The organism is Bacillus sp. FSL R5-0820, assembly GCF_038593385.1.
Lineage (GTDB): Bacteria > Bacillota > Bacilli > Bacillales > Bacillaceae > Bacillus > Bacillus altitudinis.
Genome location: NZ_CP151991.1, coordinates 1,281,027 through 1,338,697, shown reverse-complemented (window position 1 = coordinate 1,338,697; position 57,671 = coordinate 1,281,027). Strand labels below are relative to the sequence as shown.

Annotated in this window: 57 protein-coding genes and 3 riboswitches (2 of these 60 cut by a window edge); of the genes, 15 read left to right on the top strand and 42 right to left on the bottom strand. The window is 40.6% G+C overall.

Annotation, left to right across the window (positions count from 1 at the left end; translation table 11 throughout):
- The 3 genes from NST15_RS06815 to fadH all read right to left on the bottom strand — a co-directional run.
- Nucleotides 1–650 carry the 5' portion of a manganese catalase family protein gene (locus NST15_RS06815; RefSeq protein WP_019743902.1) on the bottom strand. It extends 247 nt beyond the left edge of the window, so 650 of the gene's 897 nt are visible here — the first part of the coding sequence; the start codon lies at nucleotides 648–650; the stop codon falls past the left edge of the window.
- Nucleotides 651–910: 260 nt separating this feature from the next.
- A complete protein-coding gene (locus NST15_RS06810; protein WP_058213872.1) occupies nucleotides 911–2,131 on the bottom strand; it encodes an EAL-associated domain-containing protein in 1,221 nt (406 codons plus the stop codon).
- A gap of 64 nt (nucleotides 2,132–2,195) precedes the next feature.
- Nucleotides 2,196–2,960: a 2,4-dienoyl-CoA reductase gene (fadH, locus tag NST15_RS06805; RefSeq protein WP_008348006.1), complete on the bottom strand. Its 765-nt coding sequence runs from the start codon at nucleotides 2,958–2,960 to the stop codon at nucleotides 2,196–2,198.
- Nucleotides 2,961–3,098: 138 nt separating this feature from the next.
- Here fadH and NST15_RS06800 point away from each other — a divergent pair, with 138 nt between their 5' ends.
- The 3 genes from NST15_RS06800 (at nucleotide 3,099) to NST15_RS06790 (ending at nucleotide 5,961) form a co-directional block, all read left to right on the top strand.
- Complete coding sequence (locus NST15_RS06800) at nucleotides 3,099–3,956, top strand: metallophosphoesterase (RefSeq protein WP_342498960.1); 858 nt, start codon at nucleotides 3,099–3,101, stop codon at nucleotides 3,954–3,956.
- 156 nt (nucleotides 3,957–4,112) lie between these two features.
- Nucleotides 4,113–4,610, top strand: a complete 498-nt coding sequence (locus NST15_RS06795) for a L,D-transpeptidase family protein (RefSeq protein WP_041092399.1) — start codon at nucleotides 4,113–4,115, stop codon at nucleotides 4,608–4,610.
- A gap of 73 nt (nucleotides 4,611–4,683) precedes the next feature.
- Nucleotides 4,684–5,961 carry an MFS transporter gene (locus NST15_RS06790; protein WP_008348012.1) on the top strand — a complete coding sequence of 426 codons (1,278 nt, stop codon included), beginning with the start codon at nucleotides 4,684–4,686 and terminating at the stop codon, nucleotides 5,959–5,961.
- A gap of 63 nt (nucleotides 5,962–6,024) precedes the next feature.
- Here the strand turns inward: NST15_RS06790 and NST15_RS06785 are convergent, their stop codons facing one another.
- Entirely contained in the window at nucleotides 6,025–6,201 is a 177-nt protein-coding gene (locus NST15_RS06785; RefSeq protein ID WP_284565062.1) for a hypothetical protein, read from the bottom strand.
- Nucleotides 6,202–6,368: 167 nt separating this feature from the next.
- Here NST15_RS06785 and NST15_RS06780 point away from each other — a divergent pair, with 167 nt between their 5' ends.
- Together NST15_RS06780 and NST15_RS06775 are read left to right on the top strand one after the other, a co-directional pair.
- Nucleotides 6,369–6,584: a hypothetical protein gene (locus NST15_RS06780; RefSeq protein WP_008348016.1), complete on the top strand. Its 216-nt coding sequence runs from the start codon at nucleotides 6,369–6,371 to the stop codon at nucleotides 6,582–6,584.
- Nucleotides 6,585–7,061: 477 nt separating this feature from the next.
- Nucleotides 7,062–7,523 (top strand): YkyB family protein, encoded by a 462-nt coding sequence (locus NST15_RS06775; protein WP_007498684.1) that lies wholly within the window; start codon nucleotides 7,062–7,064, stop codon nucleotides 7,521–7,523.
- 36 nt (nucleotides 7,524–7,559) lie between these two features.
- Here the strand turns inward: NST15_RS06775 and NST15_RS06770 are convergent, their stop codons facing one another.
- From NST15_RS06770 to NST15_RS06760, 3 genes are all read right to left on the bottom strand, one after another.
- A complete protein-coding gene (locus tag NST15_RS06770; protein WP_008348035.1) occupies nucleotides 7,560–8,468 on the bottom strand; it encodes a chemotaxis protein in 909 nt (302 codons plus the stop codon).
- A gap of 73 nt (nucleotides 8,469–8,541) precedes the next feature.
- The gene (locus NST15_RS06765; RefSeq protein WP_017359426.1) at nucleotides 8,542–9,852 is read right to left on the bottom strand and encodes an MFS transporter; all 1,311 of its coding nucleotides are present in this window, start codon (nucleotides 9,850–9,852) and stop codon (nucleotides 8,542–8,544) included.
- 124 nt (nucleotides 9,853–9,976) lie between these two features.
- Nucleotides 9,977–10,516 carry an RDD family protein gene (locus NST15_RS06760; RefSeq protein WP_007498690.1) on the bottom strand — a complete coding sequence of 180 codons (540 nt, stop codon included), beginning with the start codon at nucleotides 10,514–10,516 and terminating at the stop codon, nucleotides 9,977–9,979.
- A 300-nt stretch (nucleotides 10,517–10,816) separates the two neighbouring features.
- Here NST15_RS06760 and NST15_RS06755 point away from each other — a divergent pair, with 300 nt between their 5' ends.
- Nucleotides 10,817–10,969 carry a hypothetical protein gene (locus NST15_RS06755; RefSeq protein WP_017367142.1) on the top strand — a complete coding sequence of 51 codons (153 nt, stop codon included), beginning with the start codon at nucleotides 10,817–10,819 and terminating at the stop codon, nucleotides 10,967–10,969.
- A gap of 64 nt (nucleotides 10,970–11,033) precedes the next feature.
- Here NST15_RS06755 and NST15_RS06750 read toward each other — a convergent pair whose 3' ends face one another.
- Nucleotides 11,034–11,918: a cation diffusion facilitator family transporter gene (locus NST15_RS06750; RefSeq protein ID WP_342498959.1), complete on the bottom strand. Its 885-nt coding sequence runs from the start codon at nucleotides 11,916–11,918 to the stop codon at nucleotides 11,034–11,036.
- 294 nt (nucleotides 11,919–12,212) lie between these two features.
- On the opposite strand from NST15_RS06750, the gene NST15_RS06745 reads away from it, so the two are divergent.
- Nucleotides 12,213–13,385, top strand: coding sequence for an aminotransferase A (locus NST15_RS06745; RefSeq protein WP_046343412.1), 1,173 nt, complete (start codon nucleotides 12,213–12,215; stop codon nucleotides 13,383–13,385).
- A 25-nt stretch (nucleotides 13,386–13,410) separates the two neighbouring features.
- On the opposite strand, the gene NST15_RS06740 is transcribed toward NST15_RS06745, so the two are convergent.
- Both NST15_RS06740 and NST15_RS06735 read right to left on the bottom strand, forming a co-directional pair.
- Nucleotides 13,411–15,237 carry a PAS domain-containing sensor histidine kinase gene (locus tag NST15_RS06740; RefSeq protein ID WP_046343410.1) on the bottom strand — a complete coding sequence of 609 codons (1,827 nt, stop codon included), beginning with the start codon at nucleotides 15,235–15,237 and terminating at the stop codon, nucleotides 13,411–13,413.
- 156 nt (nucleotides 15,238–15,393) lie between these two features.
- Entirely contained in the window at nucleotides 15,394–17,520 is a 2,127-nt protein-coding gene (locus NST15_RS06735) for a penicillin-binding protein 2 (protein ID WP_342498958.1), read from the bottom strand.
- 336 nt (nucleotides 17,521–17,856) lie between these two features.
- Between NST15_RS06735 and NST15_RS06730 the strand changes: the two genes are divergently transcribed.
- Entirely contained in the window at nucleotides 17,857–18,654 is a 798-nt protein-coding gene (locus tag NST15_RS06730; protein ID WP_017359431.1) for a CAP domain-containing protein, read from the top strand.
- A gap of 114 nt (nucleotides 18,655–18,768) precedes the next feature.
- On the opposite strand, the gene NST15_RS06725 is transcribed toward NST15_RS06730, so the two are convergent.
- From NST15_RS06725 to NST15_RS06650, 16 genes are all read right to left on the bottom strand, one after another.
- Nucleotides 18,769–19,641, bottom strand: a complete 873-nt coding sequence (locus tag NST15_RS06725) for an NAD(P)-dependent oxidoreductase (RefSeq protein ID WP_342498957.1) — start codon at nucleotides 19,639–19,641, stop codon at nucleotides 18,769–18,771.
- 13 nt (nucleotides 19,642–19,654) lie between these two features.
- A complete protein-coding gene (locus NST15_RS06720) occupies nucleotides 19,655–20,440 on the bottom strand; it encodes an SDR family oxidoreductase (RefSeq protein WP_052320866.1) in 786 nt (261 codons plus the stop codon).
- 76 nt (nucleotides 20,441–20,516) lie between these two features.
- The gene (locus tag NST15_RS06715; RefSeq protein ID WP_342498956.1) at nucleotides 20,517–22,478 is read right to left on the bottom strand and encodes a methyl-accepting chemotaxis protein; all 1,962 of its coding nucleotides are present in this window, start codon (nucleotides 22,476–22,478) and stop codon (nucleotides 20,517–20,519) included.
- A 115-nt stretch (nucleotides 22,479–22,593) separates the two neighbouring features.
- A complete protein-coding gene (splB, locus tag NST15_RS06710) occupies nucleotides 22,594–23,622 on the bottom strand; it encodes a spore photoproduct lyase (RefSeq protein WP_007498710.1) in 1,029 nt (342 codons plus the stop codon).
- An 80-nt stretch (nucleotides 23,623–23,702) separates the two neighbouring features.
- A complete protein-coding gene (locus NST15_RS06705; protein WP_034657834.1) occupies nucleotides 23,703–23,945 on the bottom strand; it encodes a transcriptional regulator SplA domain-containing protein in 243 nt (80 codons plus the stop codon).
- A gap of 98 nt (nucleotides 23,946–24,043) precedes the next feature.
- On the bottom strand, nucleotides 24,044–25,762 hold the full coding sequence (gene ptsP, locus NST15_RS06700; protein WP_008348058.1) for a phosphoenolpyruvate--protein phosphotransferase: 1,719 nt from the start codon (nucleotides 25,760–25,762) through the stop codon (nucleotides 24,044–24,046).
- Entirely contained in the window at nucleotides 25,762–26,028 is a 267-nt protein-coding gene (locus NST15_RS06695; RefSeq protein ID WP_003211078.1) for a phosphocarrier protein HPr, read from the bottom strand. Before NST15_RS06695 ends, ptsP begins: the two co-directional genes overlap by 1 nt.
- 93 nt (nucleotides 26,029–26,121) lie before the next feature.
- On the bottom strand, nucleotides 26,122–28,221 hold the full coding sequence (gene ptsG, locus NST15_RS06690) for a glucose-specific PTS transporter subunit IIBC (protein WP_017359434.1): 2,100 nt from the start codon (nucleotides 28,219–28,221) through the stop codon (nucleotides 26,122–26,124).
- A gap of 202 nt (nucleotides 28,222–28,423) precedes the next feature.
- Entirely contained in the window at nucleotides 28,424–29,278 is an 855-nt protein-coding gene (locus NST15_RS06685; protein ID WP_017359435.1) for a transcription antiterminator, read from the bottom strand.
- Between the two features lie 55 nt (nucleotides 29,279–29,333).
- Nucleotides 29,334–30,323, bottom strand: coding sequence for a LacI family DNA-binding transcriptional regulator (locus NST15_RS06680; protein ID WP_110487276.1), 990 nt, complete (start codon nucleotides 30,321–30,323; stop codon nucleotides 29,334–29,336).
- A gap of 292 nt (nucleotides 30,324–30,615) precedes the next feature.
- Nucleotides 30,616–31,710, bottom strand: coding sequence for a Xaa-Pro peptidase family protein (locus NST15_RS06675; protein ID WP_342498955.1), 1,095 nt, complete (start codon nucleotides 31,708–31,710; stop codon nucleotides 30,616–30,618).
- Between the two features lie 104 nt (nucleotides 31,711–31,814).
- Nucleotides 31,815–33,734, bottom strand: coding sequence for a heavy metal translocating P-type ATPase (locus tag NST15_RS06670; RefSeq protein WP_017367132.1), 1,920 nt, complete (start codon nucleotides 33,732–33,734; stop codon nucleotides 31,815–31,817).
- Between the two features lie 295 nt (nucleotides 33,735–34,029).
- Nucleotides 34,030–34,518, bottom strand: coding sequence for an endospore biogenesis thiol-disulfide oxidoreductase StoA (stoA, locus tag NST15_RS06665; RefSeq protein ID WP_047946017.1), 489 nt, complete (start codon nucleotides 34,516–34,518; stop codon nucleotides 34,030–34,032).
- 54 nt (nucleotides 34,519–34,572) lie between these two features.
- Nucleotides 34,573–35,889, bottom strand: coding sequence for a polysaccharide biosynthesis protein (locus tag NST15_RS06660; protein WP_017359440.1), 1,317 nt, complete (start codon nucleotides 35,887–35,889; stop codon nucleotides 34,573–34,575).
- 113 nt (nucleotides 35,890–36,002) lie between these two features.
- Nucleotides 36,003–36,662, bottom strand: coding sequence for a cell wall hydrolase (locus NST15_RS06655; protein ID WP_074042066.1), 660 nt, complete (start codon nucleotides 36,660–36,662; stop codon nucleotides 36,003–36,005).
- A 306-nt stretch (nucleotides 36,663–36,968) separates the two neighbouring features.
- A complete protein-coding gene (locus tag NST15_RS06650; protein ID WP_008348081.1) occupies nucleotides 36,969–37,163 on the bottom strand; it encodes a hypothetical protein in 195 nt (64 codons plus the stop codon).
- A 167-nt stretch (nucleotides 37,164–37,330) separates the two neighbouring features.
- Between NST15_RS06650 and NST15_RS06645 the strand changes: the two genes are divergently transcribed.
- Complete coding sequence (locus NST15_RS06645; RefSeq protein ID WP_003211747.1) at nucleotides 37,331–37,519, top strand: DUF2187 family protein; 189 nt, start codon at nucleotides 37,331–37,333, stop codon at nucleotides 37,517–37,519.
- 124 nt (nucleotides 37,520–37,643) lie between these two features.
- Here NST15_RS06645 and NST15_RS06640 read toward each other — a convergent pair whose 3' ends face one another.
- The 6 genes from NST15_RS06640 to NST15_RS06615 form a co-directional block, all read right to left on the bottom strand.
- A complete protein-coding gene (locus tag NST15_RS06640; RefSeq protein ID WP_035700544.1) occupies nucleotides 37,644–37,862 on the bottom strand; it encodes a hypothetical protein in 219 nt (72 codons plus the stop codon).
- A 258-nt stretch (nucleotides 37,863–38,120) separates the two neighbouring features.
- On the bottom strand, nucleotides 38,121–38,618 hold the full coding sequence (gene queF / locus NST15_RS06635; RefSeq protein WP_003211403.1) for a preQ(1) synthase: 498 nt from the start codon (nucleotides 38,616–38,618) through the stop codon (nucleotides 38,121–38,123).
- 15 nt (nucleotides 38,619–38,633) lie between these two features.
- Nucleotides 38,634–39,365, bottom strand: a complete 732-nt coding sequence (gene queE / locus NST15_RS06630; protein ID WP_008348085.1) for a 7-carboxy-7-deazaguanine synthase QueE — start codon at nucleotides 39,363–39,365, stop codon at nucleotides 38,634–38,636.
- Entirely contained in the window at nucleotides 39,358–39,798 is a 441-nt protein-coding gene (gene queD / locus NST15_RS06625; protein ID WP_108611225.1) for a 6-carboxytetrahydropterin synthase QueD, read from the bottom strand. Before queD ends, queE begins: the two co-directional genes overlap by 8 nt.
- On the bottom strand, nucleotides 39,799–40,455 hold the full coding sequence (queC, locus tag NST15_RS06620; RefSeq protein WP_235655701.1) for a 7-cyano-7-deazaguanine synthase QueC: 657 nt from the start codon (nucleotides 40,453–40,455) through the stop codon (nucleotides 39,799–39,801).
- Nucleotides 40,456–40,613: 158 nt separating this feature from the next.
- Nucleotides 40,614–40,658: riboswitch (PreQ1 riboswitch) on the bottom strand.
- 71 nt (nucleotides 40,659–40,729) lie between these two features.
- Complete coding sequence (locus tag NST15_RS06615; protein WP_108611227.1) at nucleotides 40,730–41,773, bottom strand: hypothetical protein; 1,044 nt, start codon at nucleotides 41,771–41,773, stop codon at nucleotides 40,730–40,732.
- 245 nt (nucleotides 41,774–42,018) lie between these two features.
- Between NST15_RS06615 and NST15_RS06610 the strand changes: the two genes are divergently transcribed.
- The 3 genes from NST15_RS06610 (at nucleotide 42,019) to motB (ending at nucleotide 46,242) form a co-directional block, all read left to right on the top strand.
- Nucleotides 42,019–44,124, top strand: a complete 2,106-nt coding sequence (locus NST15_RS06610; RefSeq protein WP_342498954.1) for an ATP-dependent Clp protease ATP-binding subunit — start codon at nucleotides 42,019–42,021, stop codon at nucleotides 44,122–44,124.
- Between the two features lie 563 nt (nucleotides 44,125–44,687).
- A complete protein-coding gene (motA, locus tag NST15_RS06605; protein ID WP_008346088.1) occupies nucleotides 44,688–45,482 on the top strand; it encodes a flagellar motor stator protein MotA in 795 nt (264 codons plus the stop codon).
- Nucleotides 45,475–46,242: a flagellar motor protein MotB gene (gene motB, locus NST15_RS06600; protein ID WP_342498953.1), complete on the top strand. Its 768-nt coding sequence runs from the start codon at nucleotides 45,475–45,477 to the stop codon at nucleotides 46,240–46,242. Before motA ends, motB begins: the two co-directional genes overlap by 8 nt.
- A 179-nt stretch (nucleotides 46,243–46,421) precedes the next feature.
- On the opposite strand, the gene NST15_RS06595 is transcribed toward motB, so the two are convergent.
- The gene (locus NST15_RS06595; protein ID WP_003211701.1) at nucleotides 46,422–46,877 is read right to left on the bottom strand and encodes a MarR family transcriptional regulator; all 456 of its coding nucleotides are present in this window, start codon (nucleotides 46,875–46,877) and stop codon (nucleotides 46,422–46,424) included.
- Nucleotides 46,878–47,081: 204 nt separating this feature from the next.
- Between NST15_RS06595 and NST15_RS06590 the strand changes: the two genes are divergently transcribed.
- Nucleotides 47,082–48,581, top strand: a complete 1,500-nt coding sequence (locus tag NST15_RS06590) for an ATP-binding protein (protein ID WP_008346092.1) — start codon at nucleotides 47,082–47,084, stop codon at nucleotides 48,579–48,581.
- A gap of 51 nt (nucleotides 48,582–48,632) precedes the next feature.
- On the opposite strand, the gene NST15_RS06585 is transcribed toward NST15_RS06590, so the two are convergent.
- The 6 genes from NST15_RS06585 to NST15_RS06560 all read right to left on the bottom strand — a co-directional run bounded on the left by NST15_RS06585 (nucleotide 48,633) and on the right by NST15_RS06560 (nucleotide 53,669).
- Complete coding sequence (locus NST15_RS06585) at nucleotides 48,633–48,875, bottom strand: aspartyl-phosphate phosphatase Spo0E family protein (protein WP_008346101.1); 243 nt, start codon at nucleotides 48,873–48,875, stop codon at nucleotides 48,633–48,635.
- A gap of 301 nt (nucleotides 48,876–49,176) precedes the next feature.
- Nucleotides 49,177–49,707: a cupin domain-containing protein gene (locus NST15_RS06580; protein WP_008346104.1), complete on the bottom strand. Its 531-nt coding sequence runs from the start codon at nucleotides 49,705–49,707 to the stop codon at nucleotides 49,177–49,179.
- A gap of 16 nt (nucleotides 49,708–49,723) precedes the next feature.
- Entirely contained in the window at nucleotides 49,724–50,356 is a 633-nt protein-coding gene (locus tag NST15_RS06575; RefSeq protein WP_008346105.1) for a methylthioribulose 1-phosphate dehydratase, read from the bottom strand.
- Nucleotides 50,320–51,015 (bottom strand): 2-hydroxy-3-keto-5-methylthiopentenyl-1-phosphate phosphatase, encoded by a 696-nt coding sequence (locus tag NST15_RS06570; RefSeq protein ID WP_008346107.1) that lies wholly within the window; start codon nucleotides 51,013–51,015, stop codon nucleotides 50,320–50,322. The genes NST15_RS06575 and NST15_RS06570 overlap by 37 nt, the downstream gene beginning before the upstream one ends.
- Nucleotides 51,016–52,233 (bottom strand): 2,3-diketo-5-methylthiopentyl-1-phosphate enolase, encoded by a 1,218-nt coding sequence (gene mtnW / locus NST15_RS06565; protein WP_008346108.1) that lies wholly within the window; start codon nucleotides 52,231–52,233, stop codon nucleotides 51,016–51,018.
- A 99-nt stretch (nucleotides 52,234–52,332) separates the two neighbouring features.
- Nucleotides 52,333–52,434, bottom strand: a riboswitch (SAM riboswitch).
- Nucleotides 52,435–52,478: 44 nt separating this feature from the next.
- Nucleotides 52,479–53,669 (bottom strand): pyridoxal phosphate-dependent aminotransferase, encoded by a 1,191-nt coding sequence (locus NST15_RS06560; protein ID WP_008346111.1) that lies wholly within the window; start codon nucleotides 53,667–53,669, stop codon nucleotides 52,479–52,481.
- A gap of 163 nt (nucleotides 53,670–53,832) precedes the next feature.
- Nucleotides 53,833–53,996, top strand: a riboswitch (SAM riboswitch).
- Between the two features lie 79 nt (nucleotides 53,997–54,075).
- Between NST15_RS06560 and mtnK the strand changes: the two genes are divergently transcribed.
- Both mtnK and mtnA read left to right on the top strand, forming a co-directional pair.
- Nucleotides 54,076–55,269: an S-methyl-5-thioribose kinase gene (gene mtnK / locus NST15_RS06555; RefSeq protein WP_039956298.1), complete on the top strand. Its 1,194-nt coding sequence runs from the start codon at nucleotides 54,076–54,078 to the stop codon at nucleotides 55,267–55,269.
- 6 nt (nucleotides 55,270–55,275) lie between these two features.
- The gene (mtnA, locus tag NST15_RS06550) at nucleotides 55,276–56,337 is read left to right on the top strand and encodes an S-methyl-5-thioribose-1-phosphate isomerase (protein WP_216099285.1); all 1,062 of its coding nucleotides are present in this window, start codon (nucleotides 55,276–55,278) and stop codon (nucleotides 56,335–56,337) included.
- 24 nt (nucleotides 56,338–56,361) lie between these two features.
- Here the strand turns inward: mtnA and NST15_RS06545 are convergent, their stop codons facing one another.
- The 3 genes from NST15_RS06545 to NST15_RS06535 all read right to left on the bottom strand — a co-directional run.
- Nucleotides 56,362–56,496: a hypothetical protein gene (locus NST15_RS06545; protein WP_008346115.1), complete on the bottom strand. Its 135-nt coding sequence runs from the start codon at nucleotides 56,494–56,496 to the stop codon at nucleotides 56,362–56,364.
- Nucleotides 56,497–56,585: 89 nt separating this feature from the next.
- Nucleotides 56,586–57,077 (bottom strand): methylated-DNA--[protein]-cysteine S-methyltransferase, encoded by a 492-nt coding sequence (locus NST15_RS06540; RefSeq protein ID WP_008346117.1) that lies wholly within the window; start codon nucleotides 57,075–57,077, stop codon nucleotides 56,586–56,588.
- Nucleotide 57,078: 1 nt separating this feature from the next.
- On the bottom strand, nucleotides 57,079–57,671 hold the end of the coding sequence (locus NST15_RS06535) for a PAS domain-containing sensor histidine kinase (RefSeq protein ID WP_008346118.1). It continues 1,603 nt past the right edge of the window; only the last 593 of its 2,196 coding nucleotides appear in the window; the start codon falls outside the window, past its right edge; it ends in the stop codon at nucleotides 57,079–57,081.

The following is a 57,671-nucleotide window of genomic DNA, read 5'->3' as shown; positions in this document are numbered from 1 at the left end:
CTTGCAGAGTCAAAGTATTTATTGTCGAGATTTGGAATTGGCAGCATCTTCCCAACATCTACCCCTGTCGCTACCTCAAGGGCTTTTGCATACGCCACAACATGTACGCCGCCTCTGACAAGTAAATAACCGATCATTTCTCTTGCCGTAGGGTGATCCGTCATTTCATATACGCGCATTTTATGCGTACGAGCTCCGCACTCTAGGAAGAAGTTATGAAGAAGATCCAGAATCAGATTACCACTTGAGAACACATTCTCACCTGTCCACGGCTTTGCCATGGAGTCAAACGGATAGCCTGTTTGTGCCGTTTGGATAAAATGCTGCGTATTTCGTTTATCAACAGCCGCTTTCATCGGGGTCGTATCTGGATCGCCCCCATGAGTGGTTCCCGTAATCATGAGATTGACTGCAGTTGTCACAAGCTCTACATGACCGAATTCTTCAGCTGTAATACTTGATACAAGATCATAAAATGGTTTGAGCTTTCGTTTCCCTCTAAAGTTAAACGATTGAAACATGTAGTTATTTAATGTGGACATTTCACCAAATTTTCCGCCGAGTAATTCTTGCACAGCCGCTGCACCATTTGCATCTGGGTGATCTGGCATTGGTAAATCAATCAGCAGCCGCTTGTCACGTTTGATCATGACTTTTCCCTCCTACTGTCTAACTATCATCATTTAAGGTGTATGGATGAATTGGGATGTCCTATGCATGAAGGGAATGATTGGCGCACAAAAAAAACTTGGCGGGGGTAGCGCCAAGTTTTTTGGATCTTGATCTGATAGAGGGGTTGGGGAACAGAGAGTAGCTTCTCTCTATAACTAAATGATAATGATTATCAGTTTCATTGTCAACCATTTTTTCTATCTTTTTTCTAATAAAAAAACAGCCACGACGGCTGCTTTTAAATTAATCCTTCCTGCTCATATAGATAAGCATACGGAAGATCTACAAACAAATACACATCTCCCTCTAACGGATAAGAAAACGTACGTATTCGTTCTCCAGTTTCTAAATCACTGTAGATATCGCTGAAAAATCCTTTTCCGCTAATTCTCATTTGAAGAATATTTGCTAGAAAATAAGGGCGCCAGCTCCAGTTTTTCTCTATATACTCTGGCTGAAACAGCCATTCTTTCTCTTTCTTAAACACATTCCCAGTGATTTGAAACCCTTCTTCATTACACATATAAATGCGAAAGCTGCAATCGGTTAGTTCATGTGCCAGTTTTTGTATAAGTTCATCATTTGTGCTGCATGATTTTTTTAACGTACTGACGGCTTGATGTATTCGCTTATAAAAGGTTTCAGAATGTTCATAGACAGCTTGGAGTTTCTTTTTCTCATGGGCAATGAATTGTTGAAATTCTTCTTTAAGCTGTTCTTTTCGTTTGTTACGGTCAATTAATTGTGCGTCAGGCTCGTGAAGGTAGAAGCCTTGAAAATATCTACCGCCATTTCTCCATGCATACTGCAACTGAAAATTCGCTTCAATGTCTTCATAGATTAAAGCTGCTCCTATTTTTCTTGCAAGCAGTGAAATGCTGTATAACACATATTCATAGGAAGGAGATGGAGACGAAGCCCTTAAAGCCTGTAGATCTATTTTTAATAGATCAGGTGAAAGCAGAGCAATCCGGTCAAGATTGCTGCTTTCTTTCCCTATATTAGATACGGCGATTTTGATCCCATATGTACGATAATACGTTAACGTATGGTAAAGCTGTTCAATGTCGCCGCTAAACGTATGTTCAGTAATTTCAATGACAAACCGGCTAAGCTGAATACCCCTTGCTTCATAATCTTTTAAAAGTTCTAAAAAACTTTCGCCATGATCGAGCATGAGGACATTCGCATCATGATTAATAAAGATGAGCAAATCTTCATCTGCGGTCGTGAAGAGATCAAGTGCTTGACTTAATACTTTTTGATCTACTTCCAATTTATATTCGTCAGGAATAGATGAATCCGTAAAGAAGGAGCCTAGACTAACTGTTCCCGACTCAAGCTTCATTCTTCCAAGAATCTCATAGCCTATCACTTTTTGTTCCTCCGCACTGAAGATCGCTTGATAGTGCGGGAAAACATCTTCAATATTCGTTAAAATATCCAATGGATCGACCATTTTCATCACCTGCTTCTCTCTTTGTGTGATTATACCATATCAAAAGCAGGTCTTACACGGTCATTCAAAATGGTGATTGGTTGAGCCATTGCCCCCCATCCATCGTGATACAATCTCCATTCATATAAGATGCATGCTCAGATAATAAGAAACTCGCAAGTTCTGCAATTTCTTCTGGTGTGCCAAGTCTACCGAGCGGAACACTATCTAATGTTCTTTGGGCAGCCTCTTCAGATTCCCACAGTTTATCTGCACCACCTGTTCTTTCAATGGGCCCCGGCGCAATGGCATTTACGCGAATGCGATATTGCTTTCCCCATTCGACTGCAAGCGTTCGGGTAAGTGATAGTACGCCTGCTTTTGCGGCTGCTGAATGCGCTACACCAACACCAGCCCCCCATGCATATGTGGCGACCATGTTGATCATACTTCCGCTTTTCTTTTGACGAATCCAATAGTTGCCCACTGCATGGCTGCAAAAAAAGGTGCCATTTAGCACAATATCAATGACCGCTTTCCAGCCGTTAGGAGACAGTTTTTCTGCTGGAACTAAAAAGTTGCCTGCTGCGTTATTGATGAGTGCATCCACATCACCAAATGTATCTACTGCAAACTTCACCATTTGATCAGCATCTTCTGGATCTCGCACGTCCATTTGAAAATAAGCGATCGAACCACCTTGCTGTTTGATTTCATTTGCCGTTGTTTCAAGGGTCTCTTCTGTTCTTCCAGTAATCAAAACATTCCAGCCCCCGAGTGCCAAATGAGTCGCCATCGCCTTTCCCATTCCGCTTGATCCCCCTGTGACAATCACTGTTTGCTTCGTCATTTGTTCTCCCCCTTTGTGGTTTTGAATGACTATTCATTCATTATCCATCTATCATATCATGATTTCCCCTCCATACACCATATGGGAGATTCATCAAAAATCATGCTATACTTAAATTTATTTTTAAAGGAGTCTTATATGAAGCAACTTTCCCGTAGGCAGTTTTTAAAAGGAGCAGCTGGTGCGAGTATTCTCGGACTTTTGGCGACCACATCCGGTTATGGCTATGCCCGGTACATTGAGCCGCGCATGATCGACACCGTATCACTCACCATTCATGATGCTCAGCTACCGGCTTCTTTTGACCAGTTTAAAATTGCGCAATTTAGTGACGTTCATTTAAGTGATACATTCCCTGCAAAAGATTTAGAGACTGTTGTCCAAAAGATCAACGCTGCATCTCCCGATCTCATTGTGTTTACAGGTGATCTTGTTGATTTTGAATCATCGATTAAAGAACATGAAAAAGCCAAAGCCTCTTTGTCTAAGCTTGATGCTCCGTTTGGAAAGTTTGCCATATGCGGAAATCATGACTACGGACCATTTGGCATTGATCTATATGAGGAAACGATGAAAGCTTGCGGTTTTACATTATGTAAAAATGAAGTGTTTCACTTAGAAAAAGAAGGCGGACGCATACAGATTGCTACACTAGATGATCTCATGATGAGTATGCCTAATTACCATTTCATCAAACGAGAAGTCTCTTCTGATCTCTTTACGTTATTGCTTGTGCATGAGCCTGATGCCGCACTAGAACTTGAAACAACACCTATTAACTTGCAGCTTTCTGGGCATACGCATGGCGGTCAAATACAGCTTCCTTTCTATGGACCGATTCTCACAGCACCTTATGGGCGTACATATGTCGAAGGCTTATACGGTAGCTATCAGCACCGTATCTATGTCAACCGCGGGCTTGGGACAACTAGACTGCCGCTTCGGTTTTTAGCCAAACCTGAAATCACTTTTTTCACCTTAACATCTCACGTGTAAAGAGAAGCCAAATCACTTTTTCCTGCATATGTATAAACAAAGATCTTTCTCATGACAAATGTTAGGAGAAACCTTACTGGGCCTGATCCCGTCCATATAGTATATGTGAGGCAGGGATCATGGCTTCTTTTATTTGAGTAAAAGGAGTGTGCTTTCGTGCTGCGATACACGGTAAAAAGTGGAGAAACACTTGCTTCTATAGCACTTGATTTTCGAACAACGACAGATGCCTTAAAGGCTGCAAATCCGTCACTTCAAGCCCGCGAGCCAGAACAAAATGAAATCATCATCATCCCTGGGTTACCGGATCCTAACACGATCCCTTACCGCATATCTGTGTCAATTTCAGCGAAACGTCTCGTACTGTTTTCTGGATCACAGCTCTTGCGCTCATACCCGATCGCAACTGGCAGAATATTAAACATGACACCGACAGGTTCTTACTATATTGTCAACAGACAGCCAAACCCAGGAGGTCCCTTTGGCGCCTATTGGCTGAGCCTTTCAAAAGTTCATTACGGCATCCATGGAACGAATAACCCGTCTTCAATTGGTAAAGCTGTGTCTAGAGGGTGCATTCGCATGTACAATCAGAATGTCATCGAACTTGCTTCAATAGTTCCAAATGGAACACCTGTGACCATTAGCCAGTAGGAGAAATCAATTGTACGAATGGTTAAAATTTTATATGATAGAAAGTGGGATCTTCAGGTTAAGGAGCGTATTTATGGATATTTTTAAAAACAGAAATTTTGTTCGTCTCTTTTTTGCAGCACTTGCCTCGCAAATGGGGACAACAGTAGGCAATATGGCGTTTGCCTTTTATTTGCTCGACCATTTTAGTCATCAGCCCGCTTACGCCACTTTAGCAGAGTTAATGTATTCACTGCCTACGATCTTTGTCTTTTTTATGGTCGGTGTGGTCGCAGACCGTTTTGATCGTAAAAAAGTCGCAGAGAATTGTGATTGGATACGAGCTGGGCTGACGATCGTTTTATTTATCGTCATTTATTTTAATTCACTGCCGCTTATTTTCTTGATCTTGTTTATACGAAGTGCCATTACGAAGTTCTTCTATCCAGCTGAAGCCTCTCTCGTTCAGGCCATTTTAAATAAAGATCAATATGCAAAAGCTGCTGGTTTAAATCAGATGCTGTTTAGTTTGTTTATGGTATTTGGTGTTGGAATTGGTGCCATTATGTATAAAACGATTGGACTTCACGGTGCCATTACCATTGATTTGGTCAGTTTTATTATTTCCGGTATTCTCATTCGATCATGCAATATTCCAATTGAAGCACGTCAGCCTAATGGACAAGCAGGCTGGAAAGGCATGACCGTTAAAACATCTCTAAAAGATTTTAAAGAAGGCATTCTCTATATTTTAAAAAATAAATTATTGGCTTCTTTAATTTTTGGCTTTTTTGTTTTTGGTCTTGTGAATGGCGCATTTGCCGTTCTTCCGATGTTTACAATGAAATACGGTCTTTCACCGGACCATTTTGAACTGCATACATCCTTTTTTACGATCGCGATCGGTGCCGGACTTCTAGTTGGAAGCTTACTTGGCTCTATTCTTGCGAAAAAGGTTAAGATGCAATATCTCATGTCGATTCCAATTCTAGTTGCAGGTATTTTAATTTTTGTCCTTGGTTCTACCCATACATTATGGTTATTTTATGTCACATCATTTGTCATTGGTACATGTATTGGTCCAGTCAACATTGTCATTGGAGGCTGGCTCCCAAGAATTGTTCACCCTCGTCTGATGGGACGCGTATCAGGGTGGGTTGATCCGCTCACCATGTTTGCACAATCAATGACGCTAGGTTTAATTGCCGTGTTATTTCCAAAGCTCATCACCAATGTTTCTTACATTTATTACGGAATGGGTATTATTATTTTACTCGTCTTTCTTTTTTACTTCATTACACTGCCAAAGTTCAGCAGAGAAGCTGCTGACTTAGATGTACAGCGTGAATTAAAAGGTCAGGGAGTACAATAGATGAGGCTAAAAGGACTTTCTTCTATAGAAAGTCCTTTTTCATGGCAGTAACACAAACGACGCTTATTTTTTCTGCTCATCGAAATGAATTGAAGCAAAATGAACGATTCTATCGACTGTATAAATGCTAATAAATAAGATGAGAAAAAGAAGAAGAGGATGAATCGGTCGATCATCTATCACGTACACAATGCCTCCAACGACAAAAGCGACCAATAAAGGCGTTAAAATATCTTTCAATCTAAACCGTCCTTTCTGTTCTCATTGACTTTGATCTTCATATTTTATAACACATTTCCCTTTTTATGAAATAAAAGGAATGTGCATAAAATTGCAACAATTTTAATAAAAAACCTTTACATTATTGGAAGTTTTATAGTAGGATAGTCAGGTTGGAGGTGAGGGGTATGCTAAAAAGCTATTATTTTATTCATACAAAAAATGATCAAGGACAATACGTTGTACATACAGAAGACTGCGCATTTTTAGGTGATGCAGCAAGCCGTACGTTGATTGGTCTACACATGAACAGTGAAAGCGCCATGGATGAAGCCAAAAAAATGACGAGTGAAACTGATTTTAACGGCTGTTTTTACTGTGCTTATTCTAGCCATACGAAATAGTCCATGTTTTTAAGCCATATGTTTGACTTTGATTGTCTTGCATATGGTAGATTTTACACGATGAACCATCTATACATTGATAAACTACCCATTGATTCAAATAGGTAGTTATCTTGTTATGATAGTTCACTTCGTATACATTTCACTACATCCTCTAATGATCGAAAACAAACGATCTTTTAACTTATGCACCCCTACTGCATCTTCTACCAATGCTCAGCCAATTCATACCACTTGAATATTTAACATAATGGTATGCTTTTCATCTAAAACAGCGAGACATTCATCATAAAAGTGATAGAAAGATGTGTCGACCTCTTCAAATTTCAGCAAAGTTTCAACATCATGATTTTTGGCTATTTTAAATAATAACCATGTAATCTTATTGCTTTTTACAATAAGTCTATTTGCAATTTACTAATAAAAACGTATAATTTATACTAAGCACAGGAAGACGAAAGACAAAGGAGAGAAAAAATGGACGATTATGCTCATACTAAAGACATAGAACCTACAGCAGAAAACATCGCAAAAGCCATTTATACTGTTAACCGCCATGCTAAAACCGCACCAAATCCCAAGTTTCTTTATCTTTTGAAAAAACGTGCGCTGCAAAAACTATTGCAAGAAGGTAAAGGAAGAAAAGTGGGCCTACATTTCTCTAACAATCCCAGATATAGTCAACAACAGTCCGACGTGCTGATTGAAATCGGAGATTATTATTTTCATCTGCCACCAACTAAAGAAGACTTCGAATTTTTGCCACACTTAGGAAATTTAAATCAATCATATCGCAATCCGAAAGCGAATATGTCATTAAATCGAGCAAAACAAATACTTCAAACGTATGTCGGTTTAAAAGAAAAACCTGCCGCCACAAAACAAAAATCACATTATACAAAACCCGTCTTCAAACGGCTCGGGGAAAGTTATTTTTAAACAGAAAAAACCACTCAAAGCGAGTGGTTTTTTTCTTTAGATAATAAAATGATCTACTTTTTCAATCAGCTGATGAATTTCTGGTTTACTAATTTGATCATCTGCACCGATGGTTTCCCCTTTATGACGCAGATCGTCCGTAATTAATGAAGAGAAAATGAGAATTGGAATGGACTGCGTTAAAGGGTTGTCCTTCAGCAGCTTTGTTAATCGATGTCCATCCATTTTTGGCATTTCTATATCTGTAATAATCATATCAATTTCTTCTGTCACACTGATGCCTTTACTGACAAGATCCATGACATGGTCATATGCTTGTTTTCCATCTTCAAAGGTCACAATGTTTTTATAGCCTGCCTCGGTTAATTCATTTGTTAATAAGCGCATGAGAAGCGGAGAATCTTCAACAACATACAGCTTCTTCCCTGTTCTTCGCTCGTCTTTCTCACCGTCAAACATATGATATGTGTCTACGCCAGATGCGGATTCAATATCATAGATGATTTTTTCGTAATCTGGAAGGAAAATCATTTTCTCGTCAAGCTTGATGATCCCTGTTAAATGACGGTCCATTCCTTGATTGAGTGCAGTTGGTTTTTCAATCTCTTCCCAGCTGACGCGGTGAATTTGTGATACCGTTCCTGTATGGAACACAAATTTCCGTTGGTTGAATTCAGTCACAATGTATTTCTCTTGTTCTGACTGATCTGACTCGACATTAAAAAAGGAAAATAGATTGATGACTGGTAAAATCTCGCCTCGTAAACTAATCATCCCTTCTACATCTTGGTGAGAGTGCGGTACAACTGTCACCTCAACTGGCTGAATAATTTCTCTTACTTTCATGACGTTAATGCCGAATTGATTTGAACCAATTTCAAACTTCACAATTTCCAATTCATTAGTACCAGAGTCAAGTAAAATTTCTTGTTTGTTTAAAGCCACGGAAATCCCTCTATTCTTCAATATAAGATTGTACTTTTTATATCGGCAGCATGGGTAAAAAGTTGACGTTTCTTTACGCTTTCTCTCGCACGAATTGATGAATCACAAGTCCTATGGCTGCAAGGATGAGCAAAGACCCTAATGCAAGACGGCTTGCGAGATTCCCATGTGCTGCAAATAGCAGTGTGACGGAGCCATAAATGATGGGACCAACAATTGAAGACACCTTTCCCGAAAACGCAAAGAGACCAAAAAATTGCCCTCGTTTTTCTTTAGGCGTCAGCTCAATAATGAGGATTCGTGATGATCCCCAGCTTGCGCCAAGTGAAATGCCGAATAAACTGCCTGCTACCCAGAAGACCCATTCAGTTGTCGCTGTCACAGCTAGAATGAGCGCTACAATTAAAATGACATACACGACTGTAATCGAGCGCTTTGCCCCGATGGCCTTTGTGACATATCCGAATAGAAACGAGCCAATGATACTTGAAATCGTGGACACAAGATAAAGCAAAATAAATTGACCTGCCGTAAAACCAATGATAATTTTTGCATAAACAGCCATCATAGCAATCGCTGTCTGCAACGCATCATTCATAAAAAAGAAAGCGATCATAAAAATAAAGGCCGGTTTGTACTGCTTCATTTCTTTAAATGTACGAATAATCTCTTTATACCCGCTGAAAAAAGACGACTTTTTCTCTTGCTGCGGGAGAGGTTGAGGATCTTTTATAATAAAGAGAAAGGGCAGAAAAAAGAGAAAGAATAAAAGGGCTGTCGGAATAAATGCTTCATGAAACTGGTCATTTCCTACAAGTAAATAAACAGAAAGGCCGACAAGTGTACCTAAATAGCCGACAGCAATACCGAATCCAGAAATGAGGGGGATTTCATCCTTTGTCCCAAGATCGGGCAAAATGGTGTCATAAAAAACAAGACTAGAGTGATAGAAAAATTTGGCGATGACGAACAAGGTAACCACCACCAATAAGGAGACAGGAAGACCAAACCATTCGCTTGAGAAATCAATCCCAGCAAAGATCCCCATCATAAAGGTACAGGCAATACAAATCAGGGTAAACACCGTGATATACCGCTTCTTTTTCCCTGTACGATCAATCAGCACACCATATAAAGGCGTAAAAATGACGAGGAAAAAGCTTGCAAGTGCGTTCGCATAAGAAATAAATGTGCTGGCGATTTGATCCATCCTCGCACTGTCGCCTATCGTCTCCTGCAAGTAAAATGGGAAGAAAATGGTGATCATATTCGATGAAAATATCGTATTTGCAAAATCATACAATGCCCAGGCCAAAACAGGTGCTGTGAAAAAGAGCCCGAAGCTTGCCCCTTTTTTCTGAACGGTCATTTTCCCTCTTTTCAATAGATTGACTCCCTTCTCTGCTTTATTTTCACTATCATTCTACTTTATGTGACGTTTCCCTCTTCCATACAAGCAATCTATACAAAAAGCACCCCGTACTATTTAGCAGAGGTGCTTCTTTTCATTATTTCTTTACGACAATGGTACTTGCAATCAAGTCGTGAAGTGCTTGTTTTTTTTCTGTGAAAAACGCAATGATGTAGCCAATGAATAAGATTGGAGACAAAAAGCCTTTTGCAAAAAAGCGGCCTGTCGCGCGCCCGAATGTTATTTTTCCACCCGTTACTTTTGTCACTTTGATGCCAAGAGCCATCTTGCCAAGAGTTCCTTGCAACTTTGATGATTCCATGATCGCATAATAGAGCCAAGTCACCGCGATACCGATTAAGGTCGTTACGCCATAGAAAAAGAGAAGGCCCACAATGACTGCCCATTCTTCATCCGTGATCACCGTTGAAGAATAGTAATAGCTATCATCATACATTAAAAATGCCGCCTCAGGGCTTGAGACAAAAAAGAGTGTTGCGAGAATAAATACAATGATTGAAAATGGTACACTAATAATGACACCGTCTAAAAGATGAGCAAGAAAACGGTAACCTACTCCAGCTAGTTCAGGATGTTTTTCTTCTTGAATAGGTGCTTCTGACATGTTTGTTTCCATCCTATTTCTCCTTTATTATGTATGTTTTCTATAAATTTCTTATAATCATTCGTTATTATATCTTATGAATATCGCAAGATCAATGGAGCTTTACATTTTTACATGAATTTTAGATCATTTTTAAATGATGATTTATGTGAATAAATACTGAAAATTCACGAAAATTATGGCACATCTAGTTCTTTCAACGCCTGATTTTTTAACATTTTGTGATATTTTCCTCTCATTTCGATTCTTCTGTTGACAATCACGTTTCACATGGTACAATAGTCAAGGATTTTTTAAAGAAAGGTGTTCATGATGGGAACTGTCGTACTATTAAAGAACAACGAAATGACTGTGATTGAAGATATTTGCGAAGCTGATTTTTTAGATATGAAACATGGTTTATCAAATGAAGATGCTGCTTATATCTCTTGGTATGAAGATTACGATACTGCTTATGGATATTGATTTCATTTCATAGATGAAGCGTAAAAAAAGGCGATACAACCTTCAAAGAGGTGGTATCGCCTTTTTACGTTTGTGTGTTTCTTTCACTTTCAGGTTCTACATGAATAAAGATTTGTGCATGCGGAAACGCCTGCTGAATGTTCTCTTCAATTCGATCACATAATTGGTGAACATCTTCAATGGTTGTTTTTCCATGAACAATCAAATGAAAATCAATATATTCTTCAGCACCGGATCGTCTTGTTCGAAAGTCATGATATTCAATGAATTCTTGGCTGAATGTTTGAATGATGGCCTCTATCGCTTGTTCTTCTTCCGGGGTTAACCGGGCGTCGACAAGCGGCGGGAAGGCTTCCTTCATGAGTTTAAATGCTTCACGCATAATATAGAGCGCTAGCACCATTCCAATAATCGGATCGAGGAAATACCAGTCCGTTAATGCAACAAGCAATAAACTAATGGCAACCCCTAGTGACGTAAACACATCTGTTAAAAGATGCAGTGCATTCGATTTCATGGCAACAGAATGTACTCGCTCTGCCTCTTTGTTCACAACTCTTGACACAACAAAATTGATAAGTGCGCCGATCAGCATGACCACAATACCAAGTACCGGCAGTTTAACAGGCTCTGGATGCATTAATTTATGAACACATTCATAAATGATCCAAATCCCAGCAACAAAAATCAACAAAGTTTCAATCGTTCCAGAAATATTCTCAACTTTCCCATGTCCATAAGGATGTTTTGAATCTGCCGGCTTTCTTGAAATACGAACAGAGATAAATGCAATAAAAGAGGCCATTAAATCGAGAAAAGAGTGAATGGCTTCTGATAAAACCGCAACAGATCCAGTTAACACCCCTACAATGATTTTAAGGACCACAACAAACGTATTACTCATGACGGATAAAAAGGCTATTTTCGATGTCTTTGCTGATTGATCCATCTATTATCGTCCTCCTTCAGGAGATCGTATGCCTGTGAAAGCAATTCCCATGACTTGATTCTCTCGTTCTTTCAGTTTATACCGTTTTGCCTTATTCTAATCATCTTAAGCAGAGCTGTATTTTCCGAGCAGGTTACGCTATAATAAATGTTGCTCTTTCTTCATCTATCACTCATGCTGTGATGGATAGGAGAATAGACTACATATAACGATATCCGAAGCCTTTCCGCAGGTGACATTTATGCAGTGAATGGTAAAATAGGATAAAAACATAAATTTTTAAGGTGATGAGAAATGGAGCATTTGCTGAATCCAAGAGTAAAGGATATTGAAATTTCAGGCATTCGAACATTTTCAAATCTCGTATCTTCATATGAGGATGTCGTTTCATTGACCATAGGTCAGCCCGATTTTTATACGCCGCATCATGTCAAAACAGCTGCCAAAACAGCCATTGACGAGAATTTCACCTCGTATACTCATAACGCTGGGTTTTTAGAGCTAAGACAAGCGATCCAGCAATACATCAAAAAGAAAGTCCATCTTGATTATGATGCAGAGACAGAAATCATTGTGACAACAGGTGCGAGTCAAGCAATTGATGCTGCGTTTCGAACCATTTTGACTGAAGGCGATGAGGTCATCCTGCCCGGCCCTGTGTACCCTGGCTATGAACCGATCATTCGGATGTGCGGTGCGGTGCCCGTGCATATTGACACAACAAATGCCGGTTTTAAATTAAATGCCAAGCTGATTGAAGATGCATTAACGGAAAAGACAAAGTGTGTTGTCCTTCCATACCCTTCAAATCCAACTGGGGTCACGCTATTAGAAGAAGAATTGAAAGAAATTGCACAGCTTCTTGAAGGAAAGGATATTTTTATTCTATCTGATGAAATTTATAGTGAGCTGACATTTGATCGTCCACATCATTCCATTGCTTCTTTCTTAAAGGAACAGACGATTGTCATCAATGGACTGTCAAAATCTCATAGCATGACCGGATGGAGAATCGGCTTTTTATTTGCTTCCGCTCCTATTGCTAAACATGTATTAAAAGTACATCAATATAACGTGTCTTGTGCCTCGGCTATCTCACAAAAGGCGGCACTTGAAGCAGTGACAAACGGTGTGGATGATGCACTAATCATGAGAGAGCAATATAAGAAAAGACTCGACTATGTATATGATCGACTCATTTCTATGGGGCTTCCGGTCATTAAGCCTTCCGGCGCTTTTTATATTTTCCCTTCCATTGAATCGTTTGGGATGAGTTCATTTGATTTTTGCATGGAATTGTTAGAAAGTACAAGACTTGCGGTCGTACCTGGTTCTGCTTTCTCTTCACTCGGAGAAGGATTTGTGCGCCTTTCCTATGCATATTCACTTGAAACGTTAAAAGAAGGACTTGACCGTCTCGAACAATTTGTACTTGAAAAGCGTTCCATACAATCAATAGACGGATGAAACAACGGCTCTCTTGCCGTTGTTTTTATTTTGCGGGAAACATGATGTGAAACACAGTCCCTTTCTCTGGATGGCTATCTACCCGGATGGTTCCGTTGTGATTTTCTAAAATATTAAATGTCACCATGAGCCCAAGCCCTGTTCCCTTTTCTTTTGTCGTTAAAAAAGGTTCGCCGATCCGCTTCATGACCGATTCAGGAATACCAATTCCTTCATCTCTAATCGTGACAAGTATCCCTTCTTTTTCGGCTTTGGCAGTAATGTCTACCTTCCCTCCGTCCGGCATGGATTCGACGGCATTTTTGATTAAATTGATAAACACCTGCTTCAGCTGGTTTTGATCCCCATTCATCAGGAGATCCTCCTCAATATCACTTGTGTTCATCAAAATTCCATTTAAGTTGGCCTGTGTTTCTAGCAGAGCGGTGACTTCGCTAATGATTTTTTTCAAATCAAGCGTCTGCATGGATGCCGTTTGCTGCGGCTTTGCAAGCATTAGTAGCTCACTTAAGATGATTTCAATCCGGCTCAGCTCAGAGAAGACAATTTCAAAATATTGATCACGGTCTTTTGTTTTTGGTTTAATGAGCTGTAAAAAGCCCTTAATCGCCGTCAGTGGATTCCTTATTTCATGTGCAATGCCTGCTGCCAATTGACCTGCGATTGATAATTTTTCAGAGCGCAGCATGAGTTCTTCTGTTTGTTTTCGTTCAGATATATCTCTTAAAATAATTTGAACGGCTGTTTCACCAAAAAATGTGGTAGGGATACAAACCATTTCTGTATAAATCAACCGGTGTTTAAACGTATGGCAGCTCATCGTCACAATCTCAGAATCTGATGCTCTTTCGATAATACGTGATATGCTCTTTTTGACTTTTTGCTGATCACATGAATGGATTTGATGAAAGATATCTTTTCCGATTAATTTATCGTAATGTTCGGCTTCAAATAATTTAATACCTGATTCATTCATAAATACCCATTTATGATCGTGGATGACGGCGATGGTATCAATGGAATTTTGGATAAGCAGCTGATACCGCTCTCTACTTTTTTGAAGAACGGTTTGAAATTTTTTACGGGAAGAGATATCCACTAATAGTAAAAGTTCTGCCCGTTGATTTTGATAAATTGCCGGAGATGACTTCACTTCAATATGAATCATGCTCCCGTCTTTCCTTTTCCATATTTGTTCAATCATTCCGACTGGAAGGCCTTGCTGCAGTCTTTTGATTCGGCTTCTCACAATGTCATGGTACTCCTCGGCAATAAAATCAAACGCAGACTTGCCGATCATTTCATCTTTTGTACATACACCCATTAATTGCAGCATCGCATCGTTGGCATACACAATTTTCCCAAGCGCCGTAATACATAACGGATTTGGCAGCATGGCAATCAGATTTTCAGCTTCACTGACATCTTGGAAAGCCGGTAGACTGCCTAACGACTGTTCTGACACCTCTGTTGGTTGAAATGCTGCTTTTTGAGGCTCTGTATTCATTACCCTCATTTTCAGGATCATTTCTCTACTCAAATCGTTGTCTAACCCATCACAAGCAACAAAATCAATGCTTGCTTCTACCCATACAGCTGTAAGATCACTTCTAAGCAGTCTAAAGTGGCAAATCTCTAGCATGTGCTGATTATAGAAATAACTTTCGACGAGAAATTGATCTTCGGTATGAACAAAGTCTTTCAAAAAACACCCTAGTAAATCCTTTTGTTCATAGAGCAAAAGCTGCTTACAATTGGAAGAAATGTAGAGAAAGCGGCCATTAGAAGAAAGAACGGCATGTAAATCAATATTCGAGTACAGCTGATTCGAATCTTTCATTTTTTGTTCCATCGTCGTCCGACCCTCCTTTAATTTTTTTAGGGCTGTCCTTAGTTTGATGTATAAAAAGGATTCGCTAGAAAAACCGTATTTTCCTCCCAATCTCTTGTGAAACGTCCATATTTTCAGCAAAAAGGGAGCACTTTCTCTTGCTGTGCTCCCTGCTGTTTATTGCTTTTCATATTTCTTTTGTAATTCAACGTACTTATCAACAATTTTACTTGGAATGGTTTTAATGACAGGATCTTTATCTGATACATACGGTGTGACGACACTAAATGCCACTTTCGGATTGGAAGAAGGATAATATCCTCCAAAGGTTAAGTTGTACGTGGCATTCCCCCACCAGCTCCGGTTGGCACCATAGTAGAAGGTTTGGGCTGTACCCGTTTTCCCTGCGACATCATGCTGACCGAACCGGCCAGCGGCAGTCCCGCCTGTTGATGTGACCATTTTTAGTCCCATTTTGACGCGGTCGATATCTGCTTTCGAGTTGTTAATGGTGTTCAGCACCTTTGGCTCATATTTCTTCACAACAGGACCTACTTCTTCCTTATTCGTTGGAAAGTGAACACTTTTCACCACTCTTGGCTGAATACGGTTACCTCCATTTGCGATGGTCGACATGTATTGTGCGACTTGAAGTGGTGTATACGTGTCATACTGACCAATCGCTTCATCAAGCAAGAGTCCGCCGACTGTCTGAGGATGCGTCTGCATTCCGCTTGATTCCTGCGGCAAGTCGATGCCTGTTTTCACGCCAAGACCGAATTGCGCATAGTAGTTTCTCATTTTTTGTAAGTGTTCAGGTCTTGCTGGTAACGGGCCGTCCTTTTGATAGGTGATCCCTGCCATTCTCATCGCCACTTGGAACATGTAAACGTTGGAACTTTTTTGGAGTGCCTGAAGGTCGTTAACCCATCCAAGAACTTTGTAAGACTGTTTAGGCTTTCCTCCACTTCCCGCAAAATACAGCGGTGTATCCATATAGGATTGGTTGTGTGACATGCCATCTTGATAACCAGAGAGGACAGTAGCTCCTTTGACAACAGAGCCCATTTCATACTGTGTCGTAAATGTTCCGATCGCATAATCTGTGACGTCCCTGCCGTCCATTTTCTTCCCTGACATCGCAAGAACATCACCTGTGTTAGGGTCCATCATCACAACAAAGGCACGGTCCATCATATAGTTTCTTGCACTAGCGGATCTTAGCTCTGATTCAACGATTTTGTCGACTTCCTTTTGCAGCTCCATATCAAATGTGAGTGCAAGGTCAAGTCCTCTTCGTCCTTCTGTCCGCTTGATTTCATCAAGCAGTTTTCCGCCGACCTGTGTATATTGAACAGTTGCTTTTTCTGGATTGAGAAAATCCTCATATTGATATTCTAAATAACTTTTTCCTACTCGGTCATTTCGCGAGTAACCTCTTGCCATATAGTAATCTTCACGCTCTTTTATAATGCCTTGCTCTGGGGTGGTGACACCGCCAAGGACATTATAAAGGGTTTTTTCATACGGATATTTCCTTGTCCAGTCATTGATGACATTTACACCAGGCAGTTCATCAAGATGCTCTGATACAAGTGAGATCTCTTCGTATGTCAAACTTACGGATGATGTCTGTTTTGATTCTTTTGTTTCATCAAGCAGCGCAACTTTTTCGTCCCCTTTTTTCTCTTCGTTCGGGTCCATCGCTTTCACGATTTGAGGTTCAAAGGCATATCCGCCTGTAAACCTGCGATAGATCGCTGCAACTGCTTTTTCCTCTGCATCTTTTTCGATCGCCTTGACTTCTTTCTTAGGCACACGCTCTACTTGAAGTGGATAGACATCTTTTGATTTAAGATTCTTTTGCTCTGCTTTTGAAATGAGCTTATCCGCTTCTTCCGGGTGGCTTGCCAGCCAAAAATCTCGAATGTCACGCTCTCTCAAAAAATCTGTATCCATTTTTATATAAGTCGCAAGTTTTCTTGCTACTTTAATCTTATCCTCCGCTTTCACACCGCTTTCTGATGTATAAACGATGGCAGGTACACTTTCGTTATCAACAACGACCCTTCCTCTCGCGTCATACATTTTTCCTCTTGGAGACGGGTATGATGCTGTTTTGACTTCAGTTCGGTTGGCTTGCTTTTTATAATCCTCACCATTGACGATTTGCAGCACGCCGAGCTTGATGACAAGTCCAGCAAATAAACTAAATACAGCGAAGAAAAAGAGATTAATTCTCCAGGCGTTCCGGCGCTTCATTTTTTTCTGCTCGGCAGCACCTTGATGCTGTTTCTCTCCCACTTATGTAGCTCCTCTCATCCTTTCAATCTTTTACAATTACCACTCATTATTGTAACACTTTTGTAATAGTTGTTACAGCGAAACAAGTGAAAAAAAGCTGTCAATCCCTATTCTGCAAAAAAATATACTAACACTTTAAAATATTGGTATGTTTATGTCGTTTTCTTTAAATAGAAAGATTCTCCATTCATTGATATAAGGAGATTCTTTCTATGACTTTAACAAAAATGACAAATGGGCGTTGTCAATGGAGGATGCTGGTACGTTTATAACAAAAAGTCCATGTTATGATTTTCTGTGAGAAAACAAAACAAAGATTTTAGGAGGAGTTACAAAATGAAAAAGAAATCATTCATTTTTTCAGCGCTGACAGCTGCTGCATTGATCACGTTCACTGGAGGGCATTCAGCTGATGCGAAAGAGCTTAACCTGAAACAAGTCATAAACGTACAGCATCAAGCCATTGATCTTCATACATTAGCTGCAAAATTACATATCTCTTCAGATGTAAACAAGCTAAGCACTTCAAATCAAAAAGAGATCGAAGCTCTATTAAACAAGCTGATCAAAAGTGGTCAACCTGTTACTGGAACAAAAGTGGTGAAAGAAGTAAACAAAGCAAAAAATGAGCAAAAACAAGAATCAGTGAAAAAACCAGCTACTTCTAAACCAAGCACACCAGCAAAAGAAAACACAACGAACAACAGCTCAAAATCTGATCAAAAAGACACAACTGCAACAAAAGCAGACAGCAGCTTAAATGCATTTGAACAAGAAGTGGTTGAACTGACAAATAAAGAGCGTGCAAAACAAGGCTTAAAAGCTCTTTCTGTTGATTCTAAATTAAGCAAATCTGCTCGCGCTAAATCACAAGATATGAAAGATAAAAACTATTTCTCTCATACAAGCCCAACTTACGGATCTCCATTTGATCAAATGAAGCAATTTGGTATCACATACAAAACAGCAGGTGAAAACATTGCGCAAGGTCAAAGATCACCTCAAGAAGTAGTAACAGCTTGGATGAACAGTGAAGGTCATAGAGCGAACATTTTAAACAAAAACTATACACATATCGGTGTAGGTTATGTGAAATCTGGTAACTACTGGACGCAGCAATTCATCGGAAAATAAGATCAAAAAAACCTGTCTCTATTTGGGACAGGTTTTTAGTTTGTCTTCTTTTTTCAGTAATGTGAGGGCTTGTTTACACGCTACAAACTGTTCCACCTAGGCGGGGCAGTTTTTTTATTTCACCCATAATTTATAGATGCTTTGTGTTCCGCTGTTTTCTTCGCCCTGTTCACTGAGCTTTTCATATAATGACTTCGCTAGTGAAAGGCCTGGCATCTTTTCTCCCATCAGCTCTGCCTCTTCAAGTGCAATGCCCATATCCTTGATAAAATGCTTCACATAAAATCCTGGCTCGAAATCACCTTTCAGCATTCTTGGCGCAAGGTTTGACAAAGACCAGCTGCCGGCTGCTCCTGTTGTGATGCTTTTAAGTACCTGCTCTGGATCAAGTCCTGATTTTTCAGCATAGGCCATTGCCTCAGCCACACCTACCATCCCTGCTGCGATAGCAATTTGGTTACACATTTTTGTATGCTGACCACTTCCTGCAGGTCCTTGATATTGAATATTTTCTCCCATTTGCTGAAATAGCGGCAGGCACGCTTCATAGGCTGCTTTTTCTCCGCCAATCATAATGGCAAGCGTGCCATTTTTGGCTCCTACGTCTCCGCCAGAGACCGGCGCATCTAATGCAAATAGTCCTTTTTCCTTCGCTTTCGCTTCAATTTCTTTTGCTAGCTGAGGTTTCGATGTGGTCATATCAATGAGGTATGTACCAGGCGCAGCATGTGCCACGAGTCCATCTTCTCCTAAATAGACTTCTTCTACATCTGATGGATACCCGACCATTGTGATGACGGCATCTGCCTCCTTTGCGATCTCCTTTACGGTCGATTTCCAAAGAGCACCTTTTTGAATCAATGTGTCTGCCTTTGCTTTTGTTCTTGTATAAACGAGAACTTCGTAGCCAGCATTCATTAAGTGCCCTGCCATACTACGTCCCATTACACCAATTCCAATAAAACCAACTGTTTTGATTTGTGCCATCAAGAATTCCTCCTTATAGAGACTTTGTCAATCCACCATCAATGATGAGGGTTTGACCTGTCATATATGTATTGGCTTCAGATAAAAGAAAAGCCGCATATGCTGCAAATTCCTCTGGCTGTCCGTAACGGCCCAGCGGAATCATACGTTCAGCTTGTGCTTTGATCTCTTCAACCGATTGTTGCTCCTCTTGTGCACGGTGTTTGTCCAACTGTTTCACGCGCTCTGTTTCAATTTTCCCAGGGGCTAAGGTATTGATCAAAATGCCATCTTTGGCAAGCTCCTGGGCAGCTGTTTTTGTCCAGCCGGTAATGGCTGGTCTAAATGTATTCGACAGCATCAAGCCTGGGATCGGTTCTTTGACCGACATAGATGCAATATTTAACACGCGTGCACCTTGTTTTTTTAAATACGGCATGGCTTCTTTTAATAACCGAATATAGCTGAGTAAATGAAGCTGAAATGATTCCATCCAATCTTCATCTGTTAAGGTTTCAAGTGTTCCTGTTTGAGGACCGCCTGTATTGTTCACGAGTATATCAAGACGTTTTTCATCACCTGCTGCTGCGACGACAAGCGCTTTAATTTGCTCGGCGTCAGATACATCACATACTTGATAAGTCAGCTTCCCTTTTACAAGCGGGGATAATTCTTTGACCGCTTCTTGCAGCGTGTGCTCATGTCTTCCCGAGAGCATCACGTCTGCTCCCTCTTTTGCAAGATGAAAGGCAATGGCTTTACCGATACCTTGACTGCTTGCTGCGACCAATGCTTTTTTGCCAGATAGATTAACATGCATGTTGGCACCCTCCTCTGTTCATATTTTATCATACAAAAAGAACCTTGCTCACATGGCAAGGTTCTTTTCTGCAAGATTATAGTTTAAACCGATTGACTGCCTGACGCAGTGCCTGACTTGATTCGTTCAACATTTCTGTTGATGTTTTCGTTCTTTCTAAAGCTTGTACTTGTTCGTCTGTCGAAGCATGTACTTCCTCAGCTGAAGCGGCAGATTCTTGTGAAATGGCCGCAATACTTTGAATGGAATCATTCATTTTCTGCTGTTCTTCAGTCATTTCATTGATTTGTGTATGAATGCTGTCAATGGAGCCGACAAGTGCCTGCATTTCCATTGTGATACTGCTGAGTGCCTCTCCTGTTGAATTGATGGCATCACCTTGTTCTTCATTCATTTTGCTTGCTGCTGTCATCGCTTCAGCTGCCTTTTTCGATTCATCTTGAATGAGTTTTACGGTTTCACTAATATGTTTCGTTGATTCCGCAGATTGTTCAGCCAGCTTTCTGACTTCTTCTGCAACAACAGCAAATCCTCTTCCGCTTTCTCCTGCTCTCGCTGCTTCAATACTTGCATTCAGTGCGAGTAAATTCGTTTGATCTGAGATTTCAGAAATCGCTGTTACGACGTTTTCAATATTTTTTGTTTTATGCTCAAGGTCAAGCAGCATTTGCTCTACCTTCTTCGATTCTTCATTCGCTTGTGTTGATTTTTGGACGAGCAGACCAAGAGCATCAAGTCCTCTATAGCTTGCATCTTCCGATGATTTTGAATTGGTTTGCATTTGCGTGGCAAGCTCACCCATATGACGAACTTTTTCATACAAATGCTCTGATTTTTCATTAATGGTTTCCGCTTCTGATGCTTGTTTCGTCGCTCCTACAGCGACCTCTTGAATAGCCGTTGCAATCTGTTCACTAGATAGCAAGGTCTCGTTTGAAATTTGGGTCACTTCATCCGTTGATTTCACAACCTGATCTGAAGACTCTTTCACTTTTTCAATTAAGTCCCTGATGCCTTCAGTCATTTGATTAAAGCTTTTCGTCAGGAAACCTATCTCATCCTGAGACTTCGACTCAAGCGAGCTGGTTAAATCGCCTTCAGACACTTTACGAACATGCTCGATGAGGCGTTTAATTGGTGTTGTAATGCTTCTAGCCAATAAGTAGCTTAGAATCATGGCAAGTATAATGGCAATGACAGAAATAATGATACTTGTCTGATTCATTTGTTCAGTGATCCAAAGAAGTTTCTTTTTCTCGAAGCTCACACCAATCGTCCAGTTGGCCTCTTTAATTTTTGAGATGACGGTCAGCTGTTTATCATCATCAATACCCGAGTTATCAATCGCTTTTTTCACAGAAGCGACTTTTGAGATATTTTTTCCTTGCTCTGTTGGATGTGCCAAAATGGTCCCTGTGCCGTCAACTAAGAAAGCCGTTCCCATATAAGGAATCTTTTGTTCATTTATAAAGGACTGAATGGAAGCCAGTTTCAAGTCAAGTCCAGCGACACCGACTACTTTCCCATTTCGTACGATCGCCTTCGTGGCTGAAACGACCATTTCACTTGTTGCTTTATCAATGTACGGATCTGTCCATAGGACTTCGTCAGGCTTTTCAGCCGCTTGAATATACCAGTCTCGTTTAGACGGATCATACCCTTCACCAAAATCGGACTCCGGGAAAGCGAACATTTTACCATCACTTGTTCCTATATAGGCAAGCGAGATGAGTTCATCCTGCTCCTGCAATCCTTTTAATTCATCGTTTTCAAATGCCAATGTCTGCTTTGTTTGTTTCTGTGCAAAATCTTCAGTAAGTGTACTTGTTGCCAATTGGTTAATCGTATCACCGTAATTCTCAAGCTTTAGTGCTATGATGTCTCTCATGCTTTCTGCCGTTGCTGCTGTCGTTGTTTTCGCATCTCGTTCAATCAGTGGTCTTAATACTAAATTGGAACCCACTTGAACTGCGACAACGGTTAAAATTAAAATAACTGAGATGAAAACAGCTATTCTCACTTGAAGTTTCTTAAACATCTCATCACCCCTACATCCTACTTTCGCATCTTAATGTGTATATCGGCAAAATTGGTACCGCATTCAATAGTTGTAAGAAAATTTAAATAGAAAAAACAAGCCATAATGACTTGTTTTAAGTAAAATATTCAATTTTTGCAGACGGAAAGTACTGTTCGATATATGATTCTAATGTCTGCCTAAGTTCTTGTTCTTCATCTTTTTGATAGATATATTTTCCAATTCCGTATCTACCCCACTTATATCTTCTCTTTTCTTCATCTAGTTCTAGTTTTGTTTTTGGATAGTTTTTTTGGATGACACGCTTCGCCGGTTTTGTAAAACGGTGCTGAATCATTTCAAAGGTGATATCTTGTCTCACTTCTTCAGGGAGAGCTGCATCGAGTTTTTCAAATAGGACTTTATAGCCCTCTTGCCACCCTTCATGAATGTAAATAGGGGCAATAATAAAGCCCAGTGGATAGCCTGCTTTTGCTACCTTTACAGCCGCTTCAATCCGCTGATCGAGTGGTGATGTTCCAGGTTCGAAATATTTAATGACATAATCGGCATTGATACTAAAGCGGAATCTTGTTCGCCCATTGTGTTTTGCGTCTAACAAATGGTCTACATGATGAAATTTCGTAACAAAGCGTAGTTTGCCAAGATCGGTTTGACCAAAGTATTCAATCGCTCGTTTGAGTGTGTGAGTCAAATGGTCAATTCCTACGATATCAGATGTACACGAGGCTTCAAATCGCGTGATATCAGGGGCACGCTCGTTCATGTACTGTTCAGCCTGATCTAAGATCTCTTCTACATTGACGTACGTACGAATATACGGCTTACTCCCCATCGTCGTTTGCAGGTAGCAATAATGGCAATGCCCCATGCATCCTGTCGCAAACGGAATGGCATACTCTGCAGATGGTTTAGATGTATCAAATTTCAAGGTTTTTCTCACGCCGATAACGAGCGTCGATTTTGCATTACGGTACTTTTGTAAATCATTTTTCCCCGGAATATTTCTCACTTGGTTGTGTGAGGTTGTTTCTCTAATTTCAATTCCCATACCTTCAAATTTTTCTTTCAGCTCTTGTCCTAATGGGTACTCTAGCGCCCGAGGTTCAATATACACAAGCTGAGGAACGAACGGTTTGATCATATTTAGCACATCCTTACCTTATAGGTTCATACCGTTACTTTAACCTCTCAGGATGGCTTCTATTCTTTCTAAAATCTCCCTTATTCAAATAGATCTTGATAAAGGGCTTCTGCTTCTTCGTATGTTGGAAATACGGCATCATCAGGGGCTAATGGGTGATATGTTTCAAGTAGAAATAGCGCAAGCTCTTGTTCATTGTAAGGGTGTGAAACGATTTCCGCTTCTTTAATTTGTGCAACATTGGCTGCATGTGGATTTCGATAAATGACATATACTTGATCACCTGGCTTATAGTCAGAGAAAGACAAACTGGTCACCTCCATTTTTTATGTTAGGATGCCCTTCTCTGCAAGCGATATGACTGATTATGATAAAATTCGACAAAAAAACCAGACAGTTTGACCTGTCTGGTTTACATCACCTAGTTATGTTGAAACGTTTTTTTCACGAAATCAACCACTTCTTCAGTTGTACTCAGTGATAAGATATGCTCTTTAAATGATGCAGCTTCTTCCTTAGAAAGCTTGCTTAACTGCGTTCTTGCTGGAAGAATCGATGTTGCGCTCATTGAAAATTCATCTAATCCTAATCCAAGTAGGAGCGGGATTGCGATTTCATCTCCTGCCATCTCACCGCACATGCCAACCCATTTACCTTCTTTATGCGCTGCTTCAATCACAAGCGTTATGAGGCGTAAAATAGCTGGATTGTATGGCTGGTAAAGATAAGACACTCGTTCGTTCATTCGATCAGCAGCCATTGTGTATTGAATCAAATCATTTGTTCCAATACTGAAGAAATCTACTTCTTTTGCAAATTGATCTGCGATAACAGCTGTTGATGGAATTTCTACCATCATTCCGATTTCAATGGAATCAGATACTTCTGTACCAGCAGCAACCAATGCTTCTTTTTCTTCAAGTAAAATAGCTTTTGCTTCTCTAAATTCTGATAACGTCGCGATCATAGGGAACATGATTTTCAAGTTTCCATATGTACTTGCACGAAGTAACGCGCGTAGCTGTGTTCTGAAAATCTCCTGCTCTTCAAGGCAAAGGCGGATCGCTCTATAGCCAAGGAACGGGTTCATTTCTTTTGGAAGCTGCAAGTAAGGAAGTTCTTTATCGCCACCAATATCTAGTGTGCGGACAACCACAGCCTTGCCTTCCATCTTCTCTAAAACGGTTTTATACGCATCGAACTGCTCTTCTTCTGTTGGGAGCTGATCTCTGCCCATGTATAAAAATTCTGTACGGTACAATCCAACTGCTTCGCCGCCATTTTCAAGTACACCTTTCACATCTTCAGGTGTTCCAATATTCGCAGCTAACTCTACGTGAACGCCGTCTTTTGTGACCGTTGGCTGGTCAACAAGTTTCGCCCATTCCGCTTTTTGAGCTAAGTAGTCTTCATGCTTTTTTTGATACGCTTTCACTTCATCTTCAGAAGGCTGAATGATGACGTCTCCGCTAATACCATCAACAATGATCAGATCATTGTTTTTCACCGTTTTTGTTGCTTCTTTTGTTCCAACAACTGCTGGGATTTCCATTGATCTTGCCATAATCGCTGAGTGAGAAGTACGACCACCGATATCTGTCGCAAAACCTTTGACGAATTGTCTGTTCAGCTGAGCTGTATCAGAAGGTGTTAAATCTTCAGCAATGATAATGACTTCTTCAGAAATCATACTTGGGTTTGGAATGTCAACGCCTAGCAAATGACCAGTGACACGTTTTGTAACGTCGCGAATATCCGCTGCACGTTCTTTCATGTATTCATTGTCCATTGCTTCAAACATTGTAACAAACATTGTTGCTGTTTCTTTTAAAGCAAATTCAGCATTTACTTTATCCGATGTGATTTTATCCTTCACTGGGTTGAGCAGCTCTGGATCACTTAACACAAGAAGGTGTGCAGAAAAAATATCCGCTTTATCTTGGCCAAGTTCTTTTAGCGCATGCTCTTTAATTGCTTCAAGTTCTTGCTTTGAAACATGAATTGCTTCTTCAAAGCGTTTCACTTCTGTCTCTGGATCATTGATGTCTTTTTGGTGAACTGTTAAATCTGGTTCTTCTAGACGATATGCTTTTGCAATCGCAACGCCTGCTGAAGCACCGATTCCTTTCAGTTGTTGCATTACTCGCCTAGGCCTTCACTTTTCATTGTGTCTTTTAGCGCAGCAAGTGCATCATTTTCATCAGAACCAGAAGCAGAGATTGTGATTGTAGCACCTTTCGCAATTCCTAGAGACATTACACCCATAATAGATTTCAGGTTCACTGTTTTACCATTATATTCTAAGTTGATATCAGCATCATATTTACTAGCAGTTTGTACAAGAACTGTTGCAGGACGTGCGTGAATTCCAGAATCTGCAGTTACTTTGAATGTTTGTTGAGCCATTTTTATCAATCTCCTTTTTATACATTTCATACATCCACAATATTATATCATACTGCCGAGCTTGTCATCTAACAAGAACGGCAGTTATGAAAATTATTTTGAAATTTTCATGATGTTTTCTTGGCCAGCTTTGATTTCACCGGATTCTTGAAGGTCAATAAATTGTCCTTCACTTAAGTTTGTAAATACAATTGGTGTCATTAAAGATGGTACTTCTGACTTAATTTTATCAATATCAACCTCTAAAAGTTTTTGACCGATTTCTACTTGATCTCCCTCTTGTACAAATGCTTCAAATCCTTCTCCTTTGAGGCTGACTGTATCAATCCCGAAGTGAATCAAGATTTCAAGTCCACCATCAGACTGGAGGCCGATGGCGTGTTTTGTTGGGAACACATTTAAGATTTTTCCTCTTACTGGTGAAACCACTGTTCCCTCTTTTGGCAAGATAGCAAAACCGTCACCCATCATTTTCCCTGAGAATACTTGATCTGGCACATCTGTAATTGGATGCAGCTCCCCTGTAATTGGTGAAGCAAACATTTCTTCCCCTTGTTCGTTTTGAAGCGGTTTTGCAATAACTTCTTCAACCTGCTGACTGACTTCTTCTTTTGCAGAAGGGTCTTTCGCTGGTCGAGGTGTGCGCCCTGCAATAATGTCCTGCATTTGTGTTTTTAAATTATCAGAGCGTGGTCCAAAGATGGCCTGGATGTTATTCCCGACTTCAAGGACACCTGAAGCGCCAAGCTTTTTCAAGCGGTCTTTATCCACTTTTTTCTGATCATTTACAGTGACACGTAAACGCGTAATACAAGCATCTAGGTGTTTAATGTTTTCTTGGTCACCCATTGCTTCAAGAATTTCATAAGGTAAGTCATCGCCTTTTCCAGATTGAGCGCTGCTTGCACCGTCAGCTGCTTCATCTTCTCGTCCTGGCGTTTTCAGATTAAACTTGCGAATCGCAAATCTGAATCCGAAGTAGTAAATGACAGCCAGTACGAGACCGACTGGAATAACAAGCCACCAAGCGGTTCTATTCGGCAGGATACCAAATAGGAAGAAGTCGATTAACCCTCCTGAGAAGGTCATCCCGATTTTCACGTTTAGAATATCCATTATCATAAAGGATAATCCAGCAAATACACAGTGAATCGCAAATAATATCGGTGCAACAAACAAGAATGAGAATTCAAGCGGTTCAGTGATCCCTGTTAGGAAAGAAGTAAGGGCCGCTGACCCCATAATTCCTGCTACAAGTTTTTTATTCTTAGGTTTGGCTTCATGGTAAATCGCAAGTGCTGCTGCTGGAAGTCCAAACATCATGAACGGATATTTCCCTGTCATGAATGTCCCAGCTGTCAGCTGAACACCATCTTTGATTTGCGCCATGAAAATACGCTGGTCACCACGGATAATATCTCCTGATAAGCTCTTATAGCTAAAAAATTCATACCAGAATGGTGCGTAGAATATGTGGTGCAGACCAAACGGAATTAATGACCGTTCAATGACACCGAATACAAAGGCAGCCAGCGGCTCATTCGCTGCAAGCAGTCCTGTTGAAAATGAGTTCAGTGCACCTTGGATTGGCGGCCAAATGACGAGCATCAAAAGCCCTAAAATAAGTGCTGAAATCGAAGTGACGATTGGAACAAAACGCTTACCAGCAAAGAAACCAAGATATTGCGGGAGCTCAATTTTGTAAAATTTATTAAACATATAAGCGGCTAATACCCCGACGATAATCCCGCCAAAAACGCCGGTAGACAAGGTCGGTATGCCGAGCATATTCACATACGCTGGATGACTTTCCTTAAAGAACTTAGCCAATTTGATTGAATCGGATGGAATGGAACCGTTGGCCATTAATACGGCACTCATCGTTACGTTCATGACAAGGTAACCGATGATCGCGGCAATCCCTGCCACACCGTCTCCATTGGCAAGACCGATGGCAACCCCTACAGCAAATAGGAGTGGAAGATTCGAGAAGACAATATTCCCCGCATTCTCCATAACACTAGCAACAAGCTGAATTGTATCATTGCTTAAAAATTGAGCGACATCAATCAGCTGCGGATTTTGCATCGCATTTCCGAGTGCTAGTAAAATACCAGCAGCAGGAAGGATCGCAACTGGAAGCATAAGTGCTCGTCCAATTTTTTGCAACACACCAAAAAGTGATTTAAACACTGGTTGAACCTCCTTTTGTTTTCGCTTACAACATACATTTCAATCACATATTGACGTACATTTCATAATTAACCGTTTACATTTCACTTTCAGAACACAAAAAAGGCATGGTGATATAAGGTTGCGCAAATAACAGGATCTTATCCTGTATTTACCTTAAGTCACTCATGCCTGATCGAATCAGTTACACGTTTCAAGGAAACTATGAAATTTTATTCGTCAATCTGTACAGGTGAAGTGTCAAGTAGACAGCTTCGGCATCTTGTACAGGCTTTTTCAATGCATGTTGCAAAATTTTGATCATTTTCCAAGCAGTATTGTAGCATAAAGGATATTCATTTTTCAATAGATGAAGCAACTTTTCTGGCTCCTCTAATGATTCTTCCCGTTTAATACGCTCAATCGAAAACGTAATATGGCGCAGTAAGCGTAAATAATGAATACTTTCTCTATCTACTTTCATATGAAATGCATCTTCTATGACTTGGACCATTTGTGTCATGAGCTGCGAATGACGGTTGACCTCGGATAAAGGCCGGTTCGTTAAAGCAGAGTGAATGTGGAGCGCAATAAACCCAATTTCTCCTTCGGGCAGCTTCGTTTCAACATCTGGCCGCGCATTTATCAGTTCCACGACTTCCTTTGCGACCTCGTATTCTTTCGGGTATAAGGATTTCGTTTCAAGCATAAAAGGATTGGTGATATCATAGCCTTGCTTAACTCGTTTAAAACTAAAGGCAATATGATCTGTCAGTGCAATATGAATATGCTCATTTAAACGATGCCCCATTTTTTCTCGTATATGATAAATGACGTCATTGGCAAGCTCAATCATGTCCTCATTAATGTGGTGCAGCAATTGTTTGTATTCTGTTTGCTCTTTTGTATTCTTTAACACAAACATTTTCTCAAATGCCGCTTGATCGAGAACGTCACCCGATTTTTTCCCAAAGCCGATCCCCTTATCAATCAGGACCACTTCGCCTAAAGAAGGGTGTTTTGCGATGATGACATTATTATTTAACGCTTTATCAACGGTGAAGGATTCCATGAACATCCCCACCTCCTTCTTATTCAATCCTTCTTATCGTACAAAACAGATGAAACGTGCGTCAACGATTGTTTTTCAAAATAGTCGTTGTGCGCTCAACGAGTCGATATGACAGCACCCTTTTTTCTGGTGCCTCACCTTGTAATGCTTGCTTGAACAAGTCAAATGCTTCCTGCCCCATTTGTTTGAGGGGAATGCCTATACTAGAAATCCCCAATGCTTCACTCAATTGATCGTTTTGAAAGCCAAGTATGGCTGGTGATTCTCCAACGTTTATTTGGTGACGCTGTGCTTCTAGTAAAAAACCTGCTGATACATCATCGTTCGTAATCAGTAAGGCTGTCGGACGATTTTTCATCTCTTTCCATTCTGTAAATAATTGCTTGCCATCAAAAATGGTCAGTTTTCCTTCAATGACCCATTCATCATCAATGTCCTGCCCAAGCGACCGCATCATTTCTTGATAAGTCTGAATGCGAACTTGGCTGTTCTCCCCTTCTGTTCTAGCAAGAACGATTGCGATTCGCTCATGACCGCATGCCGCTAAGTGTTCAAGCCCTTCCTTAAAAGCCTGATCATGCGCAATTGATACCGATGAACATGGATCATGCGGAGTAGGATGACAAAAGATAATAGGACCAGATTCCTGCCACTTTAAAATGTCTCGATCACTTAACGCATTTGAGCAAAAGATTAAACCATCCACACGCTGCTCTTTTAAGCTCATTAATGCTTCTTTTTCCTTTAATGGGTCATATCCTGTTTGAAACAAGGCAAAATGCATTCCGCACTCCTGTGCTTTCTCTGCAATCCCTGTGACAATTCCGCTGAAATAGGAGTGATCAATTGTCGGAAGCACAATTCCAAGCATATTGGAATAGCCCTTTGCTAAATGCACCGCCTGAATATTCCGTGTATATTTGAGCTCTTTCATCGCACTAAGTACGCGCTCTCGCTTTTCTTCTTTGACATAAGGATGATCATTCATCACTCGTGATACGGTGGTAACCGATACACCCGCTCTTTTCGCAATATCCCTTATGTTAGGCATTTTTTCTCCTACTTTCTCTTGATATGGTAAGCGTTTCATACTTTAAGATGTATGTGAGCTGAACAAATCACTGGGTGGAAAGGGGAATTCAAGATGGGTATTATCATATGGATCATATTATGTTTGACTATTTTGTTTTCTGCTCGATTCGCACTACATCCTTTAGGAAAAGAACATAAAATCAAGCCGTTTCAATCAATTGATGATTTTTTTGTTGATAAGGATCGCAAAGAGTGACAAAAAAATCACGATGACGCTCCCAATACTTGGACGTTCATCGTGATTTTTTTCATTACTTGATGATCGTCAACTCTTTTGGATAATTGGTTAAGGTGACTGGGCCATCTTTTGTAATGAGAACATCGTCTTCAATTCTAACCCCGCCGACTCCTGGTACATAAATACCCGGCTCAATCGTATAGACCATCCCTTCTTTTAGAAGGTCATCATTTGCTTGACTCATAGAAGGGAACTCATGAACAGAAACCCCGAGTCCATGCCCTAGACGGTGCGGGAAGTAATCGCCATATCCTGCTTCTGCAATCAGCCCTCTTGCTTTTAAGTCAAGGTCACCAATTCTCACACCCGGCTGGCTCATATCAAGTGCTGCCAATTCGGCTTTCAAGACGGTGTTGTAAATATCCTTTTGTTGTTCAGACGCTTCTTGATAGATGAAGGTTCTTGTAATATCTGAACAATAGCCATCCACAATCACGCCGAGGTCAAATAAAACAAAATCACCTTTTTTCAAGGCTGCCTGCCCCGGATTTCCATGAGGTTCTCCTGATTTTTCTCCGAATAGTACCATGGTTGAAAAGGACATGCCCTGAATGCCTTTTTTCTTCAGTTCATATTCGATGACAGCAAGAACTTCGGTTTCCGTCACCCCTTCTTTTAGGGCATGAACCCCAATTTTGACGCCTTCGTCTGCCAATTGAGCAGCTTTTTTCAATGTTTCAATTTCAGCTTCGTCTTTAATTAGTCTTAGCTGATTGAGCACATCTTCTGCCCGGACGAATGTTTCTGCCCCAGTGACAGCTTGAAGCTGCTCTGCTCTTTGCAAAGGAATGGATTCTTTTTCAATCGCTAGGCGAGTCGCTTTTACTCCTCGTTTTCCTAGTGCCTTTTGTATGAAATCAAAGGGGTTTTCATGGTCTTCATATCCAATGAGATCTCCAGCCCATCCCGCATTTTTTGCTTGCTCAACTTCCATCTTAGGCAAAATGAAAAATGGATCTGCTTCCTCAAAAACAAACAGCCCCATCACTCTTTCATGCGGCTCTGTGAAGTATCCAGATAGATAGAATACATTCTCCTTTGTATGTATAAATGCACCTTGAATGTCTTTTTTCTTAAGCCAAGAAGACAAGTTTTTCATTCGATTCATCGTGATCCTCCTCACACGTTTGACTACTGATCTATTGTATCAGTTTTCACTGTATTTCGCACAAAAGCGCACTGACCTAAAGCCAGTGCGCTTTTGTGATTTGCTTAAGAAGCACGAAGCAAACGAAGTCCGTTTAAAATAACCAAAATCGTACTGCCTTCATGCCCAATGACACCAAAAGGTAAATCAAGAACTTGTAAGAAATTCGCACAGATTAACAAACAAATAACTGTTAATGAAAAGATGATGTTTTGTTTAATGATTCGGTTCATCTTTCTTGAAAGACGGATCATCTTTGTTAGATTGTTTAAGTTATTTTTCATTAAAATGAGGTCTGCTGTTTCTAAAGCAACATCTGTACCTCCGCCCATTGCGACGCCAACATCTGCTGTGGCGAGTGCAGGTGCATCATTGATTCCATCTCCGACCATAATGATCGAATCACCTTGTTTTTTCAGTTGATTGACTTCATGTACCTTTTCATCTGGAAGACATTCAGCGACAACGGTTTGGATGCCTGCTTCCTCTGCAATCGCTTCAGCTGTTTTTTGCTGATCCCCTGTGAGCATGACGGTTTGGATGCCTAAATCATTCAGCTCCTGAATCATTTTTTTGGCTTCAGGTCTGATTTGATCTTTCAAACCGAGACAGCCGACAACTTCTTGATTTTTTTGAACATAGACAACTGTATATCCTTTGGATGAAAGAACATCACCATTCTCTTCAATGTCACGATCCATTGAAGCTTTTCCGGCAAAATCTTTCTTCCCAATCCGCCATGTGTCCTCATTTAATTGTGCTTCCACACCAAAACCTGATGTTTCTTCAATGGTTACGTGGGCTGCCCGCTCTGTATGATGCTCTTTTGCCATATCAGAAATGGCTTTAGCTAATGGATGGTTTGACTGACTTTCAATTTGATAGAGCGCTTGATAAAAGGTCGATTCATCTTGCCCTTTTGCCAAAACTACTTTTTCAACAGCTGGTTTTCCACTTGTAATCGTACCCGTTTTATCAAATGCAATCATCGTACTTGTGCCCAGTTTTTCTAAAAAGACACTTCCTTTTACAAGCATACCGTTTCTTGCACCGTTTGAGATGAGTGAAAGAGCTGCTGGCATAATTGAGGCAACAAGTGCACAAGGCGAAGCAACCACCATAAACACCATCGCACGGTAAAACGTTTCACTCATGCTCCAGCCAAGTACAAAATGAGGCAGGAACATTAAAATCGCCACAGTGATGAGTACACCTTTTACATATGCACCTTCAAATTTTTCAATAAATGCTTGGCTTGGCGATACACTTTCTTGTGCAGATTCCACAAGCTTAATGATTTTATGAAAAAGTGTTTCTTCATTATGTTTTGTTACTTCTACTGTTAATGAACCATTTAAATTCACTGTTCCTGCAAACACATCTTCCCCTTGCCCTTTTTCCTGAGGCACCGATTCACCCGTTAAGGCAGATTCGTCTACACTTGTTCTTCCGCTCATGATCACACCATCTGCTGCAATTCGTTCGCCCGCTTTGATTAAAATACGGTCGCCTGGCGTAAGTGAAGAAGCAGCGATTTGGATGGTGGTGCCATCTTCTTCAATTAAAGTGGCTTCATCTGGAGCGATACTCATTAAAGCCGTTAAGTCTTTTTTACTTTTATTTGACGTATACGTTTCTAGCGCACCGCTAAGCGAAAAAATAAAAATTAAAATGGCGCCCTCTGCCCAGTAGCCAATGATCGCTGAGCCTATCGCAGCAAATATCATTAAAAGTTCTACATTTAATGTCTTGGATGAAATGGTTTCTTCAATTCCTTCCTTTGCCTTTGCAAAACCACCAATAACAAAAGCAAGAATGAAAAGAGGAATACTCCACATCGTTTCATCCTTTAGAAACCATCCAATCAAGATGAGAATCCCCGAAATGCCTGCTGCGATTAATTCTCCGTGCTGTGCCCATTTTTGAAAGAGCGAGTTGGATCCTTTTTGATCTGTCGTTTGATAAAGTGCTGTATTCTCATTCATGATTACTTTCTCCTCTCTAATTGATAATGATTTTCACATTATCAATCGTTGCCCGTTCCGTTTATCATCTATATTTTCTGCTATTTCAAGCTTTTTATAGGTCTGTAACTCATTATAACAGGTTCTGATCAATTTTCAATTAATAATTATTATAATTTCTTTTTGATAATAATTATCATTATTAGTGTCCGACATTTCTTCCTCTTTCTGAGCACATTTTATTCATCTGAAAGGTAATTGAACACAAAAAAGAACCAACGGATCGCCCATTGGTTCTTTACAGAAAGCTTGTGTTCTACGAATTTGTCCACTCTTTGATTTGTTTTTTCGTCAGCGGACCTACATGGTTTTTGACCACTTCACCCTTTTCATTGATGAAAAAGGTCGTCGGGATCGTAATGATTTGGTATTTCTTCATCATTTCTCCGTGTTCATCGAGAACGATCGGAAATGTGAACTTTCTGTCTTTCACAAATTGAGCAACTGCATGCTTGCTTTGCTCAGCACCAAGTAAATTCACAGTTAGTATGTCTACATCACTTTGATTTTCTTTCACGATCTGTTCAAAGGCTGGCAGCTCCATTTTGCAGGACGGGCACCACGTTGTCCAAAAATGCAGAATGGTCCGCTTCCCTTTCACCGGGATCACCTGCGTTTCACCTGTTAATGTAGGAGCTTCTATCCTCGGCGCCATTACAGGCTCTTTTGCTTCAGCCTCTATGCTCATCAGAAATAAAAGAAGGGTCATCATGAGAAGACTGGCGGGTAGATATTTACGATTCATCAGCATCTTCCTTCCTGATTTTCCTATAGCTTGCCCGCTAGCTGCACATGACATTCAAGCTTTTTTCAATGTAAGAAACATGGAGACGCCGAGTTCCTTGCAAATCGTCGCATAATGCAAAGCCGTTAATAGCAGCATCCCCGTGTTCATTCCTAAGATAACGCCCATCATATTTAAGGATTCGATGGATCCTAGGAAATACACCATAGAGAACGACACCACGTGCACCCATATATTATGTAGGAACACATCTTTAATGAGACCCATACCAATTAAACACGCTTGAAACGGCATCACGAACAAGTGACATAAGAAGTAAGGCCATAGCAGCTGCAAGTAGACGGCTGCTTGAGGTGAGTCAAAAAAGAGCTGCGTGAGCGGATAAGCGAAATAATACATGATCATCACCGCTGGCACCCCGTATCCAAACGTAATGAGAATCGCTTGTCTGACACGTTTTTTCACGAGATCATACTGCCCCAAGGCATAGGCTTCTGATACATTCGGAATCATCACAATCATAATGGAATGAGCGATAAACGCCGGAAAAAAACCAATCGACATCGCTACGCCAGCAAGCATTCCGTAATGATCAACAGCAAGCGTACCAGAAATGCCCGCTGCAACGAGGGCTCCTTTGATTAAAAACGGTTCAATCGCATTGGCAATGGCATGAAAGATACGCATACCTGTTGTCGGAATGGAGACTGCTAACAAACGTTTTCTGACGTCAATCCCTCTTAACTCAACCGATCTGACATTCACAGCATTTTTTGCCATGACGTATTGGGAATATAAATAGATAAAGACAACGAGATCACTTGCAACAATCACACCAATCGCGATAAGCACCGCTGTTTCAATATCAAACGAATACCAATGAAAAAACAAAAACAAACAGATAAGCTGGATCGTTTTTTTCAGCATATTGGCAAGAGCAATTCTGCCCATTTGCTGCTTGCCCATAAAATAGCCGCGTGCAATGGAAGTAAATGCGATGATCGGAATAAGTGACAGAACCAAGCCCTTCATCAGCGGATGATACGATTGAAATACAGGAATGAAAGGCAGTACAATGGCTGCTATTGCCGTTGTTGTGCATGTCACCACAAGCGTCATTTTAAATGCATGGCGAAGCATACTTTTATGAAGCCGCTCATGCGATTCTGCAATGAATTTAGAAATGGAGACTGGCAGCTCTAAGCTGGCGATCACAAGCACAAGCATGATGATGGGAAGGATGCTCATATATAAACCCATTCCATGTTCTCCAAGCTCTCTCGCTAAAATCATATTGACTAAAAACTCGATACACTCAGCAATGAAAGCTGCGACAGATAGCAGAATGACCCCTTTTACAAATCGATTCATGTAGCCTCCCCTTGTCTAAAAGCAAATTCTTTTCACATTCTATGAGACAAGTCCTGAAAATATTTTAATAATTGAAGACAAAAAAACAGCGACTGATTGATCGCTGCTTTTCTTTACACTGCAAACACATGACGGCCAATGCGTTCTACAATTTTACGAGAACGAATCCAGTTATCTGTCGCCGTTTTTGGATTATAAAAATAAATCGCCTTTGTTGTTCTGTCATCTTCTTTGACAACCTGCTTCACAGCTTTTACGGAATCCTGGTCTGCCTTATCATTGATACTTCCATTTGATACGGGCTGGAAGGCATTTCGCTGATAAATCACGCCTCTGACACTGTCAGGAAAAGAGCGGTGTTCTACGCGGTTTAAGACGACGCTTGCTACCGCTTTTTTCCCGGCGTAAGATTCACCTTTTGCTTCGGCATGTACCAACCGAGAAAGCAAGTCCATTTCTTCATTAGAATAGTGTGATTGATTTCTTGAGCTTGCTGGCTTTGCCGTTTCCTTTTTCTTCGGCTTCGGCTTCGGTTTTGATGCCTTTTCCTCTGTTGACGTGCTTAGCATTTTCACTTTAGGCTGATGTTTCTCCTCTGAAAACGCTGGGATCACGGTATGCTTTTCATCTTGATCTATATATGAAAGCTGATGCTTTACAGGTGCTTGTCCAAGTTTCTGACTTAATGTGCCTTCTTGCTCTTGTATATTGTCCATCTTGATCGCTGAGATGAGCATAAGGATGGCAAAAAGAGCTGTATGAATTTTGATCATTCGCCTCATTCCTCCTTTAATCAATGTAGGCTGTAAGATACTTGTCCACTCTAACAAGAGCTTCTTCTATTTTCACGCACAAAGATTTTCATGCCTGTCCAAATTCCGTCATTAAATGGCATGTCCTAGTTGAAATACGCATGAACTGGTAATGTAAGCGTTTAACATAGTCTCTTTTTAGCCTATAATCATCCTTATGCTCCTGATTATGGGTTATTACATTTTCTTTTCATATGTATCAAGCTGGTTTGAAGTGTGACAAAAGAACCAAAATAAAAAGCTTTTTCTCATGAATGAGAAAAAGCTTTAGCTTCTTGCTTCTTTAAGATATTCAAAAATAACATCTCCACCATGCTTGGCGATTCCGCGAAAATGTTTAAAATCATCTTGATTGACCAATACAGAACGAAATGTTAAAAAATCATCCTTTTGAATGGTCACTTGTTTTTCAGTTCCATTCCGTAATGATTCTAGTATTGTGTTGATGTGTTCTTCAGTCAAAAAAACCGCTCCTTTTCAGCCTTGATCAAATATTAAATATACCATTCGTTTTCAAAGCGTACAACGAAAACGAAAGAAAAACGTCTTTATCCTTTACATTGGTATGAAAATATTGCAAAATACTTTTTAATAGGGAATGAAATCTGTTTTTAAAGGAGAGGGATCGGTTGAAGATTGCAAAAATTGGGAATGTGATCGAATTTAGAAATGGTTTAACAGGTGTAGTTGAAAAAGTGAATGAAAACTCTGTTATTGTGGATGTCACCATTATGGACAACTATAGAGATTTAGAACTGGATTCACTAACAGTCGTTAATCATAAAAACTATAAAATCATCAAAGACTCCGTACATTAATTTGCAATCCTCAATTCAGACTACCGTTACATAAGGATATACACAGCAAAGCTGACTCGTGTGACAGCTCTGTTCTCTTTTGACAATCACATATGAAAAAGGCTGACAACCATATAAAGTGGCGTCAGTCTTTTTGCGCGTGAAAGGTTTGCATTTCCGCTTTTGTTTTGTACATGTCAACTTCTTCAGGTGTTATCACGCCTTTATCAATTAAAAGGGCGATCACTCCAAGTAATGTGGAGGCACTCCATTTATATCGTTCTTTGTTTTGATGTTCAAGCATCTGAAGCTCTTCCTTTAATTCCATCAGTAGCTTCTCTGTTTTGTCTTCTTTGTTTGCCAACACAAACGCCCCCATTTCCATTCGCTCATTTCAATTTTATCTTAAAGTAAATATATCAAGAATAAAAGCACGATACACCTTTACAAACATACGTTCTGTCGTGTATACTATACATACGAGCTGGTAGCCCCCAGCCGTCCTAGCAAGTTCTATTCCTATTGGTATGAGAAGAGTGACATGACTCTTCTCTTTTTTTATGCGCCATGATGATCTATTCCATAAAAAAAGACATGTCATCCGCATGTCTTTTCTTATTAATTAGCGATTATCAATCGTTTCTGGATACATATCGTGATTCATCATACGATACGATGCCATCTCTTCATACTTTGTCCCAGGTTTTCCGTAGTTCGTGTACGGATCAATTGAAATACCGCCTCTTGGTGTAAATTTGCCCCATACTTCGATATATCTTGGGTCCATTAATTCAATGAGGTCGTTCATGATAATATTCATACAATCCTCATGGAAGTCACCGTGGTTACGGAAGCTGAACAAATATAATTTTAATGATTTACTTTCGACCATGATTTCATTTGGGATGTAGCTGATATACACGGTCGCAAAATCTGGCTGCCCTGTTTGCGGGCAAAGTGATGTGAATTCTGGGCAGTTGAATTTCACAAAATAATCTCTATTCGTATGTTTATTCGGGAACGTTTCAAGCACTTGTGGTGCATAGTCAAACAAGTAATTCGTCCCCTGGTTTCCTAGTAAAGTGACACCTTCTAATTCTTCTGGTTTTCTTGTCGTCATTTTGTCTCTTCCTTTCTATACGCCTCGTTTATTTCCCCACAATAGCGTGTGCAGCTGTGGTAGGACTCTCACACGATTCAAATCAGGATCTTGCGCTACTTGATCTACAAGCATTTCGTATTTCTTTAATAAGTGCGTTAATAAGTACGCATCATCAGCTGTTGTTGTATCATCATTTCCCACCTGCAAATAAAAGGGGAGTTCTGGGTATTTCGCATGAACATCCTTTGCATAGGCTAGATCAAGATCATCAAAGATCACGACCTTCAGGCTTGCATGATGCAACCTGTTTCCATTTTTCAATTCATCTATGATACGCGTTAGTTTCGTGAAATCGGTTTTCATATTAGAACTTGGTGGCTTTGGAGAAATGGTTAAATCATCTATCTTCAAAAACCAATCTTGATACATCGTTCCCTGCGTTTCAAGCGCCGTATCAATTCCTTCTTCATGCAATAAATCAATAAGTGATTCCATTTGTTTTAAAAGCGCAGGATTCCCACCTGAAATGGTGACATGAGAAAATGCCTTTCCACCTATTCTCTTCAGCTCTTTTACAATATCCTCTGCCTGAAGCCACTGAATATCATGCTTAGCTGATCCATCCCATGTAAAAGATGAATCACACCAGCTGCAAGAGTAGTCACAGCCAGCCGTTCTGACAAACATGGTTTTTTGGCCAATGACCATTCCTTCTCCTTGAATGGTTGGACCAAAGATTTCTAAGACAGGAATCGCTTTAGTCATTGAGATCAACTCGTTTCGGACGGTAAATGCAGTAGCTTGTTGGTGTCTCTCTGACAAAAACTTGAACACATGTCGGCTTGTTCGCTAAAGTCGTTAAATATGCGGCCACTTTATCATACACAGTCTTTGCGACAACCTCAGTGGTTGGCATCGCGTATGGATCATTTGATGAGAATTCTTCATGATCATTGAGCAGTGTATGGTCGTACTGTCCATGAATGAGTTTTTTTAGCGTGCTAAAATTCACAAGGAAACCTGAATCATCTAGATGATCTCCTGCAATCGTAATGTTAATCGTATACGTATGACCATGTACGCGGCTACAAGCGCCAGCATCTTCTCTCGGGATAAAATGGGCTGCCGATACATGCATATCTTTATTTAATTCAAACGAAAAAGGGTGATTCGTCTGTGGATAGATTTGAGAAAGCATTTAGTTCGCCTCCTTCATGTCCATATAAGTGTCATAGCCATTTTTCCGAAGCTTACATGCAGGACATTCCCCGCAGCCATCAGAAATGATGCCATTATAGCAAGTGAGTGTTTCATTTTTCACAAAATCTAGCGCATTCAGTTCATCAGCCAGCTTCCACGTTTCAGCTTTATTCAGCCACATGAGCGGCGTATGGATGACAAATGGTTTTTCCATTGCCAAATTCACCGTGACGTTACAAGATTTCACAAACTCATCTCGGCAATCTGGGTAGCCGCTAAAGTCTGTCTCGCACACACCCGTGATAATATGACGTGCTCCAATTTGATACGCAAGAATGGATGCAAAGGATAAGAAAACTAAGTTTCTCCCCGGAACAAATGTGGAAGGCAGTTCTCCTTCTTTTTCTTCAATATCAATGTCATCTCTTGTTAAGGCATTTGGTGCAAGCTGATTTAAAAGAGACATATTTAATAGATGATTTTTCACACCTAGCTTGTCAGCAATTCTTTTGGCGACATCAATTTCTTCTTGATGACGCTGATTATAATGAAAGGTTACCGTTTCAACCTCTTTAAATTGTTGAAGTGCCCATAGTAAACATGTCGTACTGTCCTGTCCCCCGCTAAAGACAACGACCGCTTTTTCATTTTTCATTTTCCTTTTCCTCCTTTTGCAGACCCGTACCACCGCACAAAGCTGCATCTGAAAGGTTCATGAAAACCCCTATTTTTCTCAAAAGAAAAGACACCTTTACATGTGTATGAGGTGTCCCAGCCATAAAAAATAAAAAATGCCACATCCAAGGATACGGCAAGTCCTTAGTTTTTTATAGAGGGTTTTGCTAGAACCTCTCCCGTTTTCACGGATTTTTGTTCAATTTTCACAGAGGATAGTGTACCACATAATTGGTGTACAAGCTATCCCTTCTTTACTTATCACGTGATGCAGGCACTTTTTTCAGACAAAGAAAGAGGATAAAAAAGATACTGACATAGCCAAAAACAGGGTAAACCGTTGAAATGAGTGTGCCGTATCCAATTTTACTGATCACATAACAGCAAAGCAGAATAAAGGATATCGTATACATACTGTTCAATCGGATATACGCCCTCACTTGCCTTTCGAGACCGTATAAATTCCCTATAACAGATGTAAAGACTTCACCGAAGATCACGAATAAATAGACGAGATGAATGGAGTTTGCGACTTGATACACCACTTGGGCCATCGGAATATCATACGCTTCCAGCATTTCTAATGAAGAAAGGGATAAAAAGCAGGCGAGCAGAATGAGTGTCAGCATCAGACCCCCAAGCACCGCTCCTTTTTTTATCACGGCTTCGGATGTCATTTCGTTTGCGACCGGCACTAATACGGCTTGAGACAGCGCTAAATTAAATGCACCATATGAAATCGCAGACAACATCCATTCGCCCTCTCCCATTTGCAGCCCCAGGACGTGGCTTTCACCGCTACTAAACACAAATGAGTCTAGAAACACAATCAGCGAAAAGAAAATCAGCATTGGAACGACAAGTACATTGACACCAAATAACCCTTTTGACCCTTTAAAAAGGACAATGACACTTAAAATAATCGTTAAAAAAATACCATATTCTTTTGAGATGCCAAGTTGTTCTTCAAAAATAGCGCCTGCGCCAGAAATCATCACTGACGTCACACCTAGTAATATAAAAAACATGACGATGTTAATATATCGACTCGCAGCAGCTCCAAATAAAAACCGATTCATATCTTGATAAGACTCCGCTTCAATTCGTTTGGAAATCAGCATCATTTTTGCGCCAAGGCCGGTAAAAATAACACCGCTAATCAAAATCCCGATCAATCCAATCCAGCCAAAACGAACAAAAAATTCTACGATTTCTTTTCCTGTCGCAAACCCAGCTCCAACCACTGTTCCTACATATACAAAGGCAAGCTGAAAAGCGGATTCATTTGAACGTTTCATATGACCCCTCCGCACCCATCACTTTCGATTGTCTCTTTTTTATCCTATGAGACAAGTTCCTTGAAAAGAAGGACAAACCATGATTAAATGCAAAAAAGGATTTTTCATTCAGCGATGAGCAAAACAGTTGAAAGTCAAAATAGGTCAGAGTATACTATAGTCAAAGATGGTCAAACAACAGACCATTTTATTTAACATTCATTGGTCAAATAAAGTCAAACTTTATTTTAAGGAGGTCTTGGCTCATGCGTTGTCAACATTGTCAAGTAAATGAAGCAACAATTCGCCTGAATATGCAAGTAAATTCGTCCCGTAGCCAAATGGTTTTATGTGAAGACTGCTATACCTCTTTGATGGAACAGTCAAAAATGAAAATGGGTCCTAACCTTTTCGGAGGCAGCTCATTCTTCTCTGAGCAAGCAGGACATGCGACGAGCCAAGAGCAGCCTAAACAAAAAGGCTTGCTAGACGAGCTTGGCCGGAACTTAACGGATGGCGCACATGCTGGTTTAATCGATCCTGTCATTGGCCGTGATGAAGAAGTCACAAGAGTCATTGAGATTTTAAATAGAAGAAATAAAAACAATCCTGTCCTCATTGGTGAACCTGGTGTTGGTAAAACGGCCATAGCCGAAGGACTAGCACTAAAAATTGCAAATGGAGATGTACCAAATAAATTAAAGAACAAACAAGTTTATTTATTAGATGTCTCTTCACTTGTGGCAAACACAGGTGTACGTGGTCAATTTGAGGAACGGATGAAGCAATTAATCAAAGAATTGCAAAGCCGTAAAAATATCATCTTATTCGTTGATGAAATTCATCTTCTTGTAGGCGCAGGCTCTGCCGAAGGGTCAATGGATGCCGGAAACATTTTAAAACCAGCTCTGGCACGAGGGGAACTGCAGCTAGTAGGCGCAACAACATTAAAAGAGTATCGTCAAATTGAAAAAGATGCTGCCCTTGAACGCAGGTTCCAGCCCGTCATCGTTGATGAGCCAACACAGGATGAAGCATTCGAGATATTAAAAGGCATTCAAGATAAGTATGAAGCCTATCATGGTGTCACCTATTCTGACGAAGCCATTAAAGCGTGTGTTCAATTATCTTCGCGGTATATTCAAGACCGCCACTTGCCAGATAAAGCCATTGATTTAATGGATGAAGCAGGTTCAAAAGCGAATCTCTCCATTGATGCAGTAAGTGAAGATGAATTAACAAACCGTCTTGCGCAAATTGCCGCTGAAAAACAAGCTGCTTTAAATGAAGAACGATATGAAAAAGCAGCGAAGCTTCGAGACGAAGAAGAAGCGATTGAAGCGAGATTGCAAAACAAAACAAATGTCAAAGAACATGTCGTCACAGCTGAGGACATTCAGTCGATTGTAGAACAAAAAACAGGTATCCCTGTCGGCAAACTGCAAGCAGACGAACAAACAAAAATGAAAGAAATTGATGTGCGCTTAAAAGCCCGCGTCATTGGTCAGGAACATGCGGTTGAAAAAGTGGCGAAAGCCGTAAAAAGAAGCAGAGCCGGCTTAAAATCAAAACACAGACCAACTGGCTCCTTCCTTTTCGTTGGGCCAACAGGCGTCGGGAAAACCGAATTGTCTAAAACATTAGCGGAAGAATTATTTGGCTCAAAAGAAGCGATCATTCGTTTAGATATGAGTGAGTACATGGAGAAACACTCCGTGTCCAAAATCATCGGTTCTCCTCCTGGTTACGTTGGACATGATGAAGCCGGCCAGCTCACGGAAAAAGTTCGCAGAAAACCATACAGCATCATTTTGCTCGATGAAATCGAAAAAGCGCACCCTGATGTCCAGCATATGTTCCTTCAAATCATGGAAGATGGCCGTCTAACAGACAGCCAAGGCAGAACCGTCAGCTTTAAAGACACAGTCATCATTATGACAAGTAACGCTGGCAGCACAGATAAAAAAGCGGTCAAAGTCGGATTCCAGTCTGAACAAAAAGAAGCCATCGAAGAACAATCATTGATTGATTCACTGAGCGCTTATTTCAAACCGGAATTCTTGAACCGTTTTGACAGCATCATTCAGTTTGATTCATTAGATAAAGACGATTTAGTCAAAATTGTGGATCTTCTGCTCAAAGATTTGTCAGAGCAGTTAAAAGAACAAAATCTAACTGTTCACGTCACAAACGAAGCGAAAGAAAAAATCGCTGAACTTGGTTATCATCCAGCATTTGGGGCTCGTCCGTTACGAAGAACGATTCAAGAGCATGTTGAGGATCAAATGACGGACATCTTGCTTGAAGAAGAACAACTTACTGGATTTACAGTCGATGTTGAACATGACGAAATTGTTGTGAAAAAGAGCTAAGTACATCCTAAGGAGGATCTTCAGCTCCATCATGTGGCAGTGTCTAAATTCCATCTGAGCGCCGACGCTCCCCCGCCTCTTTTCCTTTACGATAAAAGAAAAAGAGGTGGAACACATGGATCACATGATCAATTGGAACTACGATTTGATCAAAATCATACATGAAGAAAAATTAAAAGAATTGCTCTTAGATGAAACAGCTCAAAAAAGATGAAGTTTCCAGATTGTTGACACAGGGCTAAAATGAACTTGATTTTAGCCCTGTGTCTTCTTTTCAGCGTGATAGAAAACCTTTGCAGCCCTAGGAAGGACGAGTACTGGCGCGGAGCGAATGTAACATTCGTGAGCACCAGCACGCAGGACTGACAAAGAATGCGAGGGTTTGGCTACACGCTGAAAACTCCCTTTTATATGAGGGAGTTTCTTTTTTTATGGCTTTCAGAAAGCGCTTTCGTCAAAATTTCTTCACATAAACTGTCTTAATTTTATATTCTGACTAAAACCCTTCTAGAAGACACCGATATTAACTATAGAAAAAGATAGTTAAAGGATTTGGTGAGATAATGGACAAAACATCGTTAATTGGTATTATTTTAGCATTTATTGCACTGAGTGTCGGTATGGTTTTGAAAGGTGTGAGTCTAACCGCTCTTATCAACCCGGCGGCTATATTGATCATTGTGGTTGGGACAATTTCAGCTGTTGTCATTGCCTTCCCATCTAGTGAAATTAAGAAAACACCAAAATTATTCGGCAAAATTTTCAAAGATAGCAAGCTTCCAACGATACAAGAAATGATTCCTCTATTTTCAAACTGGGCACAAATTGCTCGTCGTGAAGGTCTTTTGGCATTAGAGGCAAATCTTGAGGAAGTCGATGACGATTTTCTAAAGAACGGCTTAAGCATGGCGGTTGACGGTCAAAGTGCTGAATTTATTCGCGACGTCTTAACAGAAGAAGTCGATGCCATGTCGGAGAGACATCAGTCAGGCGCATTAATCTTTACACAAGCTGGTACATACGCTCCGACTCTAGGGGTACTTGGTGCCGTTGTCGGACTTATTGCCGCACTTGCAAACATGGGAGACATTGAAGCACTTGGACATGCGATCAGTGCTGCCTTCGTCGCCACACTGCTTGGGATTTTTACAGGGTATGTGTTGTGGCATCCATTTGCCAACAAGCTGAAGCGTAAATCAAAAGAAGAAGTAAAGCTTCGTCTCATTATGATTGAAGGGATTCTTTCTGTCCTTGAAGGCCAGTCTCCAAAGGTCATTGAGCAAAAACTTCTGATGTACTTACCAGCAAAAGAACGTGCAAATCTTGTCATTGAAGAAGGAGAAAAACAGAATGGCTAGGAAACGTAAAAACCATGATCATGAAGACCATGTAGATGAGTCTTGGCTGATCCCTTACGCCGATCTTCTTACGCTTCTTCTCGCCCTCTTCATTGTGCTGTTTGCATCTAGCTCCATTGATGCGGCAAAATATGAACAGATGGCTAAATCGTTTAATGTTGTCTTTACTGGCGGCACTGGCGTAATGGACCAATCAAGCATGCAGAGCACCGAAGAAACAGAAAACAGCAATCAAACCAAAAAATCCGCAGAAGAAGAAGAAGAAGAAGCAAAAGCGAAAGCTCGTGACCAAGCGGTTTTAACAAAGGTTAAAAAGCAAGTAGATTCATTCATTGCGGATAAAAAACTTGGTTCGAAGCTTGAAACAAAGCTGACGGATGAAGGTCTGCTTATTACAATTGAAGACAGCATCTTCTTTGATTCTGGGCGAGCGGTGATCCGCTCGCAGGATGTTCCGTTAGCCAAAGAAATATCCAAGCTGCTCGTCATTAACCCTGCTCGTGACATCGTCATTAGCGGACATACAGATAACGTTCCGATTCGGAATTCTGAATTTGAATCCAACTGGTATTTAAGCGCCATACGTGCGGTCAACTTTTTAAATATTCTCCTTGAAAACAGCAACCTAGACCAAGAGAACTTTAGCACAAAAGGTTACGGTGAATTTAAACCGATTGCCTCTAACGATACCGCAGAAGGCAGAAGTAAAAACAGACGCGTCGAAGTTCTTATTTTGCCAATTGAGAAAAAAGCAAAATAAATAGGAAGCCAGCAGCTTCCTTTCAGATCATGACAAAGGGCTAAAATGATGTTTATTTTAGTCCTTTGTCTTTCTTATGAGCGCGTTTGAAAGCTCTTGTCGTTTATCGGTGCGCAGGACTGACACCATATGCGAGGATTACTCTACATACTAAAAAGGAAGCCAACGGCTTCCTTTGTTTATTCTTTATGGTCATATAAATGCTTGGCACGCAGTCCTACATGTTTGAGCATATCGATGCAGGCATCCTTCTCCTCTTCACTAAGCACACTGATCATCTCGTGAATCTCTTTTGCATGATCTGGGAAGATGTCATCAAGCAACGCTCTTCCCTGCTCCGTAATATGTGCAAATGTCACCCTGCGGTCTTCTGCACAAGCTTTCCGGCTAAGGAGTTCTTTTTTCTCCAATTTATCAACCACATACGTGATGCTTCCGCTTGCGAGTAAGATCTTATCACCTATTTGCTGAAGCGGCTGATCACCTTTATGATACAGCAATTCTAATACAGCAAATTCAGTCGGATTCAGACCGTGCTTCACAATATGTTTGTTCATGTGGTGATTAATGGAGCGATAGGCACGTGATAGTACAATAAATAATTTCAAAGATTTCTCAACATTATGATTTTCCATTTTTTATCATCCTTTATGAAATGCAACCCACTAATGTGACATTAATAAACAATAAGTAAAATGTCAACATGTTGAACCATTTTTAGCATGAAAAAGAGACCAGAACGAATCACCTAATTTTTTAAAAATCTCACAAGTCATCGTAATAAAGATAGGTTCAATGCTATAATAAGTCTATTAGGTAATACGTTGGAGCGATGAATCATGAGTATACTGAAAGGGTTTTGGAAGAAGATCAAGCTTTACCTTATTTTGGTCGTGATTCCAACCCTCATCATTAGTTATTTTATCTACGAAAAAGAAACTGAGAAAATTGATGTAAAAAACAAACAAACCGCTACACTTATGTTAAATATTCACAAAAACCAAATGAATTATTTAATCAGTGAAACAGAAGCAAGATTAACTTCCCTTGCCATGGGATTTGACCAGCCGCTTGAAACGAAAAGAGTACAAAACATCCTAGAGAAAATCTATAAACAAGAACCTCGTTTTTCAGGCCTGTATCTCCTAGACCAAAAAGGAAATGTCACAGCCAGCACCACACCATTAAAGGAAAAAATCAACCTGTCATTTAGAGATTACTTTAAACGTATTCAAGTCACAAAACAGACCGTCATCACAGATAACTATGTAAGCCGCATTACTAAGCAGCGGATTCTCTCCATTTGTGTCCCTGTTTTGAATGAAAACGACGAAGTCACGGATGTGCTAGTCGCTGCGATTCAAATTGATTATTTAAGAAATATTATGAATGTATTAAACCCAGAGCTTCATTTTAAGATGCTGAATCAAAATGGAGACGTTGTGTTTACAAGTGGTCCACAGCCAGCATCTGAAAGTGATAGTACCGTGTCTACATATTTAGATGAAAACAGCTGGAAGCTGGAGGTTTTTCCGCAGCGTGCGACAACAAGTGAAGTACTGTCTGTGATGCTGTTTCCTTTATCCAGTGCATTTATTCTCTTAAATATCTTATTTACACTCGTCCAATATATCATTTTAAGACGACAAACCCAGCAGGAACGCCACCAAAATGAAGCACAAAAACTTGAACTCATTGGAACACTCGCGGCAAGTACAGCCCATGAAATTCGCAATCCATTAACAGGCATTAGCGGGTTTATTCAACTTTTGCAAAAGAAGTATCGTTCAGAAGAGGATCAGCTTTATTTTTCTGTCATCGAGGAAGAAATTAAACGGATTAACCAAATCGTCAGTGAGTTTCTTGTGCTAGGAAAACCAACGGCTGAAAAGTGGCAAAATAATTCTGTGAAAGAAATTGTCAGTGAGATCATGCCAATTGTATTTTCTGAGGCGAACCTTTATAATGTCGAGGTTGATTTGCAAATCAATACCATTCAAGATGTTGGCGTGTATTGCACGAAGGATCACATTAAACAAGTGGTATTGAATGTAGCGAAAAACTCGTTAGAAGCGATGCCAAATGGCGGTCATTTGAAGATTGTCATTGAGGCTGAAAAAGAACAGGTCATCATAAAAGTGAAAGATACAGGTGAAGGTATACCAGAAGAGATGCTGAAACATATCTTCCTCCCTTTTATTACGTCGAAGGAAAAAGGAACAGGTCTTGGGCTTGTTGTGTGTAAACGAATCATTTCGATGTATGGGGGGACAATCGATATCGAGAGCGAAGTGAATAAAGGAACAACCGTGATCATCATGCTCCCTTCTGCACACTAATAGCTGAAACATTCAGCCGGTTTTGCTAATGGCAAGACCGGTTTTTTGATGTCAATAAGAAGGACGATTGACAGAAAGGAGACTCATTTGTGATACAAGATCATGAAAGGAAGCAACAGATTGTTGTTCATGAAAAAGAAGATACTGATACTCATTCATCAGGTTGTCCAGTTCTTGACTATATTTAATTGTCGTCTCACCTGTATAGCCTTCTACTTGAGCAGCTTCTACCATTTGTCTTCTCTTTTCATCAATTGACATTAATAGCTGTTCTTTCCGTACATAAATATTCATGATCTCAGCTCCCGCTATGAATTCGTCTGTCTACGCTCTAAATGATCCGACACCAAAATTATACTTTATTTGTAAATTAAATTAAATATGCTTATTTTATTTAATTTTTTACAGCCTAAAGACCTTTTACCCAATGAATTCTGGGGGTAAACTTCAAAATTGGACAGGACTGACACATTGATTAAACAGAATTTTATCCTATGCAGAAGACCAAAATCAACTATTTTCTCTCTCATTTTATGTCTATTTTCCTAAAAAAAAGCTGATCTTCCGCCTCATGCGAAATGATCAGCTCCCACTATTAAACCGTTTCTTCTTCGTAAATTGGCACCCAGCCCTCAGTTGTGACAAATATGCGAACTGCGACGACTTGACGATCTTCTTGAAGTGTAAAGTAGTGACGAATATTCGGGGGCACAGAAATTAAATCTCCTGGATTCAGTCTCACATCAAAAAAGACACCATCTTTGCCTTGAATGGCAAAAATTCCATGACCGCTTACGATAAATCTGACTTCATCATCCGTATGATGATGCTCACGTTTAAAGTTTTGAAGCAGTTCATCAAGGTTAGGGGTCGCATCTGATAATGAAATCACATCCTGCGCTTTGTATCCTCTTCGCTCGGAAATACTCTTTATTTCCTCTTGAAATACAGTTAAAATTTCTTCCTTTTCATCATCTGTTAAATCGTACTTTTCTGATAACTGTTTTGGTAGTTTTTCAATATCCCAATGTTCATAAATGACCCCTTGCTGTTCTAAATACGCCCGGACCTCTTGCTCGTTCTCAAGTAACGTGTTCTCTTCATTATGAATGTAAATGGTCGCCATGTGTTTTTCCTCCTTTTTATTTAACAAGCTGCTTTTGATAAAGCGCTACTTTCAAATGATAGGTAAATAAAAATTCATAAGCCTCTAAGACTCGTTTGGCTTCAAATGCGGTTTTCCCCCAAACGGTGATGCCATGATTACGAATGAGTACAGCACCAGCATCGTCCGTCAGGTGCACTGCAAATTGTTCTGCAAGGTGCGGAATATGAGCTGGGTTTTCAATAATAGGAACAGTGACTTCTGCATCCTCTTCCCAATAACCAAGCGCTTTGATGATTTCGTTGCCTTTAAAACGAATTTCTCCTTTATCGCCATACAGCTCAGAAATGACATTGTTATCGATCGTGTGGACGTGAAGACAACATCCTGCTTTCGTCCGCTCATAAACGTATGTGTGAAGCAGTGTTTCAGCTGATGGCCTGAGCGGCTGATTCGGATGAACCGGCTGACCTTCTGCATCAACAAGAACAAAATCTTCGTCGGTTTCTTTTCTTTTATCTTTGCCGCTTGCCGTCACCAAAAACGTGATGGGATCATCCGACACTTTTATCGATAAATTGCCGCTCGTTCCGTAAAACCAGTCTCTCTGTGCCAATTCACGTTTGACGTCTGCTAGTTCCTTCCAGCGTTTACTCTTCTCGTCTGCCATTCCTTCACTTCCTTTATTTGATCAAATTGCGCTTTTAGATCAACAAATGTTTCATACTCTTTATGTACGAGCCCTAGCTCTTTACATTCGTTCAGTAAATAGTCACGCGCAAACGTGAGATCCGCATGTTTCGCTGCCTCAATATCAGTCACTGAATCACCAATCATGATAATAAAGTCATCTTCCTGCGTCAGCTCTCGAATAATGGAAGGCTTGCAGCAGCCACAGCCATTTTGGCATTCTGAATCACAGGTATGCGGCCATTCAATTTGAATATGGTCTTCTTTAAATGATGCATGGTTACAATAAATATTCTCTTGTTCGACAATCCCTTCCAGGATGGGATAGACAAAAAAGTCCATACCGCCGCTGAGCACATAGAAAGGAATGTTTGCTTTTTTGACATCCTCGACAAACTGTTCAAACCCTTCACGAATCTCTGTATCCTCTAAAATAAATGACCGAATGGCTTCTTTCTGATCACTCGTCAGTAACTGAAACATCTGTCCGACGCCTTCTTGGATCGTGATCTCTTTTGCTAGAACACCATCCTTCCATTTCGTCCATTCTTTTGGAGCAAACTGCTTCATGATGCGAATGATATTATCATTTTTCGTAATCGTGCCATCAAAATCACAACATACAATTGGTTTTTTCATTTATTCTGCTACCCTTCCCCAAAGATCAAGTGCTGCTTGTAAGTCTTGACAAGTTGATGCTTTTTCTTCAATAGACTCTTTTTTGACCACCGCATCAATGATCGAACGAAAGGCTTTCCCTCCTCCAATTGCTCCCCGCGGATGTCCGTGAATTCCCCCGCCTGCATTAATGACATGATCAAGTCCAAAATCTTTGATTAAGATCGGCACCATTCCCGGGTGAATGCCTGCTGAAGGGACAGGAAATGTTTGTTGAACTGTATCCTCTCTCACACATGCTTCGAAAATGCCAATGGCATCTTTTTTCGGAAGGGCGACTGATCCATAAGGAGATGGAAAAAGACTTAAATCAGCGCCAGCATATCGATTTAATTTGCCTAAAAGAAGAGAATGCGAGAATCCATAGTCTGGAGATGATGTCATTGCACCACTCACTGCTGGATGTGCCATGATCGGCAATGGGATCTCTGGATCTTCAGCCAAGCTTTGCATGACATCAAGTCCATAGGCAAAAACGTTGAATAAAAGCGCATCAGCCCCGAGTTCGGCTGCCTTTCTTGCTCTATCTTTCAAATCAAAAGTTCTACCAGTTAAATTAACAGCATAAAGCGTGCGATGTCCTGTCTCTTCATATGTTTCTTTTAATATCTTTTTTCCTTCCTTGATTCGATCTTCAAAAGGGGCTAATGGGCTTTCAAATAAAATCTCATCATCTTTGATGAAGTCTACTCCACCTAAAGCCTGTAAACGGAGCTGTTCTTTTAAATCCTCCATATCACGGCCGATCACGCCTTTAAATATACTCATCAATAGCGGCCGATCAAACACGCCTACTTTCTTTCGTATCCCCTCTATGCCAAATACCGGTCCTGGCAGACAGCGTTTAAACCTTTCCGAAAATTCGATATCGACGAGCTTTACTTTCCCATCCAGTGAAAGTTTACCAAAAATCGTCGTCAACACCGCTGGTATATCAGCTGAAAAGTTCGCCTCAGGATAAGCAATGGTCACCTCTGATTGATACAGACCACCATTTGCGGGAGACTGTTCTTTTACGCTCATCACACGGCCTTTATGTTTTTTCAGCTGCTCCTTTTTGAGTTGCGGCAAGTCCGTCCATGACCCGACCGTTAACCCAAGTGCGATCTGCTCTGCTTTTCGGTCTATTTGTTCATCCTCTCGATGTGTTAATATGTATGTTGCCAGTAGTTCACTCACTAGGAATCCCCTTTCGATTGCGTCCTGTATGTGGTCAATAAAAAAACCTCTTTAAGTGCTTGATCAGCGCGTTAAAGAGGTTTCGTCTCATTCATCCGAATCTTATCTCTCAGCGCTTGCTGCAAGAATTAGCACCGTGCTTCATGGAAGTCGGTTGCCGGGCTTCATTGGGCTAGTCCCTCTGCCTACTCTTGATAAGAATATTCAATTTTCTTAAATATTGCCTGAATTATCGCACCATTTTTTTACGTTGTCAATGGCTTTTTTTCAAATAACTGCAAGGCAGCGATACGATCAGCGGCTTCCTTTAGCCGCTCCTCACTTGTTAAAAGACCGACTCTGACGTAGCCTTCACCGTGAGCACCAAAGCCATTCCCCGGTGCCACAACAACATGTGCTTTTTCTAATAATACATCAGAAAAAGTTTCAGATGTATACCCTTCAGGCACCTTTAACCAAGCAAAAAACGAGCCCTTTGGCGCACTGACGTCCCAGCCAATCTCTTTGCATGCAGCAATCCAAGTGTTTCGTCTATTTTCGTACCGATCATTTTGTACTTGGACGCACGTTTGATCGCTTAAAAGTGCTTCTGCTGCTGCATCTTGAGTTGCTTTAAACAGTGACACAAACAGGTGATCCTGATAAAGCTCAATGGCTTCGATTACAGAGGCATTCCCTGCTGCAAAACCGACTCTCCAGCCAGCCATATTATACGTTTTGGACAATGTATATATTTCAATACCTGTCTCTTTTGCTCCGTCTATTTGCAGGAAACTGAGGGGCTTTTCGCCGTCAAATCCTATGCCACCATATGCAAAATCATGGACTACACACATATTATTTTCACTCGCAAACGCAACAGTATCTTCAAAAAATGTCCGGGTTGCAGTCGCACCAGTCGGATTATTTGGGTAATTTAAGTACATCAATTTTGCTTGATTCTTATCCTCTTCTGACAGTTGGTGGTAGTCAGGCAAAAAATCATTTTGTTCAAGAAGAGGCATTGTGACCATATGAGCTCCGGCAAGCACAGCGCCTGACCAGTAATCAGGATATCCTGGGTCTGGAACAAGCAGCGTATCACCTGGATTCAGTAAACATTGCGGCAATTCGACTAGTCCCGCTTTTCCTCCAAATAAGATGGCAATCTCTGTCTTTGGGTCAAGCGTGACGCCATATTCTCTTTCATAAAAAGCAGCTGCGGCCTTTTTTAGTTTCGCTGTCCCGCGGAATGAGGAGTATTGATGATTTTCAGGTTTTGCTACCGCTTCCTGCATCGCTTTCACAATATGTGGAGGAGTGGGCTGATCAGGATTTCCTTGACCTAAATTAATCACATCTGCCCCTTCCTGCATTTTTTTCTGCACTTTTTGAACAAGCGACGCAAAAAATTGTTTCGGTAAATGTTTCAATACATCTGATTGCTGGAATTCCATTTTTTCACCTTCTATTCAAGTTACGTGACAATACAATCACTGTAATGGATTGTTTTATGAATTGTAAAGCAATTTTGAAAAAAGATTGACATGTGAACTGCAGCTCTGATAATATCTAGAATTAAGAAATGCAAGCAGACATGAAACAATTACATATTGATTTCTCTTATCGAGAGTTGGGCGAGGGATTTGGCCTTTTGACCCCAACAGCAACCGACCGTTAATACCACTGTGAAGTGGGGCGCAGCAAGAACAGCGCCAAGACAATTCATTGTCTTATAGGGCACGGTGCTAATTCCATCAGACGTATGTGCTGAGAGATAAGAGAGGCTTCGAGCATACACGCCATCAAGCCTCTTTCTCTCAGGAGAAAGAGGCTTTTTTATATGATTTGGAGGGGAAGCAATTGGTTACACTTACGGCATCATATGAAGAATTAACAGAGAGTTCGGCAGTTGCATTAGCCATTAGACTTGGATTGATTCAAGAGAGCAGTCATTTGACCTGTACTGAAATTGGCGACGGAAATTTAAATTACGTCTTTCATATTTATGATCACAAACAAGCAAAAGGACTGATTATCAAGCAGGCTCTTCCTTATGCAAAAGTCGTTGGAGAAAGCTGGCCGCTGACATTAGACCGCGCAAGAATTGAAAGTGCAGCACTCATCAAGCAATCAGAGTATGCACCACATCTCGTACCAGCCGTCTATTATTCGGATACAGCTCTTGCAGTGACGGCAATGGAGGATCTATCACACCTTGAAATCGTCAGAAAAGGGCTAATTGCCGGAAAACATTATCCGTATTTATCAGATCATGTCGGAGAATTTTTAGGCAAAACACTATTTTACACGTCTGACTTTGCCACAAATCCTAAAATCAAAAAACAATTCGTGAAGCAGTTTACGAACCCTGATCTTTGTGACATTACAGAGAAACTCGTCTTCACAGATCCTTTCTTTGACAGCGAAACGAATGACTTCGAAGAGGAATTAAGAGAAGAGGCACAAGCACTATGGGCTGATCTTGAACTGCAAGCAAAAGCAGCAGAATTGAAACGGATCTTCTTAACCTCTGCTGAAACACTGGTACATGGAGATCTTCATACAGGCAGTATTTTTGCAAACGAAACGGAAACGAAAATCATTGATCCAGAGTTCGCTTTTTACGGTCCTTTCGGATTCGATATCGGTCACTTTATTGCCAATCTGTTCATCAATGCTTTATCTCATGAGAATGAGCAGGATCAGCAGCACCTTTTTGATCATGTAGTCAATGTGTGGGCAACATTCAAAGAAGTGTTCACAAAAGCATGGAAAGAAGACAGTATTGAAGCGTTTAGTGTATCGGACAGCTTTTTAGAAACAACGTTTGACCGTATTTTAAAAGAAGCCACCGGCTTTGCTGGCTGTGAGCTTGTTCGCCGAACCATCGGTCTTGCGCATGCGGCTGATCTCGATGCGATTCCATCACATTCTAGAAGGCTTCAGCAGAAAAAAGCAGCACTTACACTAGGAAAAACATTGATCAAACAATATCATGCAGTGGAAACAGCGTCTGACCTCGTCGCATTATTCCAGCAAACTGTAAAGGAGTGACGAGTTTTGTCTAAAGAATTTGAAGTTCCCCGTTCCGTCGAATGGGAAGAAAACCGTATCAACATTTTGAATCAGCAAAAATTACCCGCTGAAACCGTGTTTGAGCATTTATATACAAAAGAAGATGTGTATGATGCCATTGTGACGCTAAAAGTGCGCGGAGCACCTGCTATTGGCATTACAGCGGCTTTTGGGCTTGCACTCAGTGCACAAGAGATTGATACAGAAGACATTGATATCTTTAAGCGAGAAGTCGCTCGCCTGAAAGAATATTTAAACAGTGCTCGTCCAACCGCTGTGAATCTTGCCTGGGCATTAGACCGGCTTTATCAGCGCACTCAGCGTGCTGCTTCGGTGAATGCAGCCAAAACTGATCTTGTCCATGAAGCCATTCAAATTCAAATCGAAGATGAAGAAACATGCCGGCAAATCGGTCAAAATGCTCTTCAGCTCTTTAAATCTGGTGATCGAATTATGACCATTTGCAACGCAGGCTCCATTGCCACAAGCCGGTACGGAACAGCGCTTGCACCCTTTTATTTAGCGAAAAAGAAAAACCTCGATCTTCACATTTACGCATGTGAAACACGTCCTGTCCTTCAAGGCGCTCGTCTGACGACATGGGAATTGATGCAGGGCGGCGTAGATGTGACGCTTATCACGGATAATATGGCAGCCCATACGATGAAAGAAAAACAAATTTCTGCCGTTATTGTTGGTGCAGATCGAATCGCTAGAAACGGTGATACAGCAAATAAAATTGGAACGTTAAGTCTGGCTATTTTAGCTAAACACTTTCAAATTCCATTTTTTGTGGCAGCGCCTCTTTCGACCTTTGATGTGTCAACTCAGGATGGGTCAGATATTCCGATTGAAGAACGCGACCCGCAGGAAGTAAAGGAATTAAACGGCATCCAAATTGCGCCTCCTGACGTGCAGGTATTTAACCCTGCCTTTGATGTCACTCCTCATCACCTCATTTCCGGAATCATTACAGAAAAAGGCATTATCACTTCCAACTATACAGAAGAGATTGATGCACTATTCACCGAAAGCGTGTCACTTTAATCAAACAAAAGCGCGGGGTTCTTATCATTTAAGAGCACCGCGCTTTTTTGTTTCGTTCGTTTTTGCTAATATTTCTTTTTTCTGCTCTTCTGTCAACACGTTCATTTTGACAAATAGTGATGTGACGGCGTACATTTTATCTTTTTTGCCCCATAACATGTTAGCAGCCTCCTTTTTCCCTAGACCAACTTTTTTAGCTTAATAAAAGGATATGTCGCTCGCTAAACATTTGGAACAGGTCAATTCATTTATTTTTGAACAAATGGGATGCCTTCTAATTCTAACAGGATCGCTTTCATCCCTGTCTTCGTCCCTGCATAACCAGTCAGAGTCCTGTCTTTTCCAATGACCCGGTGACACGGGATAAAAATAGGCAATGCATTGCGTCTATTAGCTTGTCCAATGGCTCTGACAGCCTTTGGATTGCCGATCGCTTCTGCAATATCAGCATAGCTTTTTGATTCACCATACGGAATAGTAGAAAGTGCCTCCCACACTTGCTCTTGAAACGGAGAGCCTGCTTGCTTAAGCGGGAGATCGAACACTTTCCGATCGCCCTTAAAATATTCATCCAGCTGTTTTTTCGCTTCTTTTAATACAGGCGTTTCTTCTTGTTTAAAACGGTCTCTCTGTTTTTTGACCAAAAACGATTCATCATCAAACTTCACTTCAATGATGGCACCATCTTTCTCTAGTATGTATAATGCCCCGATTGGTGCGGTATAGACTGTATAATACACATTAAAGCTCCCCTTCTTGTTTCTGCTGCCGGAGTGGAAGCGTGAGATGGAACACTGTTCCGACCCCTTCTTCACTCTCTACTTCAATGGTTCCTTGATGCTCTTCAATAATTTTATAACTAACCATTAACCCAAGTCCAGTGCCTCTTTCTTTTGTTGTATAAAATGGTTCTCCGAGACGCTTTAGTTTATCCTCTGTCATTCCGCAGCCTTCATCACGAAGAGAAATCACAATGTGCTCCTCGCCCTTCCTTTGAATGCTCACATATACATTTCCTTTCTGAGGCATTACTTCAATCGCATTTTTTAAAATGTTAATAAAGACTTGCTTCAATTGATTTTGTTCACAGTAGATGAGCGGAATATCATCGAGCACATCTAAATGCATTTGTACATTGCCAAGATTGGCCTGTGCGTGAAGAAGATCCATCGTGTCTTTGACAATTTGCACGACATTTTTTTCTTCATAGATGATGGCCTGCGGTTTTGCTAAAATCAGAAATTCTGTAATGATGGATTCGATTCTTTTTAGCTCTGATGTGATGACATTAAAATAGAGCGAATACTCCCCTTCAATGTTTCCTTTGAGCAGCT

Coding starts and splice junctions, on each gene's coding strand:
- NST15_RS06810 (WP_058213872.1), bottom strand. CDS start 2,131: ATGGTCGATCCATTGGATATTTTAACGAATATTGAAGATGTTTTCCCG.
- fadH (WP_008348006.1), bottom strand. CDS start 2,960: ATGACGAAGCAAACAGTGATTGTCACAGGGGGATCAAGCGGAATGGGA.
- NST15_RS06800 (WP_342498960.1), top strand. CDS start 3,099: ATGAAGCAACTTTCCCGTAGGCAGTTTTTAAAAGGAGCAGCTGGTGCG.
- NST15_RS06790 (WP_008348012.1), top strand. CDS start 4,684: ATGGATATTTTTAAAAACAGAAATTTTGTTCGTCTCTTTTTTGCAGCA.
- NST15_RS06780 (WP_008348016.1), top strand. CDS start 6,369: ATGCTAAAAAGCTATTATTTTATTCATACAAAAAATGATCAAGGACAA.
- NST15_RS06775 (WP_007498684.1), top strand. CDS start 7,062: ATGGACGATTATGCTCATACTAAAGACATAGAACCTACAGCAGAAAAC.
- NST15_RS06760 (WP_007498690.1), bottom strand. CDS start 10,516: ATGGAAACAAACATGTCAGAAGCACCTATTCAAGAAGAAAAACATCCT.
- NST15_RS06755 (WP_017367142.1), top strand. CDS start 10,817: ATGGGAACTGTCGTACTATTAAAGAACAACGAAATGACTGTGATTGAA.
- NST15_RS06750 (WP_342498959.1), bottom strand. CDS start 11,918: ATGGATCAATCAGCAAAGACATCGAAAATAGCCTTTTTATCCGTCATG.
- NST15_RS06745 (WP_046343412.1), top strand. CDS start 12,213: ATGGAGCATTTGCTGAATCCAAGAGTAAAGGATATTGAAATTTCAGGC.
- NST15_RS06740 (WP_046343410.1), bottom strand. CDS start 15,237: ATGGAACAAAAAATGAAAGATTCGAATCAGCTGTACTCGAATATTGAT.
- NST15_RS06730 (WP_017359431.1), top strand. CDS start 17,857: ATGAAAAAGAAATCATTCATTTTTTCAGCGCTGACAGCTGCTGCATTG.
- NST15_RS06725 (WP_342498957.1), bottom strand. CDS start 19,641: ATGGCACAAATCAAAACAGTTGGTTTTATTGGAATTGGTGTAATGGGA.
- NST15_RS06720 (WP_052320866.1), bottom strand. CDS start 20,440: ATGCATGTTAATCTATCTGGCAAAAAAGCATTGGTCGCAGCAAGCAGT.
- NST15_RS06715 (WP_342498956.1), bottom strand. CDS start 22,478: ATGTTTAAGAAACTTCAAGTGAGAATAGCTGTTTTCATCTCAGTTATT.
- splB (WP_007498710.1), bottom strand. CDS start 23,622: ATGATCAAACCGTTCGTTCCTCAGCTTGTGTATATTGAACCTCGGGCG.
- NST15_RS06705 (WP_034657834.1), bottom strand. CDS start 23,945: ATGGAGGTGACCAGTTTGTCTTTCTCTGACTATAAGCCAGGTGATCAA.
- ptsP (WP_008348058.1), bottom strand. CDS start 25,762: ATGCAACAACTGAAAGGAATCGGTGCTTCAGCAGGCGTTGCGATTGCA.
- NST15_RS06695 (WP_003211078.1), bottom strand. CDS start 26,028: ATGGCTCAACAAACATTCAAAGTAACTGCAGATTCTGGAATTCACGCA.
- NST15_RS06685 (WP_017359435.1), bottom strand. CDS start 29,278: ATGTTCATGGAATCCTTCACCGTTGATAAAGCGTTAAATAATAATGTC.
- NST15_RS06680 (WP_110487276.1), bottom strand. CDS start 30,323: ATGCCTAACATAAGGGATATTGCGAAAAGAGCGGGTGTATCGGTTACC.
- NST15_RS06675 (WP_342498955.1), bottom strand. CDS start 31,710: ATGAATCGAATGAAAAACTTGTCTTCTTGGCTTAAGAAAAAAGACATT.
- NST15_RS06670 (WP_017367132.1), bottom strand. CDS start 33,734: ATGAATGAGAATACAGCACTTTATCAAACGACAGATCAAAAAGGATCC.
- stoA (WP_047946017.1), bottom strand. CDS start 34,518: ATGAATCGTAAATATCTACCCGCCAGTCTTCTCATGATGACCCTTCTT.
- NST15_RS06660 (WP_017359440.1), bottom strand. CDS start 35,889: ATGAATCGATTTGTAAAAGGGGTCATTCTGCTATCTGTCGCAGCTTTC.
- NST15_RS06655 (WP_074042066.1), bottom strand. CDS start 36,662: ATGATCAAAATTCATACAGCTCTTTTTGCCATCCTTATGCTCATCTCA.
- queF (WP_003211403.1), bottom strand. CDS start 38,618: ATGACGACAAGAAAACCAGAAGAATTAGAAGGTGTCACTTTACTAGGA.
- queE (WP_008348085.1), bottom strand. CDS start 39,365: ATGACTAAAGCGATTCCTGTCTTAGAAATCTTTGGTCCAACCATTCAA.
- queD (WP_108611225.1), bottom strand. CDS start 39,798: ATGCTTTCTCAAATCTATCCACAGACGAATCACCCTTTTTCGTTTGAA.
- queC (WP_235655701.1), bottom strand. CDS start 40,455: ATGAAAAATGAAAAAGCGGTCGTTGTCTTTAGCGGGGGACAGGACAGT.
- NST15_RS06615 (WP_108611227.1), bottom strand. CDS start 41,773: ATGAAACGTTCAAATGAATCCGCTTTTCAGCTTGCCTTTGTATATGTA.
- NST15_RS06610 (WP_342498954.1), top strand. CDS start 42,019: ATGCGTTGTCAACATTGTCAAGTAAATGAAGCAACAATTCGCCTGAAT.
- motA (WP_008346088.1), top strand. CDS start 44,688: ATGGACAAAACATCGTTAATTGGTATTATTTTAGCATTTATTGCACTG.
- motB (WP_342498953.1), top strand. CDS start 45,475: ATGGCTAGGAAACGTAAAAACCATGATCATGAAGACCATGTAGATGAG.
- NST15_RS06595 (WP_003211701.1), bottom strand. CDS start 46,877: ATGGAAAATCATAATGTTGAGAAATCTTTGAAATTATTTATTGTACTA.
- NST15_RS06590 (WP_008346092.1), top strand. CDS start 47,082: ATGAGTATACTGAAAGGGTTTTGGAAGAAGATCAAGCTTTACCTTATT.
- NST15_RS06585 (WP_008346101.1), bottom strand. CDS start 48,875: ATGAATATTTATGTACGGAAAGAACAGCTATTAATGTCAATTGATGAA.
- NST15_RS06580 (WP_008346104.1), bottom strand. CDS start 49,707: ATGGCGACCATTTACATTCATAATGAAGAGAACACGTTACTTGAGAAC.
- NST15_RS06575 (WP_008346105.1), bottom strand. CDS start 50,356: ATGGCAGACGAGAAGAGTAAACGCTGGAAGGAACTAGCAGACGTCAAA.
- NST15_RS06570 (WP_008346107.1), bottom strand. CDS start 51,015: ATGAAAAAACCAATTGTATGTTGTGATTTTGATGGCACGATTACGAAA.
- NST15_RS06560 (WP_008346111.1), bottom strand. CDS start 53,669: ATGGAATTCCAGCAATCAGATGTATTGAAACATTTACCGAAACAATTT.
- NST15_RS06545 (WP_008346115.1), bottom strand. CDS start 56,496: ATGTTATGGGGCAAAAAAGATAAAATGTACGCCGTCACATCACTATTT.